The organism is Bacteroides sp. MSK.18.37, from assembly GCF_019129155.2.
GTDB classification, from domain to species: domain Bacteria; phylum Bacteroidota; class Bacteroidia; order Bacteroidales; family Bacteroidaceae; genus Bacteroides; species Bacteroides ovatus.
The window spans coordinates 5,363,451-5,421,121 of the sequence record NZ_JAHOIB020000001.1 but is presented as its reverse complement, the minus strand read 5'-3'; the positions used below and the strand labels follow the sequence as shown (position 1 = coordinate 5,421,121).

Here is a 57,671-nt window from a genome sequence, read left to right as displayed (position 1 = left end):
ATCGTCTTTCTTTTCAAAAAAAGGTTGGAAATCAACAAGAATGACTATGGGTTCACCGGGGATATTCCATCGTCCCACACGGACAGAAAGTTCGTCTTTCTCAAGCGCATGCTCTTTCCAGGCAGCACATAGGTTATCCGACTCGATGAATAGAGGGTTCTCCTTTCCTTGCCACACATCAGGACCTATGAAGAAAATTCTGTCGCGGAATTTTTCCTGTAATGTATTTGCCCGTGTCGACAAGACGGTATATATCCCTCCCACTTTATTACATACTTCCCAGCTGGACTCGAAGATATAATCGGGGGTTAATAAATCTTTTACCATATAATATATTAAAACTCTTTTTAGTATGCGAGTGCAAAAGTACACATTATTCTTTGAAAAATAATACTTTATACAAAAAATATGAGTTAAGAAGAGGAAAGAAACGTTGTCTAACAATGAAAAAAGAATATCCCCTTGCACATGCAAAGCAGCATGTACAAGGGGATTGAAAGTCCTTTATAGGAAATATTCTTGCTAAAAATTATGCAACGAGTGCGCTACCAATCAAGAAGGTTGCAGCCAAAGCAACGATTGCATAGAGTTCGGGGAATACGGCAAGAATCAACGTATTGCTAAATACATTGTGTCCCTGTCCGATTGCTGCGATACCGTTTGCACAAACTTGTCCCTGACGGATAGCGGAGAATAAAGCAACCAATCCCAGAGCAATACCTGCACCAAGCACTGCTGATGCCTGGATAGGTGTAATTTCAGGAGTCAAAATACCGAAGATTGTCTGAAACATGAAATAACCTGCAAAACCATAAAGACCCTGTGTACCCGGAAGAGCTGTCAATACCAGGAAGTTACCGAATGCACTATCATTCTTCTTCAATGCTCCGATAGCAGCATTACCTGCAATAGTTACTCCGTAAGCACTACCGATGCCCGACAAACCAACCATAATCGCGATGCCAATGTAGGCGATAAACAAATTCATTTCCATAATCTTATTCTATTTTTTATTGTTTAATTCTTAAAATATTAATTCTCAATTTCTAATTCTTAATCTTCAAATTTTCAATTTCTGAACGGTTTGTACTCTTTACCGCCTCCTTCATATCCGGAGTTCTTGAAGAACTCAACGAACGTCAGACGCATCGGGTGAACCATTGCACCCAGCACATTCATAAAGATATTGATGGCATGACCGATAACGAAAATCAGTACCATAACAATCGGGCCTGCTATTACATTATCCGGACTCATACCTACTGCCAGGCTGTTGAATACTCCCGCCAAAATACCTCCGGAAAGTCCGAGGGCAAACAGACGAACGTAAGACAATACATCGCCAAGCAAACCAGTGACCATATTATATGAATCCCATAATCCCAGTCCGATATTCAGGAAAACATTCTTTCCCGGACTGTTATAAAGGAAGATCATAGCAGCCGAAACACCCAGAATAACCAAATGCACTGTACTTCCCATCGGCATTACCTCCGGCAACAAAGCCGAAACTGCCATGGAAACCAGCAGGATGATCCATCCGATAGTTGCCACTGCATATTTGAAGCCAAACTGAATGGTCTGATTCACCGCCTTCAACACCATACCGAATAGTATCTGAATAGCTCCCAATATCAACGATAATTGGAACATATCATTGTTATCCATCAAGACGGCATGTTTCAGACGTTGAACAATCGGCCAGTTCAAATCGTAGATATTCGCTCCGAAGAACGTACCTGTCAGCAAACCGCAGAAGAATGTTGAAGCAGCCAATACCTGTATCAATGAAATGATCGACTTCATCGACGGAGTCACTTTCTTCGCCATCAACCGATAGGCCGTAGCTCCCAGGAACAGGAACACCCCATATCCGGAATCTCCCAGACAAAGTCCGAAAAAGACCATAAAGAACGGGGCAAAGAACGGAGTCAAGTCCAATTCATTATACTTCGGAAGCATATACAACTTACAGATCGGTTCGAACCAGGCAAAGAATCCCTTATTATTCAATCGAATAGGAACATTATCGCCCGGCATCGGATCGGTAATCTCATAATATACATGTGCGTCATTCAGGTAAGCCTCTATTTCCACTTGACTGAATGCAGGTGCCCATCCTTCAATTAACATCAGTTTGTCACCGGCAGTCTGTTCGGAACTTAACACCACCTTAGAGAACTCAATCTGGCTTTGCAACTCTTTCAGAGCAGCCTTCAAGGAAGGAATTTCTGTTTCGGAAAGCGTAACCAGCTTCTTTTCATTCTCTTCAACGGCCTGTTCGGTCGTATTGTAAAGCGTTTCAAGGTGTGCCAAAGAGTATGCAGGTAATTTCGCCTGTTCTACATCCAAATCCACTTCCTGCCCGCCTTTCGTCAGAGTCACGAAGAATACTTTAGAAGAGATACGGTTCACAATCATTGCATTGTATTCCGTTTCCCACTCTTCCTTGTAATTTCCTTCCGAACAGCTATAAAAACCGATTACATAACCGGCATTTTTCAGCTTCTGAACATTATCCGGTTCAAAGTTACCCCAGGCTTCCAGTGCTTCTTTCTCTTTGGCATAGCTTTGCAACTGCTGCGACAGCTTTCCATGCTCTGTTTGCAGGGCATCCACTTCGTCCAGCACTTGCATACCACGGGCAGCCGTTCCACCTTCCGTAGCAATTACAGCATTCTTTTCATGCTTCTGATTCTGAAGCAACTTCAAGGTAGCCGCCAAGCGATTGGAAAGACGAATATTCTCCTGCAACTCCGTGTTATCAGCAGCCCCCTGTTGTTTCTCCACAATATGGACTACCCCAAGTTCACGCAGACTGTTCAGGAATTCTTCATACTCTTTGTGATAAACCAGGAATGTGAGTTTCTTCATTTTTGTAATCATGCCTCTACCTCCTTCCTTTTTTCTTGATGGGACTTCATGATCTTTTGCGAAGATTTCGACAAGTTTTCTTCATCTTCCATGAATCGTTTGATCTTTCGCAATGCATCCTGATAACCCGGTATCTGCACCTTCTCAAAAAGGTTCACCTTTTGAGTGGTCTTTTTCCTTGCATGTTCTAACAAGTTCAGCTTGGCGAGCATAAATTCACGTTCAATTGCCGTATGAGCCAGCTCTTCCAATAGATGGATACCGTCGGCATACCATTTGGGAGCATTAAACATACTGTACGAACGTATCTCGAATTCTACATTTTCGAGCAACGGTACGCGTACACCTGCAATCTTTTTCACGCCAAGATGAACATCATTCACCTTTATTAATGAAGCGTCAAACTCATTCCAAAGGGCGAACATGGCTTCATAGGCTTGAATTTGTTGTTCGAGCCTATCCTCCAGATCGGCAGCTTCCGTTTTACAGCGTTTCACTTCCATGCGGAGGGCGCTTTCCTTATTCTTAATAATAGGAAGCGTACGCACCCGCACTTTCAGTTGCTTTTCGAGCTGCTGAAGAGAGGTTTTGTTATATTGAAACTTTATAGCCATCTCGTTGATTTACTAATTTAACAATTTACGATCAGACGATTGAAATTACTTCTTATAAACATATATAATCCGTCCACTATCATCCTAATAGCAAATCGTCTAATCGTCTAATTATTTTGTTTCGGCCAGTATTGATCCACCAAGTCTTTCTTGATATTCACTTCTTCCGGACGGAAATATTTACCGAACAAGCCCCAGGCAACGTCCAGCATTTCAGTAGTATCAAGATTGACATCAATAGCCAACAACTGATTGGAATAGTCCTTCGCAAAAGCCAACGTACGTTCGTCGTAGTTGGTCAGGTCGAAACCATTTTCCATCTTCGTCTTAGCGTTAGCGGCATCGGCATACAGACGTACAGCGGCATTCATCACTTGCGGATGGTCCTTACGTGTCTTCTTACCGGTTACCAGCTGTTTCAAACGAGACAATGAACGGAACGGGTCAACAATTACCTTACCGATATCACTATCACGACGCAGGAACAACTGACCTTCAGTGATGTAACCCGTATTATCAGGTACAGCGTGCGTAATATCTCCACCGGACAAAGTAGTCACCGCAATAATAGTGATTGAACCACCGGAAGGGAACTGCACCGCCTTTTCGTAAATCTTTGCCAAATCCGAGTAAAGCGATCCCGGCATAGAGTCTTTCGAAGGAATCTGGTCCATACGGTTAGATACGATTGCCAACGCATCCGCATAGCTCGTCATATCCGTCAATAGTACCAGCACTTTCTCATTATTATTTACTGCAAAATACTCTGCAGCAGTCAATGCCATGTCCGGAATCAACAAACGTTCTACCGGAGGATTTTCGGTCGTATTCATGAAACTCACGATACGGTCCAGCGCACCTGCATTAGAGAACACATTCTTAAAGTACAGGTAGTCGTCATTCGTCATACCCATACCTCCGAGGATAATCTTATCCGTTTCAGCACGTAAAGCTACGTTTGCCATTACCTGATTAAAAGGCTGGTCGGGGTCGGCAAAGAACGGAATCTTCTGACCCGATACCAGTGTATTGTTCAAGTCGATACCGGCAATACCCGTTGCAATCAGTTCCGACGGCTGTTTACGTCGAACCGGGTTCACAGACGGACCGCCAATTTCCACTTCCTGTCCTTCAATGTCCGGACCTCCATCAATCGGATCACCGAAAGCGTTGAAGAAACGTCCGGCCAGCTGCTCACTCACTTTCAATGTAGGCGATTTGCCGAGGAATACTACTTCGGCATTAGTCGGAATACCCTCCGTACCTTCAAATACCTGCAAAGTGACATCGTCACCGGCAATCTTAACCACCTGTGCCAGTTTACCGTCCACAGTGGCAAGCTCGTCATACCCCACTCCTGTCGCTTTCAGCGAACAAGTAGCCTTGGTAATCTGAGTAATCTTGGTATATATCTTTTGAAAAGCTTTTGTTGCCATCTTTGATAATTAAAATTATAAATTAAAGATTATGAATTGACACTTCTTTCGGCAATCAATTCCTTCAGTTGTTTCTGGAATCCTTCATACTGTTCCGATTTGAACTTCGAGTAGTTCATCTGCTTACAGACATTAATCATCTTCTTGAAGTAATCCATTACTTCGTTGAAGTTATCAAAGTCAAATTCCGTATGACAGATGTCGATTATCATGTTCAGAATATCTTCCTGACGTTCCATCGGAGTTACCGCATCAATTTCATCAAAAGCATCCTGTTGCAGAATAACAAAGTCAATCAATTCTGATTTCCAGAAAATCACATGATATTCTACCGGTACACCATCATCACCGAGGATATTGATCTGTTCGGCAATTTCCTTACCGCGCTGTAAACGGGTTTTCAGTTCGTTTACCTTTCCAATCCATTCATCGTTGATATGACCTTTGATATACTCCTCAAATTCCGGGTATTCGATATATTTTGAATAAGAATCAATCGGATTCACTGCCGGATAACGTTTCTTATCCGCACGATCCTGTTCCAAAGCATAAAAACAACGGGCTACTTTCTTCGTATTTTCAGTCACCGGCTCCTTCAAGTTACCACCCGCAGGAGATACCGTACCGATAAACGTAATAGAACCCGTTTCGTCATTACTTAGTTTTACATATCCCGCACGACCGTAGAAGTTGGAGATAATAGCCGAAATATCCATCGGGAAAGCATCCGGCCCAGGCAATTCTTCCATACGGTTGGACATCTCACGCAAAGCCTGTGCCCAACGGGAAGTAGAATCTGCCATCAACAAGACTTTCAATCCCATGGAACGGTAATATTCCGCCAGTGTCATTGCTGTATATACAGATGCTTCACGGGCAGCTACCGGCATGTTGGAAGTATTCGCAATGATGATAGTACGTTCCATCAATTTACGTCCCGTATGCGGGTCTACCAGTTCGGGGAACTCGGTAAAGATTTCCACCACCTCATTGGCACGTTCACCACAAGCCGCAATGATAACGATATCCGCTTCCGCCTGTTTAGAGATAGCGTGCTGAAGCACTGTTTTACCAGTACCGAACGGACCGGGGATAAATCCCGTACCACCTTCCACAATCGGATTCAGCGTATCAATCACACGTACACCAGTCTCCAATAATTTGAAAGGACGCGGTTTCTCCTTATAATTCGTCATCGCACGTTTCACGGGCCATCTCTGAATCATAGTCACAGGAATATCATTTCCTTCTTCGTCTGTCAGGATGGCAATTGTATCTTCTATCTTATAATCACCTTCCGGCATGATTGTTTTTACGGTAGCCGTTCCTTTCATAGTGAACGGGGCCATAATTTTCAGCGGCTGGAAGTTTTCATCCACCTGTCCCAACCATGCAGAAGCCTGCACTTTGTCACCTACATTCGCTAAGGGTACGAAGTGCCATACACGTTCTTTATCCAACGGATATGTATATTGTCCTCTTTTCAAGAAAACTCCATCCATCTTGTCGAGGTCATTTTGCAGACCATCATAGTTTTTCGATAGCATACCCGGGCCTAATGTCACCTCAAGCATGTGTCCTGTAAATTCGGCTTCGGCGCCCACTTTCAGTCCACGTGTGCTTTCAAACACCTGGACATATACATGTGAACCTACAACCTTAATCACCTCCGCCATCAACTTATCACCACCGGTCGAGATATAACAAATCTCATTCTGAGCTACCGGTCCGTCAACGACGAGGGTCACCATGTTGGCAATAACGCCACTAACAGTTCCTTTTGTTGCCATATATTTTTTTTATTTTATTATCTGAATTCTGCAGGAATCTGCACTTCGTTCTTCAGCGATTCGATAATGCTTCTGAACAACTGATTACCTCTTTCCTTATCCAGTGAAATCCACCGTTCAATCATTTCCAGCTTCAGCAGGAAAGCGAAAATACGTTCGATAGTGAAATAGTCGAAGAAAATAGCATCCTCCATCCAATTCCACCGCAAAGCATCCAACTTCTTCTCACGCTCCACCAGTTCTGTAATCTCACTGATTTTCACTAACGATTCAAACACATCCACCTCACCGGACAATCCGAAATCGCGGGCACTCGATGTACGCAATGCTTCGCATACTTCCGTATTTCCCACAACGTTGGAAGCAATATCCCATTTGAATTTACGGCTAGTAAATGCAACAAGAATATTATTGATGTTCAGGTTGAATTCAAACCAGGCAGAAACGAACTTATTCCCACAGTTCATCGCATACTCATAATATAGAGCAGCCAGATGATCCTCGTGTAAAACCGTACTTTCAGCCGGAGTATTCAGATAATCAGTAATAAAAGTGGATAGATAGACCGGAAATTCTTTAGGACTGATTTCTCCGCCTTCTCTCAGAATAGAAATATATTCAGAGAGTTCTTCAGCAGAGTAGTTTCCCCGTTTGTCGATTTCCGCTTCTTTATCTTTGAGAAGTTTCAGCACATTTGCATTATCAAACTTCAGATAAAACAAGTCAATCAACTTCTGGTCTGAAGCAGACAATCCATCGTAGATTTCAGTTTTAAAATCGGCTACTGTATAGCTCAGTTTGCTGTCTTCCAGCGAAAGTTCCGGCAAACCTGCTACCAAGTAATAGTACTTACTACTCATAGTCGCTTCTTTTAAAATAGCATTTCTACTAATTGAGGACGCAAGAACGCTTTGAAGTAATTCATGAATTCTTCTTCTCCGAAGTTCACCTTATACGAACCGTCCGCCGGAGAAACAGTGAACAGAGTTTTGATACCATTTACTTGCTGAATGGTCACTCCCTTGTCTAATAAAGCTTTTGCATGAGCTGCAAAATACTTTTTCAGTGATTCCGCATCGGCTGTTGAGATGACGATAGGCTCGTCTACACTCCATTTGGATGCCAATGCTACGATAAACGCATTCAGATAATCTTTATCCTGAGCGAAATCTTTCACAGAAGCGGTTATCAACTTGTCAGTTACCATCGTAGCCACCTCAGATTTGAGTGCGTTCACAGCCTGACCGGCAAATAGTTTTAACTCTGATTTAGTATTCTCTGCCAACTCATCAGCAGATTTACGAGAGGAGTTTACAATTGATTCTGCCTCCTTGCGGGCATCCTCAATGATTTTCTTAGCTTCTTCCTGAGCATTCGCGATAAGTCTCTGCGCTTCCTCGTTTCCTTTTTCCACGCCTTCACGATAAATCTTATCGGTCAACTCTTGAATTTTGTTTTCCATATTAACAGGAGAATTTAGTATTATTACTATATTAACTTAACTGTGTGTCCTTTATCTGATTCTCGCCAAATTTACAAAAATCAATTTGATAAAAAAGAGAAAGAAGAAAAGAAAAAGAACCGTTTGCGAAAAAATCACAGTCCTACACCTATTTTGTTCCGATTTAGTCCTTTTCCTATTACTAAATGACACATTTACCGGATTTTTCAAGCCGGTAAACAAATATAAGAAATCCAAAAGACATTTGGAAACATGTAGATACTTAAAACGGCAAATGGGATATTAATACAAGATTAAATAACAAAAGCTATCGGTATTTCACCAAATTCATAAAAAACAGGAAAACAAGCTGGCGGAAGTTGAATATTGATAAAACCAGAAGTGATAAAACACAGAAAGCCCCTTGATTCAAAATGAATCAAGGGGCTTCTTAAAAACGGCGGCTACCTACTCTCCCACTGTTACGCAGTACCATCGGCGTGACGAGGCTTAACTTCTCTGTTCGGAATGGGAAGAGGTGGAACCCTCGTGCTATAACCACCTGAAGAAGGTTATGACATGATGAAAAGTAAAATTTCAGTGTCTAGCAAGCTAAACGTATATACCCAACCGGTACATGTCCGAAAGAAAGTGAACGGGCAATTAGTAATGCTCGGCTTTGATGTTACCACCTTTACACCTGCATCCTATCAACGTCATCGTCTTTGACGACCCTAAGAAATCTAATCTTGTGGCTGGCTTCGTACTTAGATGCTTTCAGCACTTATCCAATCCCGACTTAGATACCCAGCAATGCACCTGGCGGCACAACTGGTAAACCAGCGGTCAGTCCAACACGGTCCTCTCGTACTAGTGTCAGAGCCACGCAAATTTCATACGCCCACGATAGATAGAGACCGAACTGTCTCACGACGTTCTGAACCCAGCTCGCGTGCCACTTTAATGGGCGAACAGCCCAACCCTTGGGACCTTCTCCAGCCCCAGGATGTGACGAGCCGACATCGAGGTGCCAAACCCCTCCGTCGATATGAGCTCTTGGGAGGGATCAGCCTGTTATCCCCGGAGTACCTTTTATCCTTTGAGCGATGTCCCTTCCATACGGAAACACCGGATCACTATGCTCTAGTTTCCTACCTGATCGACTTGTCTGTCTCCCAGTCAAGCGCCCTTATGCCATTACACTCTACGGACGGTTACCAATCGTCCTGAGGGCACCTTTAGAAGCCTCCGTTACACTTTTGGAGGCGACCACCCCAGTCAAACTACCCACCAAACAGTGTCCTCGTATCTACGAGTTAGAACTCAAATAATCAAAGGGCCGTATTTCAACAGCGACTCCACAAATACTGGCGTACCTGCTTCAAAGTCTCCGGCCTATCCTACACATCAATTACCCAAATTCAATGTTAAGCTATAGTAAAGGTTCACGGGGTCTTTTCGTCCCATCGCGGGTAATCGGCATCTTCACCGATACTACAATTTCACTGAGCTCACGGTTGAGACAGTGTCCAGATCATTACACCATTCGTGCAGGTCGGAACTTACCCGACAAGGAATTTCGCTACCTTAGGACCGTTATAGTTACGGCCGCCGTTTACTGGGGCTTCAATTCAATGCTTCTCTTGCGATGACATCTCCTCTTAACCTTCCAGCACCGGGCAGGTGTCAGGCTGTATACGTAATCTTTCAATTTGGCACAGCCCTGTGTTTTTGTTAAACAGTTGCCTGGACCTATTCTCTGCGCCCAACTCTCGTTGGGACCCTTTATCCCGAAGTTACAGGGTCAATTTGCCTAGTTCCTTAACCGTGAATCACTCAAGCGCCTTAGTATATTCAACCCGACTACGTGTGTCCGTTTGCGGTACGGGTACCTTAAAGATTAAGTTTAGCGGATTTTCTTGGGAGTATGCTTACACGCACTATTACCTTATTCCGAAGAATTTGGTATACTATCAGGTTCGACTCTTATCCCGGATTTGCCTGGGATAATCAACATCTACACCCTTCAACGGACTATTCCGTCAGTCCGCGGCGCTGTCACTCCTCCGTCTCCACGTCACTCCTTAAGGTAGTACAGGAATATTAACCTGTTCTGCCATCGGCCTCACCGTTCGGCTGAGCCTTAGGACCCGACTAACCCTGATCCGATTAGCGTTGATCAGGAAACCTTAGTCTTTCGGCGAGGGGGTTTCTCACCCCCTTTATCGTTACTTATACCTACATTTGCTTTTCCACACGCTCCAGCAAAGCTCACGCTTCACCTTCGACGCAGAGTGGAATGCTCCCCTACCGATCATTACTGATCCCATAGCTTCGGTAAATTGCTTGATGCCCGATTATTATCCACGCCAAACTCCTCGACTAGTGAGCTGTTACGCACTCTTTAAATGAATGGCTGCTTCCAAGCCAACATCCTAGCTGTCTTAGCAATCTGACTTCGTTAGTTCAACTTAGCAATTATTTCGGGACCTTAGCTGATGGTCCGGATTCTTCTCCTTTAGGACATGGACCTTAGCACCCATGCCCTCACTCCTGGGATCGAACTACTGCGCATTCGGAGTTTATCAAGACTTGATAGGCGGTGAAGCCCTCGCATCTTATCAGTCGCTCTACCTCACAGTAGTAATTCCCAAGGCTGCACCTAAATGCATTTCGGGGAGTACGAGCTATCTCCAAGTTTGATTAGCCTTTCACCCCCACCCTCAGTTCATCCGGAAGCTTTTCAACGCTTATCGGTTCGGTCCTCCAGTTAGTGTTACCTAACCTTCAACCTGACCAAGGGTAGATCACTTGGTTTCGCGTCTACTCCTTCCGACTAATCGCCCTGTTAAGACTCGCTTTCGCTTCGGCTGCGGATCTCAAGATCCTTAACCTTGCCGGAAAAAGTAACTCGTAGGTTCATTATGCAAAAGGCACGCCGTCACTGCTGAAGCAGCTCCGACCGCTTGTAGGCGCACGGTTTCAGGGACTATTTCACTCTTCTATTCGAAGTGCTTTTCACCTTTCCTTCACAGTACTGGTTCGCTATCGGTCTCTCGGGAGTATTTAGCCTTACCGGATGGTCCCGGCAGATTCACGCAAGATTCCTCGTGTCCCGCGCTACTCAGGATACCACTACGCTTCATTTAGCTTCGAATACCGGACTATCACCGTCTATGGTCCCATTTTCCAAAGGGTTCTTCTCACTAAATTTCTTGCGAGAGCGTGGTCCTACAACCCCAATATTGCCGTAACAACATTGGTTTGGGCTAATCCCCGTTCGCTCGCCACTACTAGGGGAATCATTATTATTTTCTTTTCCTACAGGTACTAAGATGTTTCAGTTCCCTGTGTTAGCCTCTTGCTATGCAAGATGTCATTCCTTCAGAATGACGGGTTGTCCCATTCGGAAATCTTCGGATCAAAGGTTATTTGCACCTTCCCGAAGCTTATCGCAGCTTATCACGTCCTTCATCGCCTCCGAGAGCCAAGGCATCCGCCATGCGCCCTTGCTTACTTTCTTTCAAACGTTTTATTCTCGTACTGGTATTGGTAGTGGAATTGCTTCCTTCTATCAATATTGCATACTCGAACACGTACGGTTTGATATATACTTTTAGCTCTTACTAAAATTTTACTTTTTGTACATCATGTCAAAGATCGTTTCTCTTTTTCAGAGATCGTGGAGAATAACGGATTCGAACCGTTGACCCTCTGCGTGCAAGGCAGATGCTCTAGCCAGCTGAGCTAATCCCCCAAGAGGTTATTCAAGAATTTTGTTTTTTAGCTTTTAGCTTTCCCTGTTCCTCATTCTTGAGCTTGGTAGTCCCAGGCAGAGTTGAACTGCCGACCTCTACATTATCAGTGTAGCGCTCTAACCAACTGAGCTATAGGACTAGTTCAACCTTGTCTACCTTTCGTCTAGACTCGGCTTCTTTTTTCTCTTGTTTATCTCTATCTATACTTCTATAGATGGTTGATCTATATGTTATAAATAAACAAGTACCAGTAGTACAAAAAACAGAACCTTTAAAGTCTTTTAGTGGCTGCCACGTTTTGTGACAGTTACGGCATCGCTCCAGAAAGGAGGTGTTCCAGCCGCACCTTCCGGTACGGCTACCTTGTTACGACTTAGCCCCAATTACCAGTTTTACCCTAGGACGCTCCTTGCGGTTACGTACTTCAGGTACCCCCGGCTTTCATGGCTTGACGGGCGGTGTGTACAAGGCCCGGGAACGTATTCACCGCGCCATGGCTGATGCGCGATTACTAGCGAATCCAGCTTCACGAAGTCGGGTTGCAGACTTCGATCCGAACTGAGAGAGGTTTTTGGGATTAGCATCCTGTCACCAGGTAGCCGCCTTCTGTACCCCCCATTGTAACACGTGTGTAGCCCCGGACGTAAGGGCCGTGCTGATTTGACGTCATCCCCACCTTCCTCACATCTTACGACGGCAGTCTCTCTAGAGTCCTCAGCATCACCTGTTAGTAACTAAAGATAAGGGTTGCGCTCGTTATGGCACTTAAGCCGACACCTCACGGCACGAGCTGACGACAACCATGCAGCACCTTCACAACAGCCTTACGGCTATACTGTTTCCAATATATTCTGTTGCAATTTAAGCCCGGGTAAGGTTCCTCGCGTATCATCGAATTAAACCACATGTTCCTCCGCTTGTGCGGGCCCCCGTCAATTCCTTTGAGTTTCACCGTTGCCGGCGTACTCCCCAGGTGGAATACTTAATGCTTTCGCTTGGCCGCTTACTGTATATCGCAAACAGCGAGTATTCATCGTTTACTGTGTGGACTACCAGGGTATCTAATCCTGTTTGATACCCACACTTTCGAGCATCAGTGTCAGTGACAGTCTAGTGAGCTGCCTTCGCAATCGGAGTTCTTCGTGATATCTAAGCATTTCACCGCTACACCACGAATTCCGCCCACCTCTACTGTACTCAAGACTCCCAGTTTCAACTGCAATTTTACGGTTGAGCCGCAAACTTTCACAACTGACTTAACAATCCACCTACGCTCCCTTTAAACCCAATAAATCCGGATAACGCTCGGATCCTCCGTATTACCGCGGCTGCTGGCACGGAGTTAGCCGATCCTTATTCATATGGTACATACAAAATTCCACACGTGGAAAACTTTATTCCCATATAAAAGAAGTTTACGACCCATAGAGCCTTCATCCTTCACGCTACTTGGCTGGTTCAGGCTCTCGCCCATTGACCAATATTCCTCACTGCTGCCTCCCGTAGGAGTTTGGACCGTGTCTCAGTTCCAATGTGGGGGACCTTCCTCTCAGAACCCCTATCCATCGTAGTCTTGGTGGGCCGTTACCCCGCCAACAAACTAATGGAACGCATCCCCATCGATAACCGAAATTCTTTAATAAAAATATCATGCGATATTCGTATACTATCCGGTATTAATCTTTCTTTCGAAAGGCTATTCCAGAGTTATCGGCAGGTTGGATACGTGTTACTCACCCGTGCGCCGGTCGCCATCTTCAGTTTGCAAGCAAACTAAAATGCTGCCCCTCGACTTGCATGTGTTAAGCCTGTAGCTAGCGTTCATCCTGAGCCAGGATCAAACTCTTCATTGTAAAAGTATTTTTTATCATCGGTTAAGATGATCTTTTTGCTCTGTTCAGGACGCCGTAAATTTATTGACCTTATTCAAATACCTATTAGTCTTAATTGTATCACTACTTCATAAGACAAGTATTGACGGTTCTATTTTTTACTTGTACTACTTGTATTGTTTATCAATATTTCAAAGAACTTGTTGCTTTCGCTTTAAAAGCGGGTGCAAAGGTAAGGGCTTTATTTTTAACTACCAAACTTTTTCGGAAGTTTTTTAGTTTTTCTTTTTACTCGATTTCTCTGGCTCTCTATGCGAAAGGGAAAGAAGGTATGAAAGAATAACTCTTGCCAATTTTCTTTGCAAATCGGACTGCAAAGATAAGAACTTTATTTATTATAATCCAAACTTTTTCGGAAGTTTTTTGTTCTTTTCTTTAAGTATAATTCCACTTTTTCACTAAGTCAATTTTTCAAGGCTTTCTTCTCTTGGAAAGCGGGTGCAAAAGTACGCCCTTTTGGTATACACTCCAAATATATCAAACTATTTTTTCTAATTATTTTTGAATACATTTGCTAAAGTGCTGATGCATAACGATGTTGTAGAACATATTTTTATGTATGGGGAAATTGTGTGCGGAAACGACGAGAGGGATACACATTATTATATCACACGCGGGCGCGTAAAGGCGAAAAAGGAAAAAGCAAGAAGATGCCTGTAAGGGAAAAATCTGTAGTACAAAGACTCACCAACTCAACCCATTTATTTAAACTTAGGTCAATACCTCCTTTTTCAGATTACAGAGTGCAGAACGGAAATGTTCGAGAATAGTATACATTCTCGCTTAGTGATTAGTAAGGGCTCACCAATGTGAACAAATAAGCTATCAAATGTAGACAAACAAGCTCACTACTGTAAACAAGTCTATCTACTATAGTGAGCCCATAAGAAGCATTAAGAGTTTACAGAAAGATCATTAGGTATTAACCTATAATTGATGAAAGAATATAGAATAAGAGACGGTACTTCAAAAGCAGATACTAATGACACACTTTCGGCATTTATATGATAGAAAAAGGATCAAAATAGTGAGATATGAGATTAGTTATTTACATCCAAGCAGAAGTGTATTTCACTATAAATCAACAAATTAAAAGTAAAACTAAAATTAAATAGGGTGAGGGTAACTTTTTACCCTCACCCTACTGCCACACGTTCCCTCACACCTTGCAACCACGATGAATAAAGGGATTGAACGAAGGTGTGAGGGTGTGAGGGTAAAAGTGATATAAAAATATAATCAGCTACAATTTTTCTTGGAGCAGACCGGGCTAAGGAACTACTATCGTTCCTTTCGCTGCCCTGAAATCAAGAGTTATTATAGTGTTGGCAGCCCATACATAATCTTTGTTCGGTTCATCCATGCCCTCTTTACGCAAATAGATTTCAAGAGTCTCCGGATTAACAGCATATTCGCGTTTCCAAGCACCAAATGAAGGATTAAGATTATCAAAAGCAGGAATATAAGGATGTATTCTGAAACGTCCTCCATTAGGTAAAGTAACAGAGAATGTTTTCCCGTCGCTACTTTCCGTAAAAGGCAAGATCTTTTCGTTGTTTCCTCCGGCTGCCGTTCCATACCCATAGATTACAGGCTTTTGGATGGAGATGGTCTTCGAACCTAAATCAACGAAAATGATATAAGTACCACTTTGGGGGATAACCACCAGTCCTTCGTCAGAGATTTCGAAGCCCACATTATTAGTCAGTCCGGTAAACTCTCCATCACCAAATATCTTGGATGTAGAGAAACGAAGTTTAGTTCCGGCATTGAAATAATTAATATGTATCCATCGGTCGGCACTGTTCCAAACCTTATCTAATGAGATAACCCCATCCGAGCCCCAATTCATGTTTCCAAATTCATCGCCAACCATATAAATAGCCTTCGCTGTTGAGGGGACATCACTTGGAGAGGCAAAAGTCACAGCTATTTTACCTTTATCTTGAGAGAAATCAAGTTCTATTGGTATATTAGAAGCAACAGGAACCGGTTCCAGTGTAGCACCTACACCACGATAATAGATTTGTCCATTATAGATGTTGAATTCCATAGTGTTCCAGTCTCTATTGTTATAGTCGGAAGTTGCATACATCTGAAGATTGCCTTGTGTTGTAGTGACAGCAGAGAAATTCTGCCCGGAAAGATCGAACGATACTTCCTGTCCGTCAAAACACTCACCTATTCCATAAACGGCAGGTTTCTCAAAAGTTATAAGATTACGGTTCATATCTACATATACCAAATACAGGCCGCTTGTTTCTACCGTCGCTCTTCCGTTACTGCCTACAACATAATTGACATTTGTACCCAAAGAGGCAAAACTTTCCGCATCAGATTTTTCCGATGCCCATTTAATTCCCTGACCAGCATTGAAATACTTGATAGTCCAGAATGCACCATTGCCAAGCTGTCCCACAGGGGCCATCTCTACCACATTTGTCGAATTCCAATTCCAGTTTCCAAATTCATCTCCAATCATATATAGTTTCTCTGGATACCCCTCCGGTTCGGGTTCTATGATCTCATTGCCCGTCATCTTCGCAAAGAATTTTCCTGTCAAGACTTCATATTGAAGCGTTACTTTATACTCACCTTTGTTTTTAAGATTGAGCTGCACTTGCGACTGGTTGGTTAGTTCGGCATATTCTTCAGTTAAAACATTCATTTTTATACTTCCTCCCGTTCCGGTGTACATAGAAGAGAATGTATATTTCTCCGTATCTGTTTCCTTCACATCAAAAGACGTATTATCGGTATAATTAAACGAAAACTCTGCCGGTAATATCACTTCTAACTCGCCACTGGACACCCAGGTAGCCACATGGTTAATATGGTCGTAAGACGGTTTTTGAAGAAAGAGTTCGTTTTCACCGTCTTCTGTCAGTTCGAATTTACTCGTCAAACGGAAATTGAATGGAACAATATTAACCTGTTTCAATAAAGGATTCACAATTAGCTGATACAATCCATCTTCCATTACTCTGAAACCGCCGGTTCCAGGAGCCAAAGAATAAGTTGGCACCTCACTGTTGTCGTTTTGCAAAAGCGCTCCCTGCCCATAATAAACGGGTTGCCCATCCGGTCCGACTAAAGAGATATAAAAATCTCCGCTGGATGTCAGCCATGTGTTCAATGCGACCAAAGTGCCCTCTTTTATCACATTCATTTTACCATTGATTGCCTCTACCGAGAATTGGGACGCACTCCCCGTCAGATAGATACCTTCGGGAACATTGATTTCCCGTTCATAGTGTATCCCGTCGTCGGCACAACGACAGAAAATAAATGGCAACGAAAATACAAATAATAATTTTATTATAGTTTTCATCTTCATGATTACATTAAATTATAAATAACTATACTATTGGAATCTAATGGTATTTGACTAAAATTTCACATCAAACTGATGTTGCTTCTTGTCTTTTCCATTCGCTCCTACCACATCAATCACCATTTTTCCATCTTTTATCTTACAAAGCAGATAGCTGTTATTATCATTGACAAGGATGGGAAAGTTGGCTTTATCGGGTTCTGATTCACGGAAATAATATTTATGAGTGTGTCCGGATAACATCAGATCAATTCCAGCCGTATTTAAAACGGGCAACAAGGTTTGCTGCAAATGATAGTTTCCATGCCAGTTGCCTATCGTCGGCGGGATGTGCAGGAATGCGATCCGAAGGGATGATTGCTTAAAATCGTTTTCTTCCACCACACTCCGCAACCATAGGGTTTCTTCTTCTCGGTAATTGTCATAGTCGGCAATACCGGCATACTCCAAATCCGAATCCGGCTTATCTTCACCGGAATCAAGAACAAGAAAACAAACCTTACCTATGTTGAAACGATAATAAAAAGTTCCGGTAGACGTAGGAAAATACTTTATCAACGCATCGGAATAAACTCCACGTGTTTCATGGTTTCCCCGATTGAAAACAATAGGCACTTCGGACGCAAACAATTCGACACAAGCATCAATATAATCTTTACATATCTGCTCCTGCCCCTCTACCCATGACGACATATCTCCATTAAGCAAAACGAAATCAAGAGATTTGAAATCTACTTCCCGACACAGAGACTTCATATAGTCACTCCGCCCGTGAATATCATTTAATACCAGAAAGGAAATTTCTTTCTTCCGGTCGTCGAAAGTTCTGAATCTGAAAGGTTCTTGCTTGTATACATTTGAAGCAGCAATCAATCCATAAGTTACCCAGTCACTCGAAGGCCAGGAGACAACTTCTCTCGAAAAAATCCGGTATCTGTATTCCCTGCCGGGTTCCAAATGTTTGATGCGTACACGGTGGATTGTATCATTGGCCCGCTTACGTCCGGACTCCGTATCGTAATATCGCGGACGTTCCTTCCCATAGAAATGATCTTCACCGGCAGGCGCCACTTCCACCCACGAAAGAGCAGGTTTGTTTGTAGTCCATACCACTGTCACGCCGTCGGTACTCATATCACACAGGTAAGGACCGTGTGTGATCTTTATACTGTCACCGTCATGTGCAGAAAGCCGAGCGGCAAAGATGACAAAAAATACAATTATCCAATTTCTCATAGAACGGTTCCTCCTTCTAATTTATTAGTTTGACCGATATGGTTTGTAAATCATTACTGTTGCAGCCGGTCATAATTTCAAATTCACCGGGTTCTACCACATAGTTCATGGCAGCATCATAAAAGCCTAAAGCTAAAGGAGAAATGTCAAACTGAACGGTCTTTGACTCCCCCGCTTTCAGGAATATTTTCTTGAATGCCTTCAACTCCTTTACCGGACGCACAACAGAAGCAACTTTATCATTCACATACAGTTGCACAGTCTCTTCGCCATCTCTGTCTCCGGTATTGGTTACTGTCACCGAAACGGAGATGGTCTCCTGTCGCGTATATTCTTTTTGGGTGCTCTGCGGAGCTGAATAACTGAATGTGGTATAACTCAAACCGTAACCAAAAGGATAGAGCGGAGCATTCGGAACATCGATATGCCGGGTGGTTGAGGAATGGAGCATATCTCCCGGACGTCCGGATTTCTTATAGTTATAGTAAATCGGTACTTGTCCCTCTACCCGTGGAAAAGAAATGGTCAATCTTCCGGAAGGATTATAATCACCGAACAGTATATCAGCAATAGCGGTTCCTGCAGAAGTACCTAAAAACCAGGTTTCGAGAATGGCCGATACGTTCTTGTCCACCCATTCGATAGACAGCGGACGCCCATTCATCAATACGACGACAACGGGTTTCCCTGTGGCAACCAGTTCTTTTATCAATTCTTCCTGCACACCCGGCAAATCCAGTTGGGCACGGCTTCTCGATTCGCCACTCATCAAAGCTTTTTCACCGACAACGGCAATCACCATATCACTTTTGGAAGCCAATTTCACTGCTTCTTTGAATCCTGACTTATCTTCTCCGTCAAAATCGCAACCACGGGCATATCCAACTTTCGTTTTGTTACCGCCGATTTTGTTCTTTATGCCCTGCAATACAGTCGTCACATGGCGATCTTCCCCTCTTGCTCTCCACGAGCCCAGCAGTTCGGTCTGATTATCGGCCAGCGGACCTACCACGGCAATGGAACGGACATTTTTTGCCAGCGGTAATGTATGATTGTCATTCTTCAGCAGGACAGCCGATTTATGAGCCATGTCCAGTGCTGCATCCAGAAATTCTTTTTTCATGATTGTCTGCGATTCGTATTCTTCATTACAGAATTTATATGGATCAACAAACAGTCCCAAAGCATATTTGATATGCAGAATCCGACTGACGGAATTGTCGACATCTTCCATACTGATTTTACCGGCTTCTATCAGTTCTTTCATGTATTTATTATAGAGCCCATCTGTCATATCCATGTCGATGCCGGAATTGAAAGCCAGACGGGTAGCGTCTTTATCGTCTTCCGCCACTCCCTGCGCCACCAGCTGCTTCACTGCTTCCCAATCGCTTACCACAAAACCATTGAAATTCCATTGCCCTCTCAATAAGTCTTTGAGCAGGAACGGATGTGCGGACGCAGGAATACCATTTATATCATTGAAAGCACTCATAAAAGTAAGTACTCCCGCATCAATGCAAGCCTTAAAAGGAGGTAGATAAGTATCAAACAAAGTCCGTTCCGACATATCCACCGGAGCATAATCTCTTCCCGCCTGGGGAAGTCCGTAAGCTACCCAATGCTTTGCACATGCCAATACTGAATTATTCTCCCAAAGATTCCACTGAAAACCATTCACTCTTGCTTTGGCTATTTCACTTCCCAGGTAGGTGTCTTCTCCTGCTCCTTCCACTACCCTGCCCCAACGGGCGTCTCTTGCGATGTCGACCATAGGAGCGAACGTCCAATGTAGTCCGGCTGCCGAGGATTCAATCGCAGCAATCTTGGCAGCTCGTTCGATCGCTGCTAAATCCCAACTACACGATTCCGCCAAAGGAGTCGGAAAGATTGTCTTATATCCATGAATCACGTCCATCCCAAAAAGAATCGGTATCTTTATCCGGGAATGACGCATATTCTTTTCCTGCAAATCACGCAATGTCTTTGCACCGGATATATTCAAAACAGAACCTACAAGTCCGCGTGCTATCAATGAATCGCTCAAATATTCTGATTCAGGACCGGTTAAAAGGGTACGGCCTACGTATTGGGATAACTGGCCGATCTTCTCTTCCACAGTCATCCGTGAGAGCAAATCTTTAACAAATGAATCCGCTTCCGGAGTATGAGGTAGTTTACTATTTCCGACGATCCGGGTATGCGGATCGCGAACATAAACTCTTATCCAATCAATATCGAAATCAAATTGCTGCAATTCCTCCGCAGGATAGCCGACATCCAACTTGTCAAATGCTCCTACCTGCCCGGTGATAGCAATATCCCAAACTCTGTCCAGCCGATCCTCTTTACGAGCCTTAGTGATAAAATCAGTATATGCATCCCCCAACTGTGTACGGGTATGTATCTGGTAATTGACTTTATTATCTATCAGAAACGTAATGATGGCATGATTGTTATCAACAGGATCGGGATCTATCTGAACCGCATATACATGGAAATTATCTCCCGGCTTATCGTCTCCGATTTCAGTATATCGTATCTGACCTTTGGGTAGATTGATTCCCAACTTTTGCGTTTCCGAATTGAACAAATGCAAGGTTTGATTCGCTTTGGCCGGATAAGGATTTTCCCCGAAAGCTTTGGTAAAAAACTCCAGTATATCTATTTCGGCTACTCCAGCTCCTTTATAATGCCTCAACCAAAGTGCATTCCAAAGCCCATATAGATATGGGACTTTGGCTTTGATCTCTATGCGGCAGAAAAGAGGATAATATTTCTCCGTATCGGAATCTCTGCTGGACAGCGCTCCCGACCACCATCCGGTCTTACTCTTCACACTGGGATGAACGGGACTGGGCGCATCTTTACTTTTGAATGAGCGAATTCGACAAATCTTCTCTCCTGTAGGAAGGGTTTCGATAAAGACCTGCTCCGGACGATATGTCTGAAGCATGGCTTTATTTTCCTGATTATAGGTGGGTCGCCCCACTTTTGGGGAACCATATATTCCCCAATACCGGGAGTCAATCACATCTCCGTTAAACTCGTCTCCATCGTAATAAATCCATCCGGGAGGGGTTTCTGATGAAGGAGGAATAACGGTTTGGGCTTTCACCACCCCGATACAGCAAAATATGATTATTAGAATCTTTATTTTCAACATGATATTTCTTTTTAATGATTTACCAACCCGGATTCTGTTTCCAGTTCTTCAACTGCAGAATCTCACTTTCAGGTATGGGATACCAATACATTTTAGAATCAAACACTCTCTTTTCTACCACAGCACGGGAATAATCAAACTTCTCGACGGGATATTCCGGCTTTTCAGGAATCTCTGGTTCTGTTTCATCCCGGGTAAATACACGTACCCAATCTACATCCATCGAAACGTTTCTCAAATTGGCATTCCTGTCTTCGGGATAGCCGATACCATTTTCATTCTTTCCTCCGATTTGTCCGGTTATCGCAATGTCCCAGGTTCGCTTTTCTCTTCCCTCCGCTATTGCTTTGGTTATAAATGTATTATATCTGTCATCATAGTCAATCGTCTTGAATGTATTGGTTACTTTACCATCCAACAGGTAGCTGATGATAGCATGCTTATCCGGAGAAACCGGGTCCGGATCTACCTGAACGCCATACGTATGGAAGTCTGCTCCCGGATCAAAATCAAGCACTGTATGTCGTCCGTACCCATTCACGTTGATTCCCAGATTGCCTGTTTTATTATCATGCAAATGTAAAGCCTGGCTAAGCCGGCGGGGTGAAGCCGTATTCTCAAATTCCTTGACGAAAAACTCTTCGATGTCAAGTTCCGCAACACTGGCTCCTGCATAATGACGACACCACGGTCCCATCCATATACCATATATATAAGGTATTTTTGCACGAATCTCAATGCGGGAATGCAGAGGGTAATATTTCCCCTGATAACCATATTTGTCGGTATCCCGGCTGGACAAAGCTCCCGACCACCATCCTTCTCTCGTACTGGCAGTGCTTAATGTCGGAGCCGGTGGATTGTCGTCCTTGGTGGCTGCTATCCGGGCAAAGCTCAATCCGCCACTCCCTTTCTCAATCGTAATCTGTTTTTTACGATAAGTCTGGATATTTCCGGTGGGTTGTCCATACTGGGAGTTTCCTACCGGAGTGTCGCTTCCATACTGTCCCCAATATGAGTTGTTTATGACCAAATCATTGAATTCGTCTCCATCGTAATAATGCCATCCTTCCGGAACTTCGTTAGCCGGTATTACGGAATTCCGGGTAACAGCTCTTCGAGCCTGATTCTTACGGGTGATTTCAAGACCTAGCAAATCTCCTCCGAGTGTTTCTTGCGCAATCTTCCACCGTCTTACATCCCACGAACGATGCTCCTCAAATGCCAGTTCGACACGACGTTCACGCCGGATACGCTCACGCATTTCGTCCTGCGTCAATCCGGAAGGCAGATTCGGTTGTCCGGCACGGCTGCGCACTCGATTGACGTATTCTGCTATATCCGCATTTTCGGGATCGTATTCGTTCAAGGCTTCCGCATAATTCAGGTAAATCTCCGCTAAACGAAACAACGGCCAGATATGTCCCTGACTTCCTCCGCCGGTTTGGATATTCACATCTTCATTGAGGTATTTTTTCAGATAGAATCCGGTTTTGGTTGCATTGGTAACGCCCAGACCGTCTTTTCCACCGTCCCAATTCTCTACCGCCGTGCTTTTCCAAACGGAATCATTCAGCAGAATGGTAGCATTCAACCTGTCATCCCGGTAGAATTGCGGACGAACGGCATTTTCCTCATTCTCCCAACTAAAATAGCTGCCATCTTTCATTTCATAAGAGTCTACCAGATTCAACGAAGGATTGATGCCGCCTACCCCACCATAACTGACAGGAAAGTTGTATTTTTCAAAGTCGGAATTGTTTCCATAACGACGCATCAGAATAAACTCGGAATTCTGAAAGTTATTCTTGAATAAAGTGGCATAACTGCCATACAACGAATATATGCCCAGATCAATTACGTCTTTCGCAGCCTGTGCCGCAGCTTTCCATTTCTCCATATCGGAAGGAAGATCGCTTTCCGAAAAATTCTGCCAGTCCAGATACAAGGGACTGGCCGCATACAATAAAACTCTGCTTTTCAAAGCCAATGCGGCTCCCTTCGTTGCACGTCCCAAATCCGAATCGATTCCTCGTCCCGGAGTTAAATCGAGCACTTCGGCTACCTTATCACATTCGCTGGAGATGAATGAGATGCAATCGTCCATAGACGGGCGTGGAGTCTCCGAATAATCCGCATTGACGGATAGTGTAGAAGTAATCACAGGTACAGGTCCGAAACGTTTCACCAGCTCGAAATGGAAAAACGCTCTTAAAAAACGGGCCTCATATTTCCATGTTTTCAAGTCATTCAGACGGTTCTGATATTCATTCTGATTATCCGGATCGAGTCTGTATTTATCCAGATTCACTCTGTCTACATTTTCTATAAATTCATTCGCTATGCGAATTCCTGCGTAATACTTATTCCACAAATCATCCGGATTGGACCTTGAATTCCAGGCTCCGGTGTTGAAGTGCTGGATGTTGCAGGAGGCATTAGCATGTTCGGCATCATCGGTAGCGGCATCCAACATAGCTTCGGAACCGATACGGTTGAAACCATCAGGCAGATACCGATAAGCATTGACTAGAAATTTGCTTGTACGTTCATAGGAAGTAAAGGTCATCTCGTTGTCGATAAACGAATCATACTCTCTGTCCAGATAATCACTGCATCCGGACAATATGCTGATAGCAGCAAGAGCATTCAATATGATAGATAAACCTATTGGGTATTTCATAATTATTATATTTTTGTTCTTACCTATTAAAAATCAATTTTTATTCCCAGGTTGTAGGAACGTGTCAACGGATATGTAATCAAAGAACTGCTTTCCGGGTCGGCCAATCCGTCAAGATGACTCACGGTGAAAAGATTGCTCGCATTAGCATACACATACAATCTGGACAATTTTATCGCTCTTGCTATTGACTGGGGGAAGGTATATCCAATCCGGATATTCTTCATTCTGAAGTAGTTTCCGTTTCTTTTCCAATATGTAGATATCCGGTAATTGTTTTCAAATGTCCGGGTAGACAAACGGGGATAAGAAGCATTGGGATTCTCCGGTGTCCAGCTGTCGAGAGCCAGTTTTGAAGCAGAGCCATTGTCGGTAAAGGAATAAGCCAACGGCCCGCTCAAATAGATGTCTCTATTGGCAACGCCATGAAATAAAGCCTCAACGTCTATCCCTTTCCATTCAAAGCCTATTTTCAAAGCATAATTCCACTCCGGAATATTAGAATATCCCACAGGATAGGAGTCATTGGAATCGACTACTCCATCACCATTTTTATCGATATATTTTATATCACCGGGGTTTACTTCTCCAAACTGCGGTACCGGTAAATGTGACTTCAGACTTCCATTCGAATCGAAATCACTCTCCTGATACAGTCCGTCAGCAACAAGTACAAAAGGAGTATTCACGGAACGTCCTTTACGATATTGATAATCGTAGAGTTTCACTTCTTCCGCCATATCGACAATTTCATTCTTTGCATACCACGCCGATGTTTCAACGTAATAGTTGAAGTTATTTTTAAGACTGCTTTCGTACCTGATCGTACCCTCGAAACCTTGATTCTTTACTTTACCTACATTCATATAAGGCAATATGTCGCCATAAGAGGCTCCAACAAATCCGGGAATAGTGGAATACGGCTGTGACAGGATATCATATCTTTCTTTATGGAAATAATCGAATTCTACCGACAGCCCTTTCAGTAAAACTGCATCCAATCCGATATTGAATACACGTTCCTTCTCCCAACTAATATCGGGATTGGCAATCATATCTGCCCGAAACCCGCCTGTTGATGACGACCCTGTACCTAAAAAATAGGAGCCGTTACTGCTATAAGTCTGGTCGAACAGATAACGTCCGTTCTCATTCTGATTGTTTCCAACCAGTCCGATAGATGCTCTTAGTTTCAAATATTCAACCCAGTTGATATTTTTCATGAAGTTTTCTTTCGACAGTATCCATCCGGCGGAGAAAGCGGGAAAGAATCCATATCTTTTTCCAGGAGCATAATCATCACAACCTGTATATGAAGCTGCAAATTCTCCTATGTATTTTTGATTATAAGAGTAAGTTACCCGCCCTGCATAATTCAAGTATTTAATGTCATCACGACTTCCATATTTCTGATATAAATCAGACAGGAAAAAGATGCTGGCAGTGAGTTGATGTTGCTTGAAAACGCGATCATAATCCAACTGTGCCTTAAAGTTCAGACGACTCCAGTCTGTACGGAATCCTTCATCGGATTCCAAAGGAGAATCAGCGCCGTAGGGTGTATATAGCACCTCTCCCCCTGCTCCTTTGGAAAGAGAATAACGGGCATAATTCTGATTCTTTATAGATGAATCCGCCATATAGTTGTTGTAGGCAATACCGGCACTGACACTTAATCCCTTTGTCAGTTTCTCCAGGTCGTATTTAGGCATAAAAATCAGTTGGAAAGTCCGGCTGTTTTCTTTATAAAGCCCTCTGCTGACGATATTACCGACCGGGTTGGTAAAAGCGGCATTTCCTCCATACGATCCGTCGGGGTTGTACACCGGAAATGCATTCGGAGCTGTTCTCCATATCGCTCCCAAAAGTCCGTTGGCAGAACTGCTGCCTCCGGGAATAGAGCGATTACCTACACTCCCGCTAAAATTGAGTCCGGTAGACAGGTGTTTGCTTATCTGGATATTCAAATTAGACCTGAAATTAAAGCTCGCATAATAGGCATTCGAGTTTTCCCGGCGTTTTTTATCGGTGTCTTTGTAGAAACCGATGTTCTGCAAAAGATTCATCATTACATAGTATTGCACCACATCTCCTCCTCCTTTAAAACTTAAATCAGCCATACTCAAAGGAGCTGTATTATTCAAAATGGCCTTTTTCCAGTTTACATTGGGGTAAAAGTAAGGATCGGTGTTGTTCTGATAGGCATTCAATTCCTCTGGAGTGTATAAACGAGGCAATCCGTCATTCACACGCGCCTGATTGTATAAGGTGGTATAATCATACGCATTGATAGGATCGGGAACGCCCAACGGTTGTTGTATTCCCGTTTGTAAACGGATACTGACTTGCGGAGCGGAAACGCATCCTTTCTTGGTTGTCACCAATAAAACACCATTTGCACCACGCATACCATATAAAGCCAGAGCCGAAGCGTCTTTCAATAATGTTACAGACTCGATTTCCGCAGTGGACAGACTTTCAATCGGGGCTTCGAAACCGTCGACATATACCAGCATTTTTTGTCCGCTTGCATAGGAAGTACGTCCCCGGAGGTAGAGATTCGCGATAGAGAAATCATAGCCGGGCTCTCCGCTTTGTTGCAACAATGTTAGTCCGGGAAGCTGTCCTTGCAGACTATTTCCCAAGCTTGCGGAAGTAGTTTTCATCAAATCTTCCCCACGTATGGAAGAAATGGCACTTGTTCGCCTCCATTCCGGTTGTTGCCCATTGGCGACTTCTACAAGTGCAGAGTCGGCTATGTGTTGAGCAAACAAAACGGGAGCATAAAAAGTGAGAATAGTAGTCAAAAGTATAGCATAACGCTTCCCTTTGTATATACTGTTTATTATTGTCATACCTTTTATTTTTAGTTGATTGAACATATTTACCATCCCGGATTCTGAAGCATATACCCTTTATCTATTTCGGTCTGCTTGATAGGATGTAAATAAGAACGGTCACTCCATAATCTGTTTTCAAAGACATAAGGTTTGTAATGTACTTTACCCGGTGCTCCTGTAACAGCGGAGAGCTGCAATCCATACATGGCACCTTTCATAACACCTTCATCATCGGCTATCAGCCAACGTCGTATATCCCAGAAACGATGATCTTCATAAGCCAGTTCCACGGCTCGTTCTCTTCGCAGTTTCTCCCTGAACTGCTCTTTATTCAAAGTGGAAGGAAAGCCCGGCATTCCGGAGCGTTCACGAACTTTCAGGACTGCATCGAATGCTTCTTTCGGGGGAGTTTCATAATATTCATTCAAAGCTTCTGCATAATTCAGATAGAGTTCGGCTACCCGGAAGACAATCCAGTCCATATTAGTGGAGTTGCGCGGAGCCGTTGCTCTTAGTACGCGAGGTACCCATTTGCGAACCAGGTGTTTCGTTTTATCATTGGCTACATTGTGAGCTCCACCGGGCAGAAAATTAAGAATTCCAATCTCTGTATTCCAGTTAGCTCCATGTGCTGCAATGGTTTGCGCAAAACGAGGGTCCAGTTCGTCGTACTTTTCAAGCAGATCATCGCCACCATCCATATTCCATGTTTGTTGGTTCCCGTCTTTTTTCTCATAGAAACGCACGAAATTGAAGGTTGTAAAAAGACCGCCGTCGCTCCAACTACTTCCCGCCCATGCCGGTATATTGCTTGTTATGGGATGACTGCTTGTTGTGAAATTCCGGTATTTCTTGTTGGCCAGAATTATTTCTTTGTTATCGGGAGCAGTCCACACATGTTCGTAATTTGTTTCAGGTGTTCCCTCATCGTACAAGTCATAATAGCCAGAAGATTCAACAGCGGTAATGGCTGCCTTGGCTGCTTTAGCAGCTTCATTCCAGCGTTCTTTACTATAGTTTCCATATCCTATCAGGTCATTATTTCCACTTAAAGGAAGGTACGGATCGTCGGTATTGAACAAAGGACTCGCCGCATACAGGAGTACTCTGGATTTGAGAGCTAAGGCGGCTATCCTGTTTGCCCGTCCCACCAATATCGAATTCGTATAATAATCCGGTAATATGGAGGCAGCCCGGTCACAATCGACAAGAATGGAGTCTACACAATCGGAAAATGTATTACGGGGTAGTTTACCATCTTCCGACGGATTTATTCTACGGTATATTATAGGCAGTCCACCATATCTATATACTCCTTCCCAGAAGACCAAAGCCCGCATAAAATAGGCTTCGCCTCTGGAACGTTTCTTAAAATCAACGTCTCCCGGATCATCGGGCACTTCGTCAATACGTTCAAGCACGATATTGCATTTTCGTAATGTCTGCCAACGGGTGTTGTGACGGGGGTCTTCATCCCAGTCTATGCTGCTGTTGTTATGATTGTCCACGTTCCACGAGGCATTGCCCTTCCCCCAGTTTGCACCTTGTTCGGCTTCATCACACGCTCCTGCCAGGGTTGAGGTTGCACACAGTTTACGGTCGATCCCGCTACTTCCCATCGAGAACCCCAGCGGCATACCTTCTGCATAGATGCCTGTTATGTATTGTTCTGTCAAAGTCCTGTCGGCAAAGACACCGTCTTCATCCAAATCGACAGAGGGCGGAGCTTCCAGATAGTCACTACACGAAAACATCAATACAGACGACAGAAGTATTGCACATATATATGTTATTCTTTTCATGATTATCAAAAATTTATATTAAGACCAATATTATATACTTTCTGCAACGGATATGTATTGATTTCAACATTTCCACTTCTCGAAGGTGCTTCCGGGTCCAGATCTACCACATCTGTCCACGTGAATAAATTGGAACCGTTGAAATATAATCTTACACTATTCAGGTTAAGCCGTTTGACAAAACCTCCGGTAAATGTATATCCTACTTCGAGGTTTTTCAATCGCAAATAACTGGCATCCCGTATCCAAAGAGTAGAAGGACGATAGTTGTGATCGGTTTCTCCGTTGGGATTCAGAGACAAACGGGGAAAGGTGATCTTTTCTCCTGCCTCATACCGTTCCTGTGTCCAACGTTCTTTTATCAGAGATTTCGCACTCTCTTCTCCTTTCGCGAAAGGCCACATCGACCGTCCGAAATATTTAATGGATACATTGTCGGCTCCCTGAAATAAGATGGAGAAATCAAATCCTTTATATTGCGCTCCGAATGAGAAACCGTAAATAATCTCCGGTACGGGGGTGTATCCTATCGGGACCATGTCGTAATCATCAATCACTCCATCCTGGTTGACGTCTATATACTTGACGTCTCCCGGTTGCAACTGATTCCCGCTCCATGAACTTTTAGGACGGTCTAATGCATTGATTTCTTCCCACGAGTTATAGTATCCGTCAAAAATCAGTCCGAAAAACTGATTCTTTCTTCTTCCGGTAGTCATCTGATAATCATATCTCTTCTGCACTTCATCCATGTAGATGATTTCATTCCTCGCAAATGAATAATTGAAGCGTGCCCAATAATGGAAATCTTGTATATGATGTCTAAAATTAAGGTCCATTTCCCAACCGCGATTTTCCATTTCTCCAAAATTATATGCAGGAAGATTAGCGCCTATAATCATGGGGGATGTTGATCTGTTGGCTAATATGTTATTTCGTTTTTCTTTGAATATATCAAATGAAGCAGTCAGACAATTATTGAACAGATTAATATCTACACCGACATTCATCTTTTTCGCCTTTTCCCAAGTCAAATCAGGATTACCGATTTTATTTTCAACAATCATCAGTGAAGTATACGGATTGGAAGCCAAACCGAAATTATACTTGTTCACACCCGAATCGCTCGCTGCTCCATAAGAAGACGGCAGATACAAAAATCGATCACCACCTATCTGATCGTTTCCTACCTCTCCGTAGGACCCTCTCACCTTTAGATATTTAACGATATTGTTTTTCGGAAAAAACTTTTCTTCACTGATGACCCAACCTAATGAAACAGCAGGAAAAAATCCGAACCGTTTGCCTTTGGCAAAATTCTCGGTTCCGTTGTATCCCATATTGAATTCTGCCAAATAACGGGAGGCATATTCATAGGTCAATCGTCCTACCAATCCCTGATAAGCATTAGGTACATAATATTGAAGGGAGGGGGAATAGTATTTACTCTGATTATACAGAATAAGTGCTGTCGTTTTATGAAGCCCGAAAGTTCTATTATAATCAATTCCAAACTCCATATATACTTTCCGGTTCTTATCCCATCCGGTACTTACAGACCAGATACTCTCTTCTGATTGGGGGATCAGATAGATGTAATCCGGATCTTCCGCATCACGGCGCGCAAGATAATAAGGAAAGGTTTTCGAATATTTCTTACGGCTGTAATAATAGCTATCATACGCGATACTCCCGTGTACGGACAAACCTTTGGTCAGCAAAGATGATAAATCATAATTCAGACGTAATGTTGTATTGATGTTATTTCTATTATCTTTCTGATAACCGTTGCTTAATAAGGTTTGCCAGGGATTGACGCTTCCCAATCCATCCTGTATGCGGACAATTTTATTGTCCACCAATCCCGGAGAGCTCAAGGGATTGGCAAAAGAAATAGCTTGCCAGATTCCACTGTTACCGGAGCCCGGAGTAATCACTCTACCTATCTGGGCGGCCATTTGAACAGTTGCCGAAAAGTCCCGCGTTATCTGAAAATCGAAATTAGTTCTGAAGTTATAACGGGTGTTACGGGGATTTACATCATGATCCGAATCTATCTTGGTATGTTTATAGATACCGGTCTGATCGAAATAACTTCCCGATATAAAGTATTTCACACGTTCTGTACCACCCGAAAGGTTGATGTTATGTTGAGTGCGGGTAGAAAACTTTCTAAGAAAATCGTCTATCCAGTTAGTGTTCGGATGCAAAATCGGATCAAAGCCATTTCTGTACAATTCAATATCTTTATCCGTGAATTTCGGTTGGTAGGTAGAACCCGAAACCCGGGAGTCATTTTCTAAAGCTTCATTGTATAAAGTTGCATAATCCGCACTATTCAGATAACTGGGGAGCTGGGTAGATTGCTGCAAAGCAAAATTACCCGAATAGCTCAACCGGGGACGCCCTCTTTCCCCTTTACGGGTAGTAATTAATACTACGCCGTTAGCTCCCTTTACTCCATAGATCGCTGTTGCCGAAGCATCTTTAAGTATATTCAATGATTCAACTTCATTCGGATCTATGCCGTCAAAATTAGTTCGTTCGATGCCATCGATCATTATTAAAGGAGCCGTGTTGTCTGTAAATGTACTGACACCTCTGATTAACAGACTGGAAGCGTCTTCGCCGGGAGCACCACTTCTTTGAAAAGCAATCAATCCCGGCATTCGTCCTACCAGCATGTTACTAATATTGGATTGTTGTGTCTGTACCAGTTCTTTCCTCGAAATAGAAGCGATAGATGCTGTCACACTTTCTTTCTTCTGCTTTCCGTAGCCGACAACAACGACTTCCTCCAGACTTTGCTCGGCTTCTTTTATTTCAATAGAAAGCACTTTATTGTCTTTTACAGGTACTGTCGTCGTGACATAACCGATATAACTGATTTCCAAAACTGCATTCGGATTTACAGATAAGGCAAAGCGCCCGTTTATATCGGAAATTATGCCGTTAAATGTACCGACTTCCTTGATATTGGCACCGATAATCGGTTCTCCTTTTGTATCGGTAATAGTACCGGTTATTCTCCGAGGCTCCTGTGGCTGCGAAGAAAGATTCTTTTTCACTGCCGTTTTTCTCTTTACAACAATCTGTTTTCCATTTATTTCATATACCAGATTTGTCTTTTCAAACAAGGCTGACAATTTTTCTGTGATTGTCTTCTTCCTGGATAGATCTACACTGACAACTTGATTTAAACTAGGTCGGATATCTTTCGAATAGATGAAAACGTAGCCTGTTTCTTTCTCTATATCTTTAAAATATTCCAGTAGAGTCCCTTTCTTTATATCATAGAGTTCGCTCGTTCCATTTCCATTAGCGAGAGTTACATTCGCTATAAATAGAAAAATAACAAAAAATTTCACAAACAGATATGATTTACAAAGAAAATATGCCCTATTTGCATGATTGTAATAGGAATTTTCCATATTTTTGCGTATCAATTTTTAGGTTTTTCATAAGTAATTGAAAAATTTAAATCTCACGGGTTCGGAAGAGTTGCCTCTCTTCCGAACTTCTTTTTTACAAAGGCTTCATTTCTGTGGTTTATTCATAGGCATTAAATTTTTAGGGTTATTACTCGATTTTTATACTTCCCGCTTCAATTGTACACTGGACATCGTACAGCAACGAGAAGGTTTTCATGACTTGTTCTATATCATCAAATAAGATAAGTTTTCCCATTGTACACTTTTGCGCAACTTCCGGCGTACATGTGATAGATACATTATAGTAGCGACTTAGCCGTTGGATAATATCTTTCATTGTCTCACCCCGGAACTGAAGTACGCCATCTTTCCATGAAATATAATCGTAAGCATTAACTTCGTCGATGCCGGATATCCCATCACTCAACTTAAAACGCTGATTAGGCAAAAGGACAAAATCTTCATTGGAGTTTGCTTTTACATTTACTTTTCCTTCTACCAACACCACGGATTGCAATGCATCATCAGCATAGGCAGACACATTAAACTTTGTTCCCAATACATTAACTGTCAGTTGGGGTGTCTCTACATAAAAAGGCCGGGAAGTATCTTTGGCAACTTCTATATAAATCTCTCCTTCTACTTTTATCCTGCGTTCGCCCGGACCAAAAGAGGAAGGGAAACGTAATTTACTTCCGGAATTAATCCATACTTTCGATCCGTCTGCCAATACAATGGATGAATGGCTACCATAAGGAACTATCAGTGTATTTTGTTTTCCGGGTTGAACCGCTCCCTCTTTGATTATCTCTGTTTCCTTACCATCGGATTGAATAGTAATATTGCTATCATAAGTAATGACGGCATTATTCTCTATCTGAATCGCTTCCGCATCATCTCTTATCAGCATTACTTTCTGATACAGAGTATCTGCTTTCACATTGACAAGCAGATCATCAGCAGTTCCGGACGTCTGAAAAGAATGAATCAACCAGAAAGAAACAATACCTAATATTAGTACACAGGCGGCAGCATAACGGGTAAATAAGATAAAACGATGTCTCTTATCACGACGCTCCATGCTTGTCTCTATACGTGCCCGCAATCTTTCTGATTCTTCGGGTAAGCGCTGAACCGGATTCAGCCGGGCAGATAATATGATTTTGCGGGCCTCCTGTAGGGATGCTTGATCTTCGGGATGCTCTTTTTGATAATTAACCCACCATTCTTCCGATTCCTGGGTAGGAGCCAGACACCACAATATGAAGTCTTCATTTTGTAGCCATTGTTTTGTCGATTCGGGTATTCGATCTGAATGCATACTCGTTCTTTTTACGGTTTCACTTTAAAAACACGCAAAGAACAAAAATACCCCCACGAAAATTAAAGAAAATAACCGAAAAGGAAAAAATAAATAATTTGAGGCTGAATTTTACGCATTTGTTCGATAGCCCGATACACTAATTTCTGTGCTGCTTTAGGTTGTATTCCCATCAATTTCCCGATTTCCTCATAGCTAAGTCCTTGGGTATAACGAAGATATACAGCCTCCCGTTGCCGGTCTGTAAGGCTATCCAGCATCTTTTTCAGCTGTTTTTGCATAGCGGCTCTTTCTTTTTCTTCATCTATGAGTTCAAAGCCGTTCACTTCAATAAGGAAACTATAGTTATCAGAACCTTCTTCCAGAAATTCGGTATTCATTTCTTTTTTCTTAATGGTCCGAATCCGGTTCTTCAAACAGTTCAACAGATAGAACTTCATATTCTGACTTTCCCAAAGTTTGTGCTCACGCTCATATAAATGCAAAAAAACATCGTGAATGGCATCTTCTAAAAGTTCTTTACTAATGCCAAAAGCAATGCCGTATGAAAACAAATCGTTCTCATACGTCTCATATAACCACTTATATAAGGATTGCTTATTCTTCACACTATCTTCACAAAAAGTTAGAATCCTATCTTCTAAAGAATATTGAAATGGTAATTATCACCAGCCTGTCTCATCCCATCCGGCAGCGGAGTACCATTGTATCGACTGACGATAAAAAGGATTTATCTCCTCTTCATACGACTGACGAAATATATAAGTAGAAAGTCCTGCAGAGCCATTCATCGAGAAACTACCGCCATAACTGGAGTAATTATTAGGAGTAGTCTTCCAATAAACCACAGCAGCATCATAAGCAGCTTTCCAAGCCTCATATTCGCTAGTCTCACTACCTAAAGAACGTATTAATCCATCAAAATCATAATAATACTTACTGGACCGACAATCATAACAGAGTATGCCCGATGTGGCTATCGCTTGTCTGCCCTTAATATATTTCGGAATAATCTCACTACTGCTTTTAGCCAGTTGTTCCAACATGGAAGTGTTCACTACAGAAACAGAGACTCCTGCCGTCCAGGGATCACCTAAGCCCCAATTATATGGCAATTTGCCAGTATAAAGATTTTCATCTGCATAAAATTCAAAATATGCCTTTGCTATGTCCGTAGCCGATGCATTATTGGCAAACATAGCCGGAACTACTTTCTGATATGGAGCACCCGGTGCGGGTATCTCTGTCGGAGAGCCTATTATGTAATCCGCATGTTCCTTCAATTCATTGACCACCTCAACAGATTGCATAAAGCATGCATCGAAAAGAAGAAAACTCAAATGAGGCGCATTACGCAGAACATCTTTTAACTCGGAAATATCCATGTAATTTGAACCACCATCCTGTCCCCACCAACGGGTTTTATTCTGCGATTTTGCCAACCATCCTTCTCCATGAGACCACAAAACCAACCCATAACTCTGTGCCGGATATTCAGAAAATGCCGTGTTGATAACCTCCTTCATCTTAGAGACATCTACAGAGTTTCGTCCTTCATACGTAGCGATTACCTCCTGTACGACATTCTTCTTTTTATCCTTCTTCAATCGAATTAGTTTAGGACTTGATCCGGTATCAATGTATACGAGTAGGTTATAAGAGTTATCATCTACAGACTGCATTCCCTCTGTCATTTCCGCCAAATCCTCTGTGGCAAAGCTGCGAAGAGAATTGTCACCTGCTATATAAACAAGAACTGTACGCATCTGGACTCCTCTTTCATCATCGTCATTATGACAAGCGATTACCAGCATAGCCAAACACACAAACAAGGAGAATATTTTTATCTTTTTCATTAGATTTCAAGTTTATTACGAGGCAAAGATAAAAAAATAAGAGATGCAAAGCTGCATCTCTTATTATATTAACAATTTAACTATTGCTTATTATTCTTCCGGTTTCGTAAAGTGGAATTTATCAGAATCAATCCGCGACACCGTCATTCTATTATTTTTCTTGTATTTATTCAGAATCTTCGTTGCTTCTTTTTCTAATTTCTTCTTGTTTTCCGAGAAGTAAATCATACATGTACTATTCTGTTGCAACTGGTTATCCTCCAGATAATTCTTCAACTGATAACTATACAACTCACGGTGAGACAAGAAGCCTTCCTTGCTAACCTTCGCACTATCTAATATCTGAATGTCCGTGAAATAGACTACTGTATCCGTAAATGAGGCAGAAATTCCAAAAGCATAAACCGGTTTAGAGTGGTCTTTTTTCAAGGAAAAAGCGGAGCACATGGTAAACACAAGTGCAATTGCAAATAGTATTTTTACGTATTTCATATCATATAATTTTTAACCTTGCAAAGGTAACAAAAAAGAGGAGATTACCTCTATTTATCTCAAATAAATAGCATTTCTTAGTCATAGACCCATAGCAGGACTGGTTTCTTTTCCGCTTTGAGCAAACCGTCAACTTTCCGCATCACTTCATCGGATATTACAGGACACCCTTGACTGATTCCTAACGGAAGATGCAAAGGATACACCTCTGTTTCCGGCAACGGAGTATAAGAATGCAACACGATATACCGCTTGAAAGCATTATCATTCGTCGCTTCCAATCCATGTAATTTATAATGAATATTGATTCCCCACTTGCTATACGACCGGATACCCACCTTGTATTTTCCCAAAGAAGAGCAATAGCTACCTTCCACATTGCTGAATACAGGCTTGGACACGGTGCTATTTTTCCCATATCCATGAGCACAGAGACTGGCATATTTCACGGAATCTCCTTTGAAATCCCATACAAAGAAACGCCTTTTACCAGAATGAATACTGAAATCTACCAGAAAGCAATAATTCGTATTATATCCATTCTTATCACAATAAGCCTTTCCCGCCTGTGCTTTTTCCCGCAAACGCTGCTCTACTTTAGCAGGCACCGAATCAGAAAAGGATGCCGCACATCTTGCATACGCCACCAGCCCTGCTCCCAAAGCAATAAGAACCAATGATATTAAAAACTGACTTTTTCATAAAACTCGCATAGTATAAGATTGAATTATAGAATGGGGCTTATGTAAAAAGTCGCATAAGTACATTCTTCTATATGAAAAGTGCGACTTATGCGACTCAAATTCTTTTTTCTTTCAGAAACTGATATTCCTTACTTATCCCAAGTAAGATTTGAGCAATTTACTACGATTACTTTGTCTAAGTCTTCTAATTGCTTTTTCTTTAATCTGACGAACGCGCTCACGTGTGAGGCCAAATTTATCGCCGATTTCTTCCAATGTCATTTCTTGCTGTCCGATACCGAAAAACATCTGAATGATTTCTTTTTCTCTATCGGTTAACGTAGAAAGAGCTCTATCAATTTCCCTCGCAAGAGACTCATTAACCAGAGAGCGGTCCGCCATTGGCGAATCATCGTTAACCAACACATCCAACAGGCTGTTATCCTCCCCTTCCACAAAAGGCGCATCCACCGAAATATGACGGCCGGATACCTTCAGCGTATCAGAGATTTTATCAACCGGAATTTCCAGTTCGTCTGCCAACTCCTCGGGAGACGGACGCCGCTCGTTTTCCTGTTCAAACTTCGAGAAGGCTTTGCTGATCTTATTCAGCGAACCTACCTGATTCAACGGGAGACGAACAATACGCGACTGCTCTGCCAATGCTTGCAGAATAGACTGGCGAATCCACCATACAGCGTAGCTAATGAACTTAAATCCACGTGTTTCATCAAATTTCTCGGCAGCCTTAATCAGTCCTAAATTGCCTTCATTAATCAAGTCAGGCAAACTCAAACCTTGGTTCTGGTACTGTTTAGCCACAGATACGACGAAACGAAGATTGGCACGTGTCAATTTTTCCAATGCTACACGGTCACCCTTACGAATGCGTTGAGCGAGTTCCACTTCTTCCTCGACAGTAATCAGGTCTTCACGGCCGATTTCCTGCAAATACTTATCAAGAGAAGCGCTCTCTCTGTTAGTGATACTTTTGGTAATCTTTAGTTGTCTCATTCTTTAAAAACAGATTTGGAGTGCAAAGTTACGACAAATAATTTGTTAACATACAAAATTAAGTAACTTTTACACTATATTTTTCATCTAATAAAACAAAAAGAGATGCCGACAAGTTGATTGGCGGCATCCTTTTTCTATTTCATTAGCTTATCCTGCAATCTTCTTACCTTATTTTTATATATTACTCTTGAGTCAGATCGACAGCGAAATATCCGCGTTTACCTGATGGGAACACACCGGTCAGGAATAATACCTGGTTCGGAGACTTAACAGCAGCTTTCATTACTTCTTCCAGATCGCTGACTTTGCGCATCGGCTGGTCATTAGCTTTCAGGATAATGAAGCCTTTACGAACTCCTGCATCTGACATCTTACCGGAAGAAACTCCTGTCACTTGCAGACCGTAACCTAGATTCAATTGCTTCTTCAAGTCATCCGGCAACTCTTTGAAAGCAGCTCCCAGGATTTCCATGCCTGCATCCTTCACGATCTTGGTAGTACCTTGCTCGTTCTTCAACGTTACTTCAACGGTCTTTTCCTTCTTATCGCGCATCAGTTTTACTTTCACCTTATCACCCGGACGATGTTTAGCAAGTGCTTCCTGCAAGTCAGCCATATTGGATACTTTCTTATTATCCACACCGATAATTACGTCATCGACTTTGATATCAGCTCCGGCAGCAGAACCATTCTCTACGATTTCAGAAACCCATACTCCTTCTACAACACCCAGTTCTTTAGCTTTATCTGCCAATGTCTTACCGGATTTGTCAATCGGTTGACGGTCGTCCATCAAACTGCTACCGATAGAGCCACCACGAATACCGAGCAATGCACGTTGTACTGTTCCATATTGTTTCAAGTCGGCAATTACTTTCGTCATAATGCTGGTCGGGATAGCAAAACCGTATCCTGCATAAGCACCTGTCGGAGAAGAAAGCACTGAATTGATACCAACCAATTCACCTTTGGCATTTACCAGTGCACCACCACTGTTACCCTGGTTGATGGCAGCATCCGTCTGGATGAATGATTCTATACCACCATTATATACTCCCAGAGAACGGGCTTTTGCACTTACGATGCCGGCAGTTACAGTAGAGTTCAAATTGAACGGGTTACCTACTGCCAATACCCACTCTCCTACTTTCAACGCTTCGGAATCTCCCACCGGAATAGTCGGGAAATCATCACCCTCAATTTTCACCAGCGCAAGGTCGGTGCTAGGGTCAGTACCAATCACGCGTCCCTTAAACTCACGGTTATCATTCAGTTTCACACTGATTTCATCCGCACCTTCAATCACATGATTATTCGTTACGATATATCCATCCTTCGAGATGATTACTCCCGAACCAAAACCTACACGAGGTTGAGACTGTACCTGACGTTGCTGTCCGCGTCCATCACCAAAAAAGAAATCGAAAATGTCCGGCGCTTGCTGAACAGTTCTTGTTTTAGCTTCTTGAGTAGACCTTATATGTACGACAGCATGAAGTGAATTCTCGGCAGCCTGTGTCAAATCAACAGGTTGAGCGTTCACAGCGTCAAAAGCAGCCAATTTGACATTGGGATTCTGCTTGAACATCTCATTAAAAGATGTTTCTTTTGCAGATTCGTTAGATTGCAACAATTTGTAAGTTGTCAATCCTGCAACTCCTGAGCTAAGAAGAATGATTGCTCCTACTCCCAGAATGTTCTTTGTTGTCTGTTTCATGATTTATAATTCTTTAAATTGTTAATATTCGACATTGTTTTAACTTTTACGACGTTAAAATAATAACAAATATCGTTCACTTATTCTACTTGTCACTCTTTTTTGTCCACTTTTAACAGAGAATATTTAGAGCTTAACAGCGGTTAACGACAACACCTGACAAATTTACATTCGTTGTATGTCAGATGGCTTTAACACTCTGACATTCATTCAGTAAAGTCAGATTTTCATGACACCGATTCCAGGTAAGTCATTCAGAGTGATCTTTCCTTTCACCACTTCCACCCCTTTAAAGCGATCATTAGAGATAAGCAGGTTGCCATCCAGGTCGGCAAAATCCACTAATGGCGAGAACTGTGAAGCTGCAGAAATAGCACAGGAAGTCTCTGTCATACAGCCCACCATGACACGCATGCCGAGTGCATGAGCCAATGTCACCATCTTCCATGCTTCACGCATACCGGTACACTTCATCAGCTTTATATTGATTCCCGTGAAAGCGCCTTTTAAAGCGGCTACATCTCCCAGACGCTGCAAGGATTCATCCGCAAATATCGGTAGCGGGCTCTGTTGCGTTATCCAGGCAATATCCTCTAGCCTCTCCTTAGGCATGGGCTGTTCTATCATCACAACGCCTTTTTCTTTCAGCCAATGAATCATATCGAGCGCGTATTGGCGGTCTGCCCATCCTTGATTGGCATCTATCGCTATCGGAAGGTCTGTTACCGAACGAATGGTTTCAATCATCTCCTTATCATTGTCCCGTCCCAGTTTCACCTTTAATATATTAAACTGATCGGCACACTCTTTTGTTTTCGCCCGCACTACATCCGGCGCATCGATGCCTATCGTAAAGGTAGTGGAAGGTGTCTTTTCTTTGTTCAATCCCCATATCTTATACCAGGGAGCGCCTAATAGTTTCCCTACCAGATCATGAAGGGCGATATCTACCGCAGCTTTCGCTGCCGTATCCTTTGGCGAGAGGCTGTCAACGTATGACAAAATATCATCTAGCTGAAAAGGATCACTAAACTGTTCCAGATTCACTTTCCCAAGGAAATTCATCACAGACTCTACTGTTTCTCCCAAATAAGGAGGCATAGAGGCTTCTCCATATCCCGTCACGCCTTCATATTCTATTTCTACCTGCACATCGGGAGTTGTTATACGCGAATAAGTGGCAACTGTAAACACGTGCCTCAACTTCAATTCATAAGGGAAAAAAGTCATTTTCATCTTCCCTCCCAAACCGAGCTTATTTATATGAATGGTAGAAAGCAACGATTCTCCGGCTAGTGCCTGACGGGCTACTAACCCCGAACTGAAAGCAGCCAAAGCTGCCGTTTTCAAAAAATCTCTCCTGTTCTGCATTCTTTTATTGATAAAAGGGGTTCTTATTTGTGGTATTCATTCCTTTCTCCTTATTTATATAAGGTAAGAAACGGACAGCAAAAAGTAAACGCTTCGTGTTGAATTCATCATAGTTTTGATCCGCAGGATTCATGCTGCTGACGTGCACATCTCCCAATGCGTGGATAAACTGCTTGTTTCCGAGGTAAATGCCGACGTGAGAAATACCTTCTTTACGTTCCGCAGTCGCTTTCCGGCCGAAAAACACCAGATCTCCCCGTTTGACATTAGAGAAGTCAGGAGCAATATCGATATGTTCGCCCACATAGGCCTGTTGAGAGGCATCTCTCGGGATAATAATGTCATGCATAAAAAGTACGGTCCGTACCAGTCCGCTACAATCCACTCCCTTGGAAGAGGTTCCTGCCCATAGATAAGGAATTCCCATCATCGAGTAAGCTGTTTCAATGATACTTTCAACATCTTGTTTCAGTGAAGCTCGCCATTCCGCTTCCGGTTGGGAAATGGATTTCGAAAGATATGCTTTCCGTCCGTCGGGATAAGACACTTGATAGAAATGTCCTTTGCTCCCCTCCCACTTCAAACGATTGCCCGCAACAACATCGGATACGGGTTGGGAACTCTCATCCGGTTTCTCATACGCAAATCCGTAGTGCGAGGTAACCACTATCTTTTCTGCCCGATTCCATTCATCATACCGTTCTTTCGACATGGGGGTAATTACCATCCGGTGCACCCATCCGATATAATCATCCGGTGTTTGTATCTCGTACCAACCGTTATACTGAAGCACCTTGACCGGCATTCCCAACAATGCCTGCGTACTCATGCCGGAAGTAAATTTGCCTTCCTCGCGCAAATTGCAAACTGAAATATGTACTACCCCATAAGCCGAATCGGCAGGCATGGGACGTATTTCCTGTGCTTTCAGGCTAGCTGCCATCGTCGCCAGGAAACAATAGAAAAGGAGGATATTCTTCTTCATTAAAATCTATTTTAATGATAGCAAAGTTAGAAATTATTTCTATTTGTGATACTTTCTTTGGCTAAAACAAAATAAATGACGTATTTTTGCAGTCTAAAGCAGTTGGCCGGTCTGTCGCGTGCATGTTTCGTGCAGGAGGAAAGTCCGGGCAACATAGAGCATCCTACTTCCTAACAGAAAGCTGTCCGCGAGGGTAGAGTAACGTAGAAGAAAATAACCGCCGCTCCTTTCGGGGAGAGGTAAGGGTGAGAAGGTGGGGTAAGAGCCCACCAGTCGCATGGCGACATGCGGGCTGTACGTCTTAGGAGTTGTAAGGTCATGTAAACCGGCGTTATGAGAGTTGCTCGCTCCATGTCGGAGGGTAGACCGCTAAAGTGTCGTGGTGACACGCCACTCAGATAAATGACAGGCACCTGATATAATTAAAGATTAATAATCGGAAATTATATGGGTACAGAACTCGGCTTATAGGCTGACTGCTTTTTCTTTTAATTATCCATTTAATTACAAATGACTAATGGATGAGGATCGACTGTTCAAGCAAGTCTGTTGTAATCAGTAATTAGTTGCTTGCAATTAGTAATTAGCGAAGAACTATGAAGAAGAAAATCACCGATATATGGAAGTTTCTTACGTATGACATCTGGCGCATTACGGAAGACGAAGTGACCCGGACCAAGTTCTCACTCTACAATATTATAAAGACCGTCTATCTTTGTATCAATCGGTTTACCAAAGACCGGATGGCCAATAAAGCTTCTGCACTTACTTATAGCACATTGCTTGCCATTGTACCGATACTTGCCATCCTGTTTGCCGTAGCGCGTGGTTTCGGGTTCGACAACCTGATGGAACATCAGTTCCGCAACGGTTTTGGAGGAAATACAGAAACAACGGAGGCCATTCTCTCATTTGTCAATTCCTATCTTTCACAGACCAAAGGAGGTATTTTCATTGGAGTTGGTTTGGTAATGTTGTTATGGACGGTTATCAATCTGGTCAGTAATATTGAAATCACCTTCAACCGTATTTGGGAAGTGAAAAAAGCACGATCCATGTATCGCAAGATTACGGACTATTTCTCCATGTTCCTGCTGATGCCGATTCTGATCGTGGTATCCGGAGGACTTTCTCTGTTTATGAGCACCATTCTCAAGCAGATGGATGATTTCGTCCTGCTCGCTCCTGTTATGAAATTCATGATACGGCTTATTCCTTTTGTCCTGACATGGCTGATGTTCACCGGGCTGTACATCTTCATGCCGAACACGAAAGTGAAATTCAAACACGCTCTCATTGCAGGTATTCTGGCAGGGTCTGCTTATCAGGCTTTTCAGTTCCTGTACATCAACAGCCAGTTGTGGGTGTCAAAGTACAATGCCATTTATGGTAGTTTTGCCGCACTTCCCTTATTTCTGCTTTGGTTGCAGATATCCTGGACAATCTGTTTGTTTGGAGCCGAACTGACGTATGCCGGACAGAATATCCGCAGCTTTAGCTTTGACCAGGACACCCGGAACATCAGCAGACGATACCGGGATTTTATATCCATCCTGATTATGTCACTTATAGCCAAACGATTCGAAAAGAACGAACCGCCCTATACGGCTGCAGAAATATCGGAGGAGCATCAGATCCCCATCCGACTGACAAATCAGGTACTTTATCAGTTACAGGAAATAGAATTGATTCACGAGGTTGTTACCGACGAAAAAAGCGAAGAAATCGGTTACCAGCCTTCAATGGATATCAATCAACTGAATGTGGCTGTCCTGCTGGACCGTTTGGACACATACGGCTCCGAGAATTTCAAAATAGACAAAGACGAAGAATTCAACGACGAATGGAAGGTGCTGACCGAATCCAGAGAAGAATACTATAAAAAAGCAAGTAAAGTATTACTGAAGGATTTGTAGGAAAGTCAAACCTTAAATCGCGAAAATGAACTTAACACAATATTAGAAAAAATGAAAAAGCTACTGCTAAGTGCATTTGTCATCTGTCTAGCAGGGACAAGCATTGCACAAGAATCTCCTTTATGGATGCGCCACTGCGCTCTTTCTCCAGACGGAACCACCATTGCATTTACCTACAAAGGAGACATCTACACGGTACCGTCAACCGGCGGACGTGCCACACAAATCACCACCAATCCGGCTTTTGATACGGAACCGGTATGGAGTCCCGACAGTAAACAAATTGCCTTTGCATCGGATCGCATGGGAAGTCTCGACGTTTTCGTCGTATCCAGTGAAGGAGGAGCACCCCAGCGACTGACCACTCATTCAGGCAGTGAGAAACCTGTTGCCTACAAAGACAACAAACACATTTTATTCACAGCCAACATTGCTCCCTCTGCCGAAGATGCCGGGTTTCCTTCCGGCCAGTTCCAGCAAGTGTACGAGGTAGCCGTGACGGGAGGACGCCCCGCTATGTTCTCATCCATGCCAATGGAGTGCATCTCTATTAATAAAGAGGGAGTGATGCTCTATCAGGACAAGAAAGGATACGAAGACTATTGGCGCAAGCATCAGGTATCCCCTATTGCCCGTGACATCTGGACATACACTCCCGGGAAAAAACCTGTTTATCAAAAACAAACTACTTTCGGAGGTGAAGACCGCGAACCGGTATGGAGTCCTGATGGTAAATCATTCTATTATCTAAGTGAAGAGAAAGGTTCCTTCAATATATTCCAACGTACTCCCGGAACCACCACTTCCCAACAAATCACTTTCCATACAAAGCATCCCGTACGTTTTCTAAGCATTTCAACCACCGGCACACTCTGTTATGGTTATGACGGCGAGATTTATACACTTACTCCGGGCAAACAACCCCAAAAGGTAAATATAAGTATCCTGGCAGACAAGAATGACAAAGATATTATCCGCCAAATCAAATCCAACGGGGCTACCGACATCGCTGTATCTCCCAAAGGAAAAGAGGTCGCATTCATTATGCGCGGTGATGTTTACGTAACCTCCATTGACTACAAAACAACCAAACAAATCACCAACACACCCGATCAGGAACGTAACATCAGTTTCGCTCCCGACGGACGCACACTCGTCTATTCTTCAGAACGCGATGGATTGTGGCAGCTTTACACTTCCACCATCGTACGCAAAGAGGAGAAACAATTCACCTATGCCACAGAATTGAAAGAAGAACGTTTGACAAACTCCAAAGTCGCTTCTTTCCAACCACAATTCAGTCCTGACGGTAAAGAGGTTGCTTTCCTCGAGAACCGTACCGCTATCCGTGTCATCAATCTAAAAAGCAAGGCTGTGCGCACAGTGATGGATGCCAAATATCAATATTCTTATGCCGACGGTGACCAATGGTTCCAATGGAGCCCCGACAGCCAATGGATTCTATCAGACTTCATTGGCATAGGAGGCTGGAATAATAAAGACGTCGTTTTGCTGAAAGCCGACGGAAAAGGCGAAATGGTCAATCTTACCGAAAGCGGATACAGCGACAGCAACGCCAAATGGGTGTTGGGTGGAAAAGCAATGATATGGAACAGTGACCGTGCCGGATACCGTAGCCATGGTAGCTGGGGAAGTGAAGACGACACCTATATTATGTTTTTCGACGTCGATGCCTACAACCGCTTCCTGATGAGCAAAGAAGATATTGCCTTACTTGAAGAAGCGGAAAAGGCAGAGAAAGCAGAAAAAGAAAAAGCCAAGAAAGAAAAGGCAGAGAAGAAAGAAGACACTAAAGACAGTAAGAAGAAAACGAACCAGAATGAGAATGCGAAAAAAGACAGTACGGAAGTGAACCCTCTTACATTCGATTTGGAGAATCGTTTTGACCGCATCGTCCGTCTAACTGTAAATTCTTCCCGCCTGGGTGACGCTGTCATGAGTCCGAAGGGTGATATTCTTTATTACCTGGCAGCTTTTGAAGGAGACTATGACCTTTGGGAGCATAAACTGAAAGAAAATACGACTAAAATATTATTGAAAGGAGTTGGCGGCGGCTCACTCATACCGGATAAAGAAGGAAAGAATATCTTTATGTGCACAGGTGGCCGATTGAAAAAAATAGAGATTGCCGGTAGCAAAATTACACCGATAGAATTTGAAGCATTCTTCGATTACCGTCCTTATGATGAACGCGCATACATCTTCGACCACGTTTGCCAGCAAGTAAATGACAAATTCTATATTGCCGACTTGCATGGAGTGGACTGGAAAGGATATAAAAAAGCATACGAACGCTTCTTGCCCCACATCAGCAACAATTATGACTTCACGGAAATGTTGAGTGAATTGCTTGGCGAATTGAATGGTTCCCATACCGGAGCCCGGTTTGCAGCAGGAGGCAGCGCAATGCCTACCGCTACTCTGGGAGTCTTTTACGATGAGTCATACGACGGTGCCGGGTTAAAGATCAAGGAAATCATGAAGCAAAGTCCTTTCACCCAGAAAAAGACAGAAGTGAAGGCAGGTTGCATCATTGAAAAAGTAGACGGCACAGCGATTGAAGCCGGTGCTGATTACTTCCCGTTATTTGAAGGCAAAGTCGGACGCAAAGTAGTACTTACCGTATACGATCCTTCTACTAAAAAACGTTTTGAAGAAACAGTAAAAGCAATCAGCTATGGAACCCAAAGCGACCTGCTTTACAAACGTTGGGTAGAGCGCTGCGCCAAGAAAGTGGAAGAGCTTTCCGGCGGACGCATTGCTTATGTACATATTAAAGGTATGGACAGCCCCAGCTTCCGCAAGATCTATTCCGAACTACTCGGCCGTTATCGTAATAAAGAAGCCGTAGTGGTAGATACCCGCCATAATGGTGGCGGATGGCTGCACGATGATGTAGTCACCTTACTTAGTGGAAAGGAATATCAACGTTTCGTGCCACGCGGACAATATATCGGCAGCGATCCATTCAACAAATGGCTGAAAGCCTCATGCATGCTAACTTGTGAAGACAATTACAGCAATGCTCATGGCACTCCTTACGTATATAAGACTCTAGGTATTGGTAAACTGGTAGGCGCCCCGGTGGCAGGCACAATGACCGCCGTGTGGTGGGAACGCCAGATAGATCCGTCTATTGTATTCGGTATCCCGCAGGTGGGTTGCATGGATATGCAAGGCAACTATCTCGAAAATCAGACCTTGCAACCTGATATTCTAGTTTATAACGAACCGGCAGCCAGCCTGAAAGGAGAAGATGCACAACTGAAAGCAGCAGTAGACTACCTATTGAAAGATTTGTCAAAAAAGAAATAAATATAGCATTATTGATGCCGCCGGAAAAGCGGCATCAATAACACGCTAACTATCAACACTTAAAAAAGCCATTTATTGGTTTTAAAGAAACAGGTCGTTCCTTTAAAAGGAAAGCATCGTTGGTTTTAAAGGAACGTCCCCTTCCTTTAAAACCAACGATGCTTTCTGTTATATGCTTATCCTAAAGGGTTAAGAATATAATTATTTTTCAATCAATAACGATTGTATGAAATCACCTTTTCTTTCGGCTTCCTTATCTTCTTACGTTTTTCCTTTGCCGGATAGCCAATGACAATATCCAGCAATAAACGTTTCGAAGCAGGAATACCGGCAAGCTGTTTCAGCTCTTTTTCATCGAACCAACCCAGAATACAAGAACCCAAACCTTCGGCTTCAGCTGCCAGAGAAATATGAGCAGCCGCTATTCCAATGTCGATCAACGGAAAATGCTTGCCTTTTACCTTTCCGCCAAGCAGGGAGGTTATATTAGCAGATTCTTCTACAACCAGAATATGCACGGGAGCATCTTTGGCAAACTTATTCATTCCCAAGCCAGCAGCAGCTTTCCCGGCTTTTTGAGCCAGTTCCTTATCTGTGATGACCACAAACCTCCAAGGTTGTGCGTTGCAGGCTGAAGGCGCCAAACGTGCAGCTTCAAGTACCCGTTCCAACTTTTCCGGCTCCACCGGACGTTCTTTATCATACGAACGGTCACTTTGACGAGCCTGCACCAATTGAAGAAAATCAGTATATGCCATTTCCAATCCTCCAGTCACTTATTTATATTTTCTTATTTATATTGAATCATCCGGCTGATATACTTGCCAATAATATCGAATTCGATATTTACCACACTGCCAATCTCAAACGTATGGAAGTTCGTATGCTCGTATGTATAAGGAATGATAGCCACCTGGAAAGTATCATCCGTCGGATTACATACCGTCAGGCTAACACCGTTCACAGTCACCGAACCTTTATCCACGGTGATATATCCGCGTTTCGCCATCTCCTTGTCAAACGCATATCGGAATGTAAAATACCAGCTGCCTTCCGCATCCTTAATATCGATACAAGTAGCAGTCTGATCCACATGTCCCTGAACGATATGTCCGTCCAACCGACCGTTCATCATCATGCTACGTTCAACGTTCACCTTATCCCCCACTTTCAACAAACCGAGGTTAGAACGCTCCAACGTTTCTTTCATGGCAGTCACCGTATACGTATCATCCGTCAGAGTCACTACCGTCAGGCATACACCATTGTGAGAAATACTCTGGTCGATTTTCAACTCATTCACAAACGAACACTTAAATGTAAAGTGTATATTCTCCTGGTCTTTCACCAGTGCTACCAAAGTAGCATATTCTTCTACGATTCCAGAAAACATAATTCTATTTACTATTTACGATTTTACAATTGAAAGTACTCTCTTAATGCAAGGGTCAAAGATACGAATAAGGAAGCAGCTTAGAAAATAAGAGCAAAAAAAAATGGGGCTTTTATTACTGTATCTAATTATTAGCCATTTAGCAAAATGGTGATTCATTCTTGTGCTTTGTATGCCTCATAAGAACATTACAAATATAACTCTTAATTCTGAAATAAAACGCATTTCCCTATGATATTTTAATCTATATGTTCTATTTAACAACTTATATTTAAATAAAAAGCCAACTATCATCTCGATAACTGACTTTTAATTTTTAATCACTTATTTGCCTTGTATATCTTTATAATACTCGGCAAAGTTCTCTGCATAATTCTTAGCTTCGGGACTTCCTTTAGTTTATGTACATCTTTATCCATTATTCTGCTTATAGAAGCAATAATTCCATTTTGTCGCTATCTACCACTTTGACATTTTCTTCCAATACAAACACATACCTCAATAATCCAGAATGTATCTTTTACATTAGATTGGACAGATTCTTATCAGTACCTTTGCTATAGATAAATCAATTACCAATCTATTTATTTCTACAAAAATATGCAAGTAACACCCAAAAAGAGCACCGTGATTTCTTATTTACCACAAGAGATTAGAGAAACTAGATTAACAGAGGTTACATATTTACCTATTACAAGGGAAATGCTAGAAATGCTTTTCTCTAATTCAGCTAAGAAGAATAAGCATAAACTAATCAAGAAGAGAAGGCAAAATTTCTAATTAGTCATTTATGTTTCCCTGTCTATAAATACAAGGATTTATTTTGTGGAATTTTAGTAAAATATGCTATCAAACATTTTTATTCTAAATATAAAATAATATATGTAATCAAGTCGATAAACCGAATAAGAAACATCGTTAAATTATTGCAAAATATTGTATGTAAAATGATGAAAAAGCAATCTTTGTATTTTATATTTTATTATCTTTGTAATAAACTGATTTGGCTATTATTTTTATGGAAAATAAACTCATATATACAGTTGGACATTCCAATCAGGAAATTGAAGAGTTCCGTAGTTTAATACAAACATTTGATATTAATTGTATTGTAGATGTTCGGAGCGTTCCAGCAAGTGCATATACACCACAATTTAATCAAGATAATCTGAAATATTATTTAAGACAATATAATATTGTTTATTTACATTTCGGTAAAGAGTTTGGAGCTAGGCGTAATGATTGTTTGGATGATAATGGATATGTTAATTTTGAAAAAGCAATAGATACAACAGCATTTAAATATGGAGTTCAGCGTTTAATCACCGGATTAAATAAAGGTTTTAGAATTGCCTTGATGTGTTCAGAAGCCGCTCCTATAGAATGTCATAGATTTGCTCTTGTTTCTAGATATTTTTATGAGCGTGGATTTAATGTAAAACATATACTCAAAGACAAAAGTATAGTTGATAATGCTATATTACAGAAAGAAATGGTTGATATATATGTGAAAGAAAAAAAAATACGTGATATAAATGATATTTTTGCGACAATGGAAAATTATGATGAACGTTGTCAAATAATAGATGCTTACCGAAAAAAAAACGAAGAGATTGCTTATCATGTAGAAAAGGAGGTTATATGATTACATTATTTACAATTGGTTTTACAAAGAAAAGTGCAGAACATTTTTTTGAATTATTAAAGAAATATCATGTAAAGAAGATTATTGATATTCGCATCAATAATACTAGTCAACTGGCGGGATTTGCAAAGGGAGTAGATTTATCTTATTTTGCTCAACAAATCTGTGGAATAGAATATACTCACATAATCGACTTTGCACCAACAAAAGAGTTGCTATCTGATTATCAAAAGAAAAATATTGATTGGAAAGGATACCAACAAATATATAGGAAATTAATTGAAAACCGGAAAATAGCGCAAAAATATAATATTGAAAATTTTGATGGTGCATGTTTTTTATGTAGCGAAGAGACACCAGAACAATGTCATAGAAGATTGTTGGTTGAATACTTTAAAGAGCTTTATCCAACTAACATTAATATTGTCCATATTAAATAACACGATAAAAATTCTAGCGTTCCACTATGAAAAAACACTTTATTTGTTTAGCAAATTCCTTCAAATATGCAGGTCGCTGTTTGGGAGGGATTGAAATAGAAATGAAGGATAATAAGTATACAATAGTTCGTAATGAAAATGGAACTCCTAAATGGATTCGTCCAATCTCTTTTGAAGAGCATGGGCAACTTCCTGCTTCAGAAACAAGGCATATCAATATCCTTGATATTATAGAAGTCGATATTACGGAGACTTGTCCAAAGTATGCACATAGCGAAAATATTCATTATTCTAATCTAGTAAGAAAAACAAGATGTAGTAAGCAAGTTGATGCAATGGATAATTTATGTGATAATATTCATAAGAAGATTTTCTATAACTGTGGAAAAGCTGTACCTACTAATGTTTTTCAAGAAGGAAAATATTCTTTAATGCTTATAAAACCTGATTCTCCTCAAATATATTATGATTCAGACACAAATAAGTATAGAGCGAAATTTACCTATGAAAATATAGAATACGATTTTCCTATAACAGACCCATATTATATTGATTTGTTAAAACATACACCTTCATTATGTGTTGCACGTAAAACAGGAGAGTTGTATTTCATAATATCTTTAGGAGAAGAACTTGACGAATGGCATTATAAACTCATTGCAGGCATTATAGATATGAAAATAGAAGATTAAATCGTATATAAATAAAAAAAGGTAGCAAATGAATGTTACTTCAAATGCTGCCTTTATTTAATTATTACTTCTTCTTGAAAGTGGTTTCAGTACCATACTCATTCTTGGCAGTCATAGTATTGCCATTAATGTTGATAGTGTATTTGTCAGTATCATCATCGTCATAGTTTATTATTAATGTACTGGATTTACTATCATAAGTGTAAGTAAACTGATATGTGTATGATTCACTATCATCGTCATAAAATAAATGCTCTTCTCCGCTTCCGTCATTTCGGAAGGTCCACCTTAAATGTTCGCCTTCATCATCGTTCTGCCATACTCCAACCAATGGATTAGACGGGTCGTCATCGTCATCATCACCACAAGCGGTAAAGTTCAAACACAATACAACCATTAACAAGGTCGTTCCAATTAATCTTAATGTCTTCATCTTTAAATTGTTTTAGTTAATTAATAAATTATATATTAGGGTTCACCTCATTATCATTTAAATCACCACCATTGAAATTCATATCAACATTCTCATTTCCCATTGGAGTATCATCCTCTTTAACTCCTAAAGAAGAATCTGTAGTACTGCCATTCACATTTACATTGACAGTAGTCATTACATTGCGTTTTACAGTAATTGTCTTACTAAATGTTTGAGTTGCTCCATTAGCCCGTTCCCATTTTAACTGTATGGTGAGGTCTTTAGTATAGTCCTCTGCTTGCCAACATTTATAAACCTCATAGAAAGTACACATAAATGATGTTTCTAATACATTCTCACCTGCTGATACCTCAACATTGGAATTTATGGAGTTAGATTCATTGTTTATTGTAATGCTGTTAATATACAGTTTACCGTCTACAGGTGGAGTTACTATAAATTTAAGCCCAAAGGCTGTACGCTTTAAATCTATATTGGCAACTCCGTCTTTTGTAGGAATATAATCGGTTAGCTCGCCATAGAATCTATCACTCTTAGGATAATAAGACCGACAATTATAATTATCATAATACCCGCTCGTGCTCATAGTTCCAATCTTTAGCCCACCAAAACAAACAGGATTCGTTGTGGAAATATTGAATTTATTCTCTAGGGCTATTCCGCTATACTTACTATTAAGAGTTCCAAGTCGATTGAAAGGAGCATAATATATTTCATTATCATGATATAATGTATCTACATCTTCTCGTACCATAGAACACTCAAACTTATATTTGTGTCCCTCAATCAAAGATATTGTCATATCTTCAATATTATCAAACAGTCCATAAGCATAATTCTGATAATTCGTATCTCCGTCCTTCTTATAATACACATTAATCCCATATATCTTCTTTGGTGCAACTTCTGTTCTGCTTAAAGGAGTTTCAGAAGTGGAGATAAATTCTCCGCCCAAATTGAATGAGATAGTGTAGGTTTCTTGGTTAGTCTGCTCCTGTTCTTTAGGTGGTAGTTCATCCTCATTATTACTACAAGAGAATAGACTACTACTTCCTATGAGAAGCATACCAATTAATCTGAATATCTTCATTGTAATAATCTGTTTGTGCTTCTACGTTCCTAATAGAGAGCGTTAATAATTGAGATATAAGTGTGAGGAACACAACACGGAGTTGCACACTTCTTTGATAAAGAACTGTTGAGTAGTAAAATAGACTGTCTGTTTCTTATATACCTGTATTTATGCCAACCTGTTCCCTATAGTTGGCTACTACATACAAAAAAGGTGTGGGAACTATCAGCATATCTGTTCCAAGGTATCGCCAAACACCCACACTACAAATACACACAAGTTACCCACACCTAGACTATGATATTCTGCTAAATAGCAGGTATATAGCCAAGCATGGGCGTTGTGCATATCCTCGTAGTGTAAAATTTTGGCGAAATTCTGGAACAAGGATAATGCAAAACGCCTTTCGTTAAATAAATATGTTATTCCATTACTGGAACGGCACAAATATACGAAAAGCGTTTGTATTATAACTAAACCTGTGTGTTAAAAACTAAGACAATCATAAGTATTTAATAATTCCTCTTGCCTTAATCCCAAGTATCTTTTAGTAATTGATACACTGGAATGATTGAATAGCTCCATAAGCTTAACAAGTGCAAGCTCTGAATTATCGTTATTCATGTTGTAGACCTGTCTGCCAAAGGTCTTTCTAAGAGAATGACACGAAAAATTGCCTATTTGTAGCCTGTATTTTTTCTTAATCTCCTTCAACATGACATTGATTCTCTGAACTGTGTAGACTGTCCCCTTCTGACTTATCAATACAGGAGCATTTATGCCAACTGGATTTGTATGCTCATAACAATCTCTGATATGTTGCTGTAGCTGCATATTAATCCTAATAGTCCTTTGCTTCCCTGTTTTAATCTCTATAATGGTAAATTCTTCTGCATCTAATATCTGATTCCACCTCAAAGCAAGAATATCAGAAATTCTTAGACCTGTGAAGCAACCCAAAGCGATAAGAAGTGACATCTTATAATTACTATCCCTTGCCAACTTTCTTACTAAGTTCATCGCTTCGCTCCATTGCAAATAATCTGCTGTTGTACTTGAATATTTAAGTGACATAATGTTCTGTTTTATAGTGAAACTAATAAAAGTGAATATTATTTTTTAGTTGGAACATCTAACTTGCTGATTATTAAATAAACATTCACTAATCATCAAAGTGAACATTTTTATAAAGCAAGGACACTAAGTAAATAATGTCCTTACTTCATTCAACCTATATAAAAGGTAAGTGAGCTTCATCCAACACGCCACTGTCAACTATCCGTTTGCAAAGTTCATGCGATGCCTGATTTCTAAGGTCTGTGCCATAGTCCTTATTACCAACCATGCGGATAATCTCCACTATGGTTTTCATTAATTCCTGCTGTAGTGTACGGTGATAATACCTTGTACTTTCAGCAAACCTTTTTGGATTCCAACCATAATCGTTCAAGGCTCTTTCAAGTTCTTGCGCTGCCTTGTATTCGCGACTGCCTTCTATTACCATATTTATAATATTTAAGAGGTTTATAAATAGAAAGAGTACCTATATATAGTATATAGATACCCTTATTAGTTCTTCATGTACTACTTCATTGTAATAATCTTGTATATAGTCCAAATAATCATCAAGAAGAATACAACAGGTGAAATTGCACACGCAATAAAGTACATGATAATCCAAAATGTAACGATTAATAACGCTTGTAACATAATCTTTTGAGTATTAATAGGTAATGAATAATAAAGGAACACCCTTATTATATGGATGCCCCTTTTAAGTACTCTGTAATACCACTAACTAAGAAACCATTGATACTTGTCATCACCATGTAAAGCGGAACATATACCCGTTGCAAGTTCTGTAGCATTATAGGCTCTATCCAAGAATGAATCTATATAGCTGCTCTTATTTGCACCTGTGAGCAAGTTGTAGAACTTCCACATAGACAAATCATTTCCCAAGCTGCCAAAGTTCTCGTCATTGATATACGCTTTAGCCACATTGTTAACCTGTGTATCAGTAAGCAACATTTTAGGTATATCTTTCTGATAGCCTTGCGGTAATGACTGATAAAGTCTCATTCTTCCAAGTAGTTGGCAGAACTGATGCTCTGTCATACTGGTATTGCCTAAAGACTGCATCAAGTGTATGTGTTTGGCTGCATCGTATTTGTGGAACATTTCCAATACCGCTTGATATAAATCCCTTGTATTGGTAACTTCCAAGCAACTAAGATAACCGTCTGTAGATACACATAGATTTGTGCAAACCTTACAAGTAAAGCCAATAAACACTTTAAACCGCTCCGAGCCTTTCTTTGAATAAAGATTGGTGTGGTTATAAGCTCTCACACCACCAATAGTAAGTGTTAGCCTGTTACCGTGTACTGTCTCATAGATAGTAGGAACTTCAATAACAAAAGCGCACCTCTCGTAATAGATAGTCTTATCACTTTCTAATAACTGATTGGCTGGCTTATGTATTGCTTCGGGAATCCTACCTTTGATTACATGAGAAACACGAATATCTGGCGATTCAATTTGTTCACCGCTAAAGAATGTATTGGTTGCATCCTGTACCGCTTCAATGAAAGCCACATGAGATAATGTAGCTTCGTTGTCCTTTGCGAATACGGGTATAATACAATCATTCCTTAGATGTTCCAAACTGGCTTCAATCGTATTGGCTTCAATGAATAGAGGTCGTTTCTGCTTAATAATTGGCTCTTCAATTATTACCGCTTCTTCTGCATATTCACCAAAGTTTCTACTAGTTCTTTGTACTGGCATAATCTGTAATGTTGATTCCATAATCTGTAATTTATTAAGTTAATATTAGAAATTCCTCTGTCTGAAAGCTAAGCAAGCCACAATCAGTATTAATAATCCAATAAAGAACTGTGGCATTAAGACTATTGGCACAATTAGAATTATTCCAAACGTCAATAAAATCTTTAAATTCTCCATACGCATAATAATAGATTAGTAAATAGTGTATTTAAGGACAAAATGAGGGCTTGACATGAAGTTCTATTCATTCACTTTCCTTTGTGCATCTTTATATGTAGACATATACAAATCGTTGATAAGTCCGCATATTTCAGAAGTTCAAAAGGTTTGTGGGCTGAATAGCGATTCATGTTATCCTTTCATTTCTCCTAATGATTGGTATGGGGGTGTTAGTAGTTTCATGAAAGCCTAGCGCACGATATACATCTGATACGCTCACTGACGAATCAAATATTTCACTCTATAGCTGTATAAAGTCTAAATAGAAACGCTACCTAAATCTAGAGGGTGGGGGTATGAATTTCAGGTACCTATATTTTGGGGTTGGGTATCAAAAGGAACTTTTCCAGTAATATATATCACTCTCAAATGCCATTAGTGCCCTTTAGGACATACTCCCCTATAGAATGACGGACTTATGACAGTATCAGTATAAAGTTTGCAGATTGTCCACAATTCATGATTTTACTGTCGGAATATTAATTACCTTTGCAATATCAGGACAATGGGAAACACCCAAAATATAATCCTCAAAATTATTCCGATTCCATGTTAGAGATACCCTAAACGGGTATAATTCGACCTGATGCGTATCAGGTTTTATTATTCTTGTGACTGTCCAATATTTCTACCATGACTCCCTTATACTAAAGATAAAAATCCTCTATAAAGTGGACATCACTAGATTAGATTATTCCAGTCAAATTAACTTTTAACTTAACTCATGAAAAAAGAAGTGATTAAAATTCCGGCAAATATCAAGTATTTAACCGAACGGGACAAGTTCATAGAAGAATTCGGGAAACCGTTTGAACTTCCTAATGGTATTTTGAATAAAGAGATACCCGGCTGTGGAGCAACTACAGTCGCACTGACAGATGAACATAAAACTATTATATGCAGCCCTCGCAATGAACTGTTGAAAAACAAACATGAACAATACCCTGATACCTTGCTTGTAATTGGCGGGGTAGACACCATAGAGATTGAAGCATATTTGCAGACTGCGGAGCTTCCCAAGATTCTGGTCTCCTACGATTCCGTGTATAAATTGATTGGCTGTATTAAATACAAATCAGATTGGCGTGTAGTAGTGGATGAATTTCAGTGCTTGTTGGCAGATAGTAGTTTCAAGTCTGAAATAGAATTGCACTTTTTGGATAATTCAAGGTCATTCCCGTATGTTACATTCTTATCGGCAACTCCAATTCTTGACAAATATCTGGAACAGATTGACCACTTCAAGGATATGAATTACTATCAGCTTGACTGGGAAGAAAAGGATATTGTCAGAGTATATAGAGAACGTACAAAGAATCCTATCAATGCAGCATTGGAAATAGTTCGCTACTATCAGAATGGCAATTATCCTTCTGTGTATGTTAATGGGGAAAGGATTTACTCCAAAGAATGTGTTATATTTCTCAATAGTGTAAATAATATTGTGAATATTATTAAACAAACAGAACTCAAACCGGAAGAAGTAAATATCATTGTAGGTAATTCTGACGATAACGACAGACAGATTGCAAGGATTGGGGAAGGATTCAAAAGAGGGAGAATTCCCTTGAAAGGGGAGACGCACAAGAAATTCACCTTCTGTACTTCCACCGCTTATGCGGGCTGTGATTTTTACTCTACCAATGCCGCAACTTTTGTCATTAGTGATTGTAATCGCCCGAACACTGCGGTTGATATAGCAACGGAACTGGTACAGATTGCAGGCAGGCAGCGTCTGGCATGCAACCCCTTCAGGCAGTTCCTCACCTTCGTTTACAATGTCAATGCAGAGGAGGTAGAGCAGGAGACATTCAATGAGCATCTGTGCCGGAAGGTCAATGTGACACTTGACGAGATTAGGGATAACAACAATGCAGGTGAAGCATTGAGAGCCAAACGTATCAAGGATTTTAGGAGAATCCCCGATAATGTAAAATATCAGGATTCATATACAATGTACGATGAACAGAAAGGAGAATTTGTTTTCAACCGT

General features: G+C 41.5%; 37 protein-coding genes, 2 tRNA genes, 3 rRNA genes and 1 other RNA gene (2 of these 43 cut by a window edge). 7 read left to right on the top strand and 36 right to left on the bottom strand.

What is annotated here, in order from left to right; genetic code table 11:
* The 29 genes from KSX81_RS20925 to KSX81_RS20785 all read right to left on the bottom strand — a co-directional run.
* Window positions 1-327 carry the start of a glycogen/starch synthase gene (locus tag KSX81_RS20925; RefSeq protein WP_004297648.1) on the bottom strand. 1,335 nt of this gene lie to the left of the window's left edge, so 327 of the gene's 1,662 nt are visible here — the first part of the coding sequence; its start codon is at window positions 325-327; its stop codon lies off the left edge, out of view.
* 202 nt (window positions 328-529) lie between these two features.
* On the bottom strand, window positions 530-994 hold the full coding sequence (locus KSX81_RS20920; RefSeq protein ID WP_004297644.1) for a V-type ATP synthase subunit K: 465 nt from the start codon (window positions 992-994) through the stop codon (window positions 530-532).
* A gap of 74 nt (window positions 995-1,068) precedes the next feature.
* Complete coding sequence (locus tag KSX81_RS20915; RefSeq protein WP_008999647.1) at window positions 1,069-2,886, bottom strand: V-type ATP synthase subunit I; 1,818 nt, start codon at window positions 2,884-2,886, stop codon at window positions 1,069-1,071.
* Entirely contained in the window at window positions 2,883-3,488 is a 606-nt protein-coding gene (locus tag KSX81_RS20910; RefSeq protein ID WP_115484705.1) for a V-type ATP synthase subunit D, read from the bottom strand. The genes KSX81_RS20915 and KSX81_RS20910 overlap by 4 nt, the downstream gene beginning before the upstream one ends.
* 107 nt (window positions 3,489-3,595) lie before the next feature.
* Window positions 3,596-4,924 (bottom strand): V-type ATP synthase subunit B, encoded by a 1,329-nt coding sequence (locus KSX81_RS20905; RefSeq protein ID WP_004297639.1) that lies wholly within the window; start codon window positions 4,922-4,924, stop codon window positions 3,596-3,598.
* 29 nt (window positions 4,925-4,953) lie between these two features.
* Complete coding sequence (locus KSX81_RS20900; protein ID WP_004303858.1) at window positions 4,954-6,714, bottom strand: V-type ATP synthase subunit A; 1,761 nt, start codon at window positions 6,712-6,714, stop codon at window positions 4,954-4,956.
* A 17-nt stretch (window positions 6,715-6,731) separates the two neighbouring features.
* Window positions 6,732-7,574 (bottom strand): DUF2764 domain-containing protein, encoded by an 843-nt coding sequence (locus KSX81_RS20895; RefSeq protein WP_008999645.1) that lies wholly within the window; start codon window positions 7,572-7,574, stop codon window positions 6,732-6,734.
* Between the two features lie 11 nt (window positions 7,575-7,585).
* A complete protein-coding gene (locus tag KSX81_RS20890; protein ID WP_008999644.1) occupies window positions 7,586-8,176 on the bottom strand; it encodes a V-type ATP synthase subunit E family protein in 591 nt (196 codons plus the stop codon).
* Between the two features lie 434 nt (window positions 8,177-8,610).
* Window positions 8,611-8,721, bottom strand: a 5S ribosomal RNA gene (gene rrf / locus KSX81_RS20885).
* Window positions 8,722-8,798: 77 nt separating this feature from the next.
* Window positions 8,799-11,678: ribosomal RNA gene (locus KSX81_RS20880) — 23S ribosomal RNA — on the bottom strand.
* A 160-nt stretch (window positions 11,679-11,838) separates the two neighbouring features.
* Window positions 11,839-11,912, bottom strand: a tRNA-Ala gene (locus KSX81_RS20875).
* A 63-nt stretch (window positions 11,913-11,975) separates the two neighbouring features.
* Window positions 11,976-12,052: transfer RNA gene (locus KSX81_RS20870), tRNA-Ile, on the bottom strand.
* A gap of 185 nt (window positions 12,053-12,237) precedes the next feature.
* Window positions 12,238-13,766, bottom strand: a 16S ribosomal RNA gene (locus tag KSX81_RS20865).
* The 16S, 23S and 5S rRNA genes sit together here with 2 tRNA genes alongside, the layout of an rRNA operon.
* Before the next feature lie 1,309 nt (window positions 13,767-15,075).
* Window positions 15,076-17,136, bottom strand: a complete 2,061-nt coding sequence (locus tag KSX81_RS20860; protein WP_224440791.1) for a SusF/SusE family outer membrane protein — start codon at window positions 17,134-17,136, stop codon at window positions 15,076-15,078.
* 57 nt (window positions 17,137-17,193) lie between these two features.
* On the bottom strand, window positions 17,194-18,375 hold the full coding sequence (locus KSX81_RS20855; protein ID WP_004296678.1) for a metallophosphoesterase: 1,182 nt from the start codon (window positions 18,373-18,375) through the stop codon (window positions 17,194-17,196).
* 16 nt (window positions 18,376-18,391) lie between these two features.
* Window positions 18,392-21,541 carry a beta-glucosidase BglX gene (gene bglX, locus KSX81_RS20850; protein WP_004296677.1) on the bottom strand — a complete coding sequence of 1,050 codons (3,150 nt, stop codon included), beginning with the start codon at window positions 21,539-21,541 and terminating at the stop codon, window positions 18,392-18,394.
* Window positions 21,542-21,560: 19 nt separating this feature from the next.
* Window positions 21,561-24,224 (bottom strand): RagB/SusD family nutrient uptake outer membrane protein, encoded by a 2,664-nt coding sequence (locus KSX81_RS20845; RefSeq protein WP_004296676.1) that lies wholly within the window; start codon window positions 24,222-24,224, stop codon window positions 21,561-21,563.
* A 26-nt stretch (window positions 24,225-24,250) separates the two neighbouring features.
* Complete coding sequence (locus tag KSX81_RS20840; protein WP_004321138.1) at window positions 24,251-27,079, bottom strand: SusC/RagA family TonB-linked outer membrane protein; 2,829 nt, start codon at window positions 27,077-27,079, stop codon at window positions 24,251-24,253.
* A 29-nt stretch (window positions 27,080-27,108) separates the two neighbouring features.
* Entirely contained in the window at window positions 27,109-28,866 is a 1,758-nt protein-coding gene (locus tag KSX81_RS20835; protein ID WP_004321141.1) for a RagB/SusD family nutrient uptake outer membrane protein, read from the bottom strand.
* A gap of 5 nt (window positions 28,867-28,871) precedes the next feature.
* A complete protein-coding gene (locus tag KSX81_RS20830) occupies window positions 28,872-32,297 on the bottom strand; it encodes a TonB-dependent receptor (protein ID WP_004321142.1) in 3,426 nt (1,141 codons plus the stop codon).
* A 148-nt stretch (window positions 32,298-32,445) separates the two neighbouring features.
* Window positions 32,446-33,618 carry a FecR family protein gene (locus KSX81_RS20825; protein ID WP_217725993.1) on the bottom strand — a complete coding sequence of 391 codons (1,173 nt, stop codon included), beginning with the start codon at window positions 33,616-33,618 and terminating at the stop codon, window positions 32,446-32,448.
* A gap of 62 nt (window positions 33,619-33,680) precedes the next feature.
* Window positions 33,681-34,226, bottom strand: coding sequence for an RNA polymerase sigma factor (locus tag KSX81_RS20820; RefSeq protein WP_004296671.1), 546 nt, complete (start codon window positions 34,224-34,226; stop codon window positions 33,681-33,683).
* Window positions 34,227-34,283: 57 nt separating this feature from the next.
* Window positions 34,284-35,474 (bottom strand): clostripain-related cysteine peptidase, encoded by a 1,191-nt coding sequence (locus KSX81_RS20815; protein WP_004321143.1) that lies wholly within the window; start codon window positions 35,472-35,474, stop codon window positions 34,284-34,286.
* 90 nt (window positions 35,475-35,564) lie between these two features.
* Window positions 35,565-35,966 carry a hypothetical protein gene (locus KSX81_RS20810; RefSeq protein WP_004296669.1) on the bottom strand — a complete coding sequence of 134 codons (402 nt, stop codon included), beginning with the start codon at window positions 35,964-35,966 and terminating at the stop codon, window positions 35,565-35,567.
* A gap of 77 nt (window positions 35,967-36,043) precedes the next feature.
* Entirely contained in the window at window positions 36,044-36,616 is a 573-nt protein-coding gene (locus KSX81_RS20805) for a murein L,D-transpeptidase catalytic domain-containing protein (RefSeq protein ID WP_060451242.1), read from the bottom strand.
* 186 nt (window positions 36,617-36,802) lie between these two features.
* Window positions 36,803-37,663 (bottom strand): RNA polymerase sigma factor RpoD/SigA, encoded by an 861-nt coding sequence (locus KSX81_RS20800; RefSeq protein ID WP_002561589.1) that lies wholly within the window; start codon window positions 37,661-37,663, stop codon window positions 36,803-36,805.
* Between the two features lie 184 nt (window positions 37,664-37,847).
* Window positions 37,848-39,383 carry a trypsin-like peptidase domain-containing protein gene (locus KSX81_RS20795; RefSeq protein WP_004296667.1) on the bottom strand — a complete coding sequence of 512 codons (1,536 nt, stop codon included), beginning with the start codon at window positions 39,381-39,383 and terminating at the stop codon, window positions 37,848-37,850.
* A 219-nt stretch (window positions 39,384-39,602) separates the two neighbouring features.
* Window positions 39,603-40,754 (bottom strand): dipeptide epimerase, encoded by a 1,152-nt coding sequence (locus KSX81_RS20790; RefSeq protein ID WP_004321146.1) that lies wholly within the window; start codon window positions 40,752-40,754, stop codon window positions 39,603-39,605.
* A gap of 4 nt (window positions 40,755-40,758) precedes the next feature.
* Window positions 40,759-41,739 carry an NlpC/P60 family protein gene (locus KSX81_RS20785; protein ID WP_004321148.1) on the bottom strand — a complete coding sequence of 327 codons (981 nt, stop codon included), beginning with the start codon at window positions 41,737-41,739 and terminating at the stop codon, window positions 40,759-40,761.
* A gap of 98 nt (window positions 41,740-41,837) precedes the next feature.
* Here KSX81_RS20785 and rnpB point away from each other — a divergent pair.
* The 3 genes from rnpB to KSX81_RS20770 all read left to right on the top strand — a co-directional run bounded on the left by rnpB (window position 41,838) and on the right by KSX81_RS20770 (window position 46,991).
* Window positions 41,838-42,223: RNase P RNA component class A (gene rnpB, locus KSX81_RS20780), an RNA gene on the top strand.
* Window positions 42,224-42,335: 112 nt separating this feature from the next.
* Window positions 42,336-43,655, top strand: a complete 1,320-nt coding sequence (locus KSX81_RS20775; RefSeq protein WP_004296663.1) for a YihY/virulence factor BrkB family protein — start codon at window positions 42,336-42,338, stop codon at window positions 43,653-43,655.
* 51 nt (window positions 43,656-43,706) lie between these two features.
* Window positions 43,707-46,991, top strand: coding sequence for a S41 family peptidase (locus tag KSX81_RS20770; RefSeq protein ID WP_004321151.1), 3,285 nt, complete (start codon window positions 43,707-43,709; stop codon window positions 46,989-46,991).
* A 212-nt stretch (window positions 46,992-47,203) separates the two neighbouring features.
* Here the strand turns inward: KSX81_RS20770 and KSX81_RS20765 are convergent, their stop codons facing one another.
* Window positions 47,204-47,749, bottom strand: coding sequence for a nitroreductase family protein (locus KSX81_RS20765; RefSeq protein WP_008777194.1), 546 nt, complete (start codon window positions 47,747-47,749; stop codon window positions 47,204-47,206).
* Between the two features lie 32 nt (window positions 47,750-47,781).
* Window positions 47,782-48,384, bottom strand: coding sequence for a riboflavin synthase (locus KSX81_RS20760; RefSeq protein ID WP_004303876.1), 603 nt, complete (start codon window positions 48,382-48,384; stop codon window positions 47,782-47,784).
* 1,018 nt (window positions 48,385-49,402) lie between these two features.
* Between KSX81_RS20760 and KSX81_RS20755 the strand changes: the two genes are divergently transcribed.
* The 3 genes from KSX81_RS20755 to KSX81_RS20745 are packed head-to-tail and all read left to right on the top strand — an operon-like array spanning window position 49,403 to window position 51,161.
* Window positions 49,403-50,029, top strand: a complete 627-nt coding sequence (locus KSX81_RS20755; RefSeq protein ID WP_118408809.1) for a DUF488 family protein — start codon at window positions 49,403-49,405, stop codon at window positions 50,027-50,029.
* A complete protein-coding gene (locus tag KSX81_RS20750; protein ID WP_118408807.1) occupies window positions 50,026-50,469 on the top strand; it encodes a DUF488 family protein in 444 nt (147 codons plus the stop codon). Before KSX81_RS20755 ends, KSX81_RS20750 begins: the two co-directional genes overlap by 4 nt.
* Before the next feature lie 26 nt (window positions 50,470-50,495).
* A complete protein-coding gene (locus KSX81_RS20745; protein ID WP_147396446.1) occupies window positions 50,496-51,161 on the top strand; it encodes a dual OB domain-containing protein in 666 nt (221 codons plus the stop codon).
* A 64-nt stretch (window positions 51,162-51,225) separates the two neighbouring features.
* Here KSX81_RS20745 and KSX81_RS20740 read toward each other — a convergent pair whose 3' ends face one another.
* From KSX81_RS20740 to KSX81_RS20720, 5 genes are all read right to left on the bottom strand, one after another.
* Window positions 51,226-51,594 carry a DUF5640 domain-containing protein gene (locus KSX81_RS20740; RefSeq protein ID WP_118036881.1) on the bottom strand — a complete coding sequence of 123 codons (369 nt, stop codon included), beginning with the start codon at window positions 51,592-51,594 and terminating at the stop codon, window positions 51,226-51,228.
* 28 nt (window positions 51,595-51,622) lie between these two features.
* Window positions 51,623-52,687 (bottom strand): hypothetical protein, encoded by a 1,065-nt coding sequence (locus tag KSX81_RS20735; protein WP_234393354.1) that lies wholly within the window; start codon window positions 52,685-52,687, stop codon window positions 51,623-51,625.
* A gap of 468 nt (window positions 52,688-53,155) precedes the next feature.
* A complete protein-coding gene (locus KSX81_RS20730) occupies window positions 53,156-53,743 on the bottom strand; it encodes a tyrosine-type recombinase/integrase (protein ID WP_118036882.1) in 588 nt (195 codons plus the stop codon).
* Between the two features lie 157 nt (window positions 53,744-53,900).
* Window positions 53,901-54,173 carry a hypothetical protein gene (locus KSX81_RS20725; RefSeq protein WP_315870288.1) on the bottom strand — a complete coding sequence of 91 codons (273 nt, stop codon included), beginning with the start codon at window positions 54,171-54,173 and terminating at the stop codon, window positions 53,901-53,903.
* Between the two features lie 290 nt (window positions 54,174-54,463).
* The gene (locus tag KSX81_RS20720) at window positions 54,464-55,480 is read right to left on the bottom strand and encodes a DUF3871 family protein (protein ID WP_122296015.1); all 1,017 of its coding nucleotides are present in this window, start codon (window positions 55,478-55,480) and stop codon (window positions 54,464-54,466) included.
* Between the two features lie 922 nt (window positions 55,481-56,402).
* Here KSX81_RS20720 and KSX81_RS20715 point away from each other — a divergent pair.
* Window positions 56,403-57,671, top strand: the 5' portion of a protein-coding gene (locus tag KSX81_RS20715; protein ID WP_315870289.1) for a hypothetical protein. The gene runs 576 nt beyond the window's last position; only the first 1,269 of its 1,845 coding nucleotides appear in the window; the start codon lies at window positions 56,403-56,405; its stop codon lies off the right edge, out of view.

What these genes read in the sequence shown, in the direction of transcription:
- KSX81_RS20860 (WP_224440791.1), bottom strand. Translation starts at nt 17,136, where the DNA reads ATGAAAACTATAATAAAATTATTATTTGTATTTTCGTTGCCATTTATT.
- KSX81_RS20890 (WP_008999644.1), bottom strand. Translation starts at nt 8,176, where the DNA reads ATGGAAAACAAAATTCAAGAGTTGACCGATAAGATTTATCGTGAAGGC.
- KSX81_RS20855 (WP_004296678.1), bottom strand. Translation starts at nt 18,375, where the DNA reads ATGAGAAATTGGATAATTGTATTTTTTGTCATCTTTGCCGCTCGGCTT.
- KSX81_RS20765 (WP_008777194.1), bottom strand. Translation starts at nt 47,749, where the DNA reads ATGGCATATACTGATTTTCTTCAATTGGTGCAGGCTCGTCAAAGTGAC.
- KSX81_RS20735 (WP_234393354.1), bottom strand. Translation starts at nt 52,687, where the DNA reads ATGAAGATATTCAGATTAATTGGTATGCTTCTCATAGGAAGTAGTAGT.
- KSX81_RS20730 (WP_118036882.1), bottom strand. Translation starts at nt 53,743, where the DNA reads ATGTCACTTAAATATTCAAGTACAACAGCAGATTATTTGCAATGGAGC.
- KSX81_RS20845 (WP_004296676.1), bottom strand. Translation starts at nt 24,224, where the DNA reads ATGAAATACCCAATAGGTTTATCTATCATATTGAATGCTCTTGCTGCT.
- KSX81_RS20795 (WP_004296667.1), bottom strand. Translation starts at nt 39,383, where the DNA reads ATGAAACAGACAACAAAGAACATTCTGGGAGTAGGAGCAATCATTCTT.
- KSX81_RS20725 (WP_315870288.1), bottom strand. Translation starts at nt 54,173, where the DNA reads ATGGTAATAGAAGGCAGTCGCGAATACAAGGCAGCGCAAGAACTTGAA.
- KSX81_RS20775 (WP_004296663.1), top strand. Translation starts at nt 42,336, where the DNA reads ATGAAGAAGAAAATCACCGATATATGGAAGTTTCTTACGTATGACATC.
- KSX81_RS20770 (WP_004321151.1), top strand. Translation starts at nt 43,707, where the DNA reads ATGAAAAAGCTACTGCTAAGTGCATTTGTCATCTGTCTAGCAGGGACA.
- KSX81_RS20790 (WP_004321146.1), bottom strand. Translation starts at nt 40,754, where the DNA reads ATGCAGAACAGGAGAGATTTTTTGAAAACGGCAGCTTTGGCTGCTTTC.
- KSX81_RS20915 (WP_008999647.1), bottom strand. Translation starts at nt 2,886, where the DNA reads ATGATTACAAAAATGAAGAAACTCACATTCCTGGTTTATCACAAAGAG.
- KSX81_RS20840 (WP_004321138.1), bottom strand. Translation starts at nt 27,079, where the DNA reads ATGACAATAATAAACAGTATATACAAAGGGAAGCGTTATGCTATACTT.
- KSX81_RS20825 (WP_217725993.1), bottom strand. Translation starts at nt 33,618, where the DNA reads ATGCATTCAGATCGAATACCCGAATCGACAAAACAATGGCTACAAAAT.
- KSX81_RS20895 (WP_008999645.1), bottom strand. Translation starts at nt 7,574, where the DNA reads ATGAGTAGTAAGTACTATTACTTGGTAGCAGGTTTGCCGGAACTTTCG.
- KSX81_RS20910 (WP_115484705.1), bottom strand. Translation starts at nt 3,488, where the DNA reads ATGGCTATAAAGTTTCAATATAACAAAACCTCTCTTCAGCAGCTCGAA.
- KSX81_RS20830 (WP_004321142.1), bottom strand. Translation starts at nt 32,297, where the DNA reads ATGGAAAATTCCTATTACAATCATGCAAATAGGGCATATTTTCTTTGT.
- KSX81_RS20745 (WP_147396446.1), top strand. Translation starts at nt 50,496, where the DNA reads ATGAAAAAACACTTTATTTGTTTAGCAAATTCCTTCAAATATGCAGGT.
- KSX81_RS20720 (WP_122296015.1), bottom strand. Translation starts at nt 55,480, where the DNA reads ATGGAATCAACATTACAGATTATGCCAGTACAAAGAACTAGTAGAAAC.
- KSX81_RS20785 (WP_004321148.1), bottom strand. Translation starts at nt 41,739, where the DNA reads ATGAAGAAGAATATCCTCCTTTTCTATTGTTTCCTGGCGACGATGGCA.
- KSX81_RS20920 (WP_004297644.1), bottom strand. Translation starts at nt 994, where the DNA reads ATGGAAATGAATTTGTTTATCGCCTACATTGGCATCGCGATTATGGTT.
- KSX81_RS20815 (WP_004321143.1), bottom strand. Translation starts at nt 35,474, where the DNA reads ATGAAAAAGATAAAAATATTCTCCTTGTTTGTGTGTTTGGCTATGCTG.
- KSX81_RS20760 (WP_004303876.1), bottom strand. Translation starts at nt 48,384, where the DNA reads ATGTTTTCTGGAATCGTAGAAGAATATGCTACTTTGGTAGCACTGGTG.
- KSX81_RS20755 (WP_118408809.1), top strand. Translation starts at nt 49,403, where the DNA reads ATGGAAAATAAACTCATATATACAGTTGGACATTCCAATCAGGAAATT.
- KSX81_RS20750 (WP_118408807.1), top strand. Translation starts at nt 50,026, where the DNA reads ATGATTACATTATTTACAATTGGTTTTACAAAGAAAAGTGCAGAACAT.
- KSX81_RS20835 (WP_004321141.1), bottom strand. Translation starts at nt 28,866, where the DNA reads ATGAAAAGAATAACATATATATGTGCAATACTTCTGTCGTCTGTATTG.
- KSX81_RS20800 (WP_002561589.1), bottom strand. Translation starts at nt 37,663, where the DNA reads ATGAGACAACTAAAGATTACCAAAAGTATCACTAACAGAGAGAGCGCT.
- KSX81_RS20810 (WP_004296669.1), bottom strand. Translation starts at nt 35,966, where the DNA reads ATGAAATACGTAAAAATACTATTTGCAATTGCACTTGTGTTTACCATG.
- KSX81_RS20900 (WP_004303858.1), bottom strand. Translation starts at nt 6,714, where the DNA reads ATGGCAACAAAAGGAACTGTTAGTGGCGTTATTGCCAACATGGTGACC.
- KSX81_RS20905 (WP_004297639.1), bottom strand. Translation starts at nt 4,924, where the DNA reads ATGGCAACAAAAGCTTTTCAAAAGATATATACCAAGATTACTCAGATT.
- KSX81_RS20740 (WP_118036881.1), bottom strand. Translation starts at nt 51,594, where the DNA reads ATGAAGACATTAAGATTAATTGGAACGACCTTGTTAATGGTTGTATTG.
- bglX (WP_004296677.1), bottom strand. Translation starts at nt 21,541, where the DNA reads ATGTTGAAAATAAAGATTCTAATAATCATATTTTGCTGTATCGGGGTG.